This window comes from Streptomyces sp. NPDC047117 (genome assembly GCF_040643545.1).
GTDB lineage: Bacteria > Actinomycetota > Actinomycetes > Streptomycetales > Streptomycetaceae > Streptomyces.
In genome coordinates, this window is record NZ_JBEYUN010000034.1 from 1 (window position 1) to 43307 (window position 43307).

The 43307-nt window shown below is 73.2% G+C and carries 44 protein-coding genes and 1 pseudogene; 31 read left to right on the forward strand and 14 right to left on the reverse strand.

Annotated features, from left to right (window positions below; translation table 11 throughout):
• Positions 1-419 precede the first annotated feature (419 nt).
• The 18 genes from ABZ840_RS36355 to ABZ840_RS36440 all read left to right on the forward strand — a co-directional run bounded on the left by ABZ840_RS36355 (position 420) and on the right by ABZ840_RS36440 (position 17889).
• Complete coding sequence (locus tag ABZ840_RS36355) at positions 420-1019, forward strand: hypothetical protein (protein ID WP_361567912.1); 600 nt, start codon at positions 420-422, stop codon at positions 1017-1019.
• Positions 1016-1885, forward strand: coding sequence for a hypothetical protein (locus tag ABZ840_RS36360; protein ID WP_361567915.1), 870 nt, complete (start codon positions 1016-1018; stop codon positions 1883-1885). Before ABZ840_RS36355 ends, ABZ840_RS36360 begins: the two co-directional genes overlap by 4 nt.
• Before the next feature lie 74 nt (positions 1886-1959).
• Positions 1960-3432: an FAD-dependent monooxygenase gene (locus tag ABZ840_RS36365; protein ID WP_361567918.1), complete on the forward strand. Its 1473-nt coding sequence runs from the start codon at positions 1960-1962 to the stop codon at positions 3430-3432.
• A gap of 59 nt (positions 3433-3491) precedes the next feature.
• The gene (locus ABZ840_RS36370) at positions 3492-3821 is read left to right on the forward strand and encodes a TcmI family type II polyketide cyclase (protein WP_361567920.1); all 330 of its coding nucleotides are present in this window, start codon (positions 3492-3494) and stop codon (positions 3819-3821) included.
• Positions 3818-5089: a beta-ketoacyl-[acyl-carrier-protein] synthase family protein gene (locus ABZ840_RS36375; protein ID WP_361567922.1), complete on the forward strand. Its 1272-nt coding sequence runs from the start codon at positions 3818-3820 to the stop codon at positions 5087-5089. Before ABZ840_RS36370 ends, ABZ840_RS36375 begins: the two co-directional genes overlap by 4 nt.
• Positions 5086-6300, forward strand: a complete 1215-nt coding sequence (locus ABZ840_RS36380; protein WP_361567925.1) for a ketosynthase chain-length factor — start codon at positions 5086-5088, stop codon at positions 6298-6300. Before ABZ840_RS36375 ends, ABZ840_RS36380 begins: the two co-directional genes overlap by 4 nt.
• A gap of 62 nt (positions 6301-6362) precedes the next feature.
• Positions 6363-6626, forward strand: a complete 264-nt coding sequence (locus ABZ840_RS36385) for an acyl carrier protein (RefSeq protein WP_361567928.1) — start codon at positions 6363-6365, stop codon at positions 6624-6626.
• 92 nt (positions 6627-6718) lie between these two features.
• Positions 6719-7504 carry a 3-oxoacyl-ACP reductase FabG gene (fabG, locus tag ABZ840_RS36390; protein WP_361567931.1) on the forward strand — a complete coding sequence of 262 codons (786 nt, stop codon included), beginning with the start codon at positions 6719-6721 and terminating at the stop codon, positions 7502-7504.
• Between the two features lie 31 nt (positions 7505-7535).
• Positions 7536-8471, forward strand: a complete 936-nt coding sequence (locus ABZ840_RS36395; protein ID WP_361567934.1) for an aromatase/cyclase — start codon at positions 7536-7538, stop codon at positions 8469-8471.
• 1 nt (position 8472) lies between these two features.
• A complete protein-coding gene (locus tag ABZ840_RS36400; RefSeq protein WP_361567937.1) occupies positions 8473-10779 on the forward strand; it encodes an SDR family oxidoreductase in 2307 nt (768 codons plus the stop codon).
• Between the two features lie 108 nt (positions 10780-10887).
• Complete coding sequence (locus ABZ840_RS36405) at positions 10888-12357, forward strand: MFS transporter (protein ID WP_361567939.1); 1470 nt, start codon at positions 10888-10890, stop codon at positions 12355-12357.
• Positions 12354-12809, forward strand: a complete 456-nt coding sequence (locus ABZ840_RS36410; RefSeq protein WP_361567941.1) for an acyl carrier protein — start codon at positions 12354-12356, stop codon at positions 12807-12809. Before ABZ840_RS36405 ends, ABZ840_RS36410 begins: the two co-directional genes overlap by 4 nt.
• Positions 12806-13552, forward strand: a complete 747-nt coding sequence (locus tag ABZ840_RS36415) for a 4'-phosphopantetheinyl transferase superfamily protein (protein ID WP_361567944.1) — start codon at positions 12806-12808, stop codon at positions 13550-13552. Before ABZ840_RS36410 ends, ABZ840_RS36415 begins: the two co-directional genes overlap by 4 nt.
• 127 nt (positions 13553-13679) lie before the next feature.
• Entirely contained in the window at positions 13680-15185 is a 1506-nt protein-coding gene (locus tag ABZ840_RS36420) for an acyl-CoA carboxylase subunit beta (RefSeq protein WP_361568024.1), read from the forward strand.
• Positions 15186-15195: 10 nt separating this feature from the next.
• Positions 15196-15402, forward strand: coding sequence for an acyl-CoA carboxylase subunit epsilon (locus ABZ840_RS36425; protein ID WP_361567947.1), 207 nt, complete (start codon positions 15196-15198; stop codon positions 15400-15402).
• 27 nt (positions 15403-15429) lie between these two features.
• Positions 15430-15561, forward strand: coding sequence for a hypothetical protein (locus ABZ840_RS36430; RefSeq protein ID WP_361567949.1), 132 nt, complete (start codon positions 15430-15432; stop codon positions 15559-15561).
• Positions 15562-15688: 127 nt separating this feature from the next.
• Positions 15689-16600 (forward strand): alpha/beta fold hydrolase, encoded by a 912-nt coding sequence (locus tag ABZ840_RS36435; RefSeq protein ID WP_361567951.1) that lies wholly within the window; start codon positions 15689-15691, stop codon positions 16598-16600.
• Positions 16597-17889, forward strand: coding sequence for an MFS transporter (locus tag ABZ840_RS36440; protein WP_361567954.1), 1293 nt, complete (start codon positions 16597-16599; stop codon positions 17887-17889). The genes ABZ840_RS36435 and ABZ840_RS36440 overlap by 4 nt, the downstream gene beginning before the upstream one ends.
• A gap of 169 nt (positions 17890-18058) precedes the next feature.
• Here ABZ840_RS36440 and ABZ840_RS36445 read toward each other — a convergent pair whose 3' ends face one another.
• Together ABZ840_RS36445 and ABZ840_RS36450 are read right to left on the reverse strand one after the other, a co-directional pair.
• The gene (locus tag ABZ840_RS36445) at positions 18059-18847 is read right to left on the reverse strand and encodes a response regulator transcription factor (protein WP_361567956.1); all 789 of its coding nucleotides are present in this window, start codon (positions 18845-18847) and stop codon (positions 18059-18061) included.
• 203 nt (positions 18848-19050) lie between these two features.
• Positions 19051-19719, reverse strand: coding sequence for a TetR/AcrR family transcriptional regulator (locus tag ABZ840_RS36450; RefSeq protein WP_361567958.1), 669 nt, complete (start codon positions 19717-19719; stop codon positions 19051-19053).
• A 175-nt stretch (positions 19720-19894) separates the two neighbouring features.
• Between ABZ840_RS36450 and ABZ840_RS36455 the strand changes: the two genes are divergently transcribed.
• From ABZ840_RS36455 to ABZ840_RS36495, 9 genes are all read left to right on the forward strand, one after another.
• Positions 19895-20221 carry a VOC family protein gene (locus ABZ840_RS36455; protein WP_361567960.1) on the forward strand — a complete coding sequence of 109 codons (327 nt, stop codon included), beginning with the start codon at positions 19895-19897 and terminating at the stop codon, positions 20219-20221.
• A gap of 63 nt (positions 20222-20284) precedes the next feature.
• Positions 20285-20974 (forward strand): hypothetical protein, encoded by a 690-nt coding sequence (locus tag ABZ840_RS36460; RefSeq protein ID WP_361567963.1) that lies wholly within the window; start codon positions 20285-20287, stop codon positions 20972-20974.
• Positions 20971-22206, forward strand: coding sequence for an MFS transporter (locus tag ABZ840_RS36465; protein WP_361567966.1), 1236 nt, complete (start codon positions 20971-20973; stop codon positions 22204-22206). The genes ABZ840_RS36460 and ABZ840_RS36465 overlap by 4 nt, the downstream gene beginning before the upstream one ends.
• A 38-nt stretch (positions 22207-22244) precedes the next feature.
• Positions 22245-22850 (forward strand): DsbA family oxidoreductase, encoded by a 606-nt coding sequence (locus ABZ840_RS36470; RefSeq protein WP_361567968.1) that lies wholly within the window; start codon positions 22245-22247, stop codon positions 22848-22850.
• Positions 22851-23022: 172 nt separating this feature from the next.
• A complete protein-coding gene (locus ABZ840_RS36475) occupies positions 23023-23607 on the forward strand; it encodes an NAD(P)H-dependent oxidoreductase (protein WP_361567971.1) in 585 nt (194 codons plus the stop codon).
• A 98-nt stretch (positions 23608-23705) separates the two neighbouring features.
• Positions 23706-24632 (forward strand): LLM class flavin-dependent oxidoreductase, encoded by a 927-nt coding sequence (locus ABZ840_RS36480; RefSeq protein WP_361567974.1) that lies wholly within the window; start codon positions 23706-23708, stop codon positions 24630-24632.
• A 243-nt stretch (positions 24633-24875) separates the two neighbouring features.
• Positions 24876-25961, forward strand: coding sequence for a 2-oxoglutarate and iron-dependent oxygenase domain-containing protein (locus ABZ840_RS36485; RefSeq protein ID WP_361567977.1), 1086 nt, complete (start codon positions 24876-24878; stop codon positions 25959-25961).
• On the forward strand, positions 25961-27331 hold the full coding sequence (locus ABZ840_RS36490; RefSeq protein ID WP_361567980.1) for a nucleobase:cation symporter-2 family protein: 1371 nt from the start codon (positions 25961-25963) through the stop codon (positions 27329-27331). The genes ABZ840_RS36485 and ABZ840_RS36490 overlap by 1 nt, the downstream gene beginning before the upstream one ends.
• Positions 27332-27431: 100 nt before the next feature.
• On the forward strand, positions 27432-28316 hold the full coding sequence (locus ABZ840_RS36495) for a Bax inhibitor-1/YccA family protein (protein ID WP_361567983.1): 885 nt from the start codon (positions 27432-27434) through the stop codon (positions 28314-28316).
• 128 nt (positions 28317-28444) lie between these two features.
• On the opposite strand, the gene ABZ840_RS36500 is transcribed toward ABZ840_RS36495, so the two are convergent.
• The gene (locus tag ABZ840_RS36500; RefSeq protein WP_030617501.1) at positions 28445-28675 is read right to left on the reverse strand and encodes a DUF4287 domain-containing protein; all 231 of its coding nucleotides are present in this window, start codon (positions 28673-28675) and stop codon (positions 28445-28447) included.
• Between the two features lie 98 nt (positions 28676-28773).
• On the opposite strand from ABZ840_RS36500, the gene ABZ840_RS36505 reads away from it, so the two are divergent.
• Complete coding sequence (locus tag ABZ840_RS36505; RefSeq protein ID WP_361567986.1) at positions 28774-29094, forward strand: hypothetical protein; 321 nt, start codon at positions 28774-28776, stop codon at positions 29092-29094.
• Positions 29095-29167: 73 nt separating this feature from the next.
• Here ABZ840_RS36505 and ABZ840_RS36510 read toward each other — a convergent pair whose 3' ends face one another.
• The 3 genes from ABZ840_RS36510 to ABZ840_RS36520 form a co-directional block, all read right to left on the reverse strand.
• Entirely contained in the window at positions 29168-30058 is an 891-nt protein-coding gene (locus ABZ840_RS36510) for a hypothetical protein (RefSeq protein ID WP_361567989.1), read from the reverse strand.
• Between the two features lie 407 nt (positions 30059-30465).
• Entirely contained in the window at positions 30466-31686 is a 1221-nt protein-coding gene (locus ABZ840_RS36515; protein ID WP_361567992.1) for an acetyl-CoA C-acetyltransferase, read from the reverse strand.
• Between the two features lie 268 nt (positions 31687-31954).
• Positions 31955-32980 (reverse strand): SGNH/GDSL hydrolase family protein, encoded by a 1026-nt coding sequence (locus ABZ840_RS36520; protein ID WP_361567995.1) that lies wholly within the window; start codon positions 32978-32980, stop codon positions 31955-31957.
• A gap of 203 nt (positions 32981-33183) precedes the next feature.
• Here ABZ840_RS36520 and ABZ840_RS36525 point away from each other — a divergent pair, with 203 nt between their 5' ends.
• The gene (locus ABZ840_RS36525; protein WP_361567997.1) at positions 33184-34566 is read left to right on the forward strand and encodes a cystathionine beta-synthase; all 1383 of its coding nucleotides are present in this window, start codon (positions 33184-33186) and stop codon (positions 34564-34566) included.
• Between the two features lie 390 nt (positions 34567-34956).
• Here the strand turns inward: ABZ840_RS36525 and ABZ840_RS36530 are convergent, their stop codons facing one another.
• Together ABZ840_RS36530 and ABZ840_RS36535 are read right to left on the reverse strand one after the other, a co-directional pair.
• Positions 34957-35361, reverse strand: a complete 405-nt coding sequence (locus ABZ840_RS36530) for a hypothetical protein (protein ID WP_361568000.1) — start codon at positions 35359-35361, stop codon at positions 34957-34959.
• Positions 35362-35370: 9 nt separating this feature from the next.
• The gene (locus tag ABZ840_RS36535) at positions 35371-36783 is read right to left on the reverse strand and encodes a cytosine permease (RefSeq protein ID WP_361568003.1); all 1413 of its coding nucleotides are present in this window, start codon (positions 36781-36783) and stop codon (positions 35371-35373) included.
• Between the two features lie 167 nt (positions 36784-36950).
• Here ABZ840_RS36535 and ABZ840_RS36540 point away from each other — a divergent pair, with 167 nt between their 5' ends.
• The gene (locus ABZ840_RS36540) at positions 36951-37823 is read left to right on the forward strand and encodes a MurR/RpiR family transcriptional regulator (protein ID WP_361568005.1); all 873 of its coding nucleotides are present in this window, start codon (positions 36951-36953) and stop codon (positions 37821-37823) included.
• 34 nt (positions 37824-37857) lie between these two features.
• On the opposite strand, the gene ABZ840_RS36545 is transcribed toward ABZ840_RS36540, so the two are convergent.
• The 6 genes from ABZ840_RS36545 to ABZ840_RS36570 all read right to left on the reverse strand — a co-directional run bounded on the left by ABZ840_RS36545 (position 37858) and on the right by ABZ840_RS36570 (position 42934).
• The gene (locus ABZ840_RS36545; RefSeq protein WP_361568008.1) at positions 37858-38232 is read right to left on the reverse strand and encodes a hypothetical protein; all 375 of its coding nucleotides are present in this window, start codon (positions 38230-38232) and stop codon (positions 37858-37860) included.
• 57 nt (positions 38233-38289) lie between these two features.
• On the reverse strand, positions 38290-38682 hold the full coding sequence (locus tag ABZ840_RS36550; RefSeq protein ID WP_361568011.1) for a roadblock/LC7 domain-containing protein: 393 nt from the start codon (positions 38680-38682) through the stop codon (positions 38290-38292).
• 79 nt (positions 38683-38761) lie between these two features.
• Positions 38762-39526 carry a transcriptional regulator gene (locus ABZ840_RS36555; RefSeq protein ID WP_361568014.1) on the reverse strand — a complete coding sequence of 255 codons (765 nt, stop codon included), beginning with the start codon at positions 39524-39526 and terminating at the stop codon, positions 38762-38764.
• Positions 39523-39927, reverse strand: a complete 405-nt coding sequence (locus ABZ840_RS36560; RefSeq protein WP_361568016.1) for a hypothetical protein — start codon at positions 39925-39927, stop codon at positions 39523-39525. The genes ABZ840_RS36555 and ABZ840_RS36560 overlap by 4 nt, the downstream gene beginning before the upstream one ends.
• 218 nt (positions 39928-40145) lie before the next feature.
• A complete protein-coding gene (locus ABZ840_RS36565; RefSeq protein ID WP_361568018.1) occupies positions 40146-41507 on the reverse strand; it encodes an APC family permease in 1362 nt (453 codons plus the stop codon).
• 74 nt (positions 41508-41581) lie between these two features.
• Positions 41582-42934, reverse strand: a complete 1353-nt coding sequence (locus ABZ840_RS36570; protein WP_361568021.1) for a diaminopimelate decarboxylase — start codon at positions 42932-42934, stop codon at positions 41582-41584.
• Positions 42935-43068: 134 nt separating this feature from the next.
• Here ABZ840_RS36570 and ABZ840_RS36575 point away from each other — a divergent pair.
• Positions 43069-43307, forward strand: a pseudogene (locus ABZ840_RS36575) (urocanate hydratase); the annotation flags it as partial.

Here is a 43307-nt window from a genome sequence, read left to right on the forward strand (position 1 = left end):
TCAACGCCCACCGCTCCGGCACCGTCAAGGGCCTGACCGCCGAGGTCGGCGCCTCCCTCACCGCCGGCGCCGTCATCTGCGAAATCAAGGACTGAAAAACCGCACCGGTCCGGCCGCGAAGTTCTGACGCAAGTTGACATTCATCTGACACGGAATGCCTTGAGCGGTGCGGTCCGGGCGGCGAGAATAGAGATATCGGCCGCCAGGGAAAAACCTCCGGCCGGCCGAGAAGAATTAACCCGGCATTTTCCCGGGAAATCCGGAGCGAATTCACGGGGCCGGCCCGGCCGGTCGCCCGGCGCACCGCATCCCGCGCCGTTCCTGGACCACCGCCAGGACGTTCCTGGACCACCGCCAGAAGAGAGGGCAGTAAATTGCTGTGCCATCCGACCCTCCCGGACGTACGCCACGCCGGGGCCGTGGCGGTGTTCGTCAGCCACTGGTACACGCCCGACCGCACCACGGCCCTGAAGGACCTGGACGAGGTCACCGCCCAGTGGGAGACCGCCGAGTGGCCGGACGACATCCTCTCCTTCAGCAGCTACCTCAGCGCCGCCGGCGACACCGTACTGACCTATGCCCAGTGCGCCTCCGTCACCGCCTACCGCCCCTTCACCCGCTCGCTGGCCGGGGCCGCCCGCGCGGAGGCGGTGGAGTACCGGCTCCACCGCAGCTTCGTCCCGGACGGTGCCGCCGCCGAGCCCCCAGGCTGCATGGTCGCCGCGTCCTTCGACACCGACGGCCCGCTGCGCCAGCGCCATGTGATCGAGGAGATCATCGGCACCGTCGGGCGCGAAGGCCCGTACGCGCGGGACGGGTTGCTCGGTACGCACTTCCACACCAGCGTCGACGGCACCCGGGTGCTGAACTACGCGGAGTGGACCTCGGACGAGGCGCACGAGACCTTCCTGCGGGACGCCTGCTCCGGCCGGGCCCGGGCGGCCTACGAGGCCATCCCCGGGGTGCGGCCCATCGGCTACACCCGCTACCACCTCCACCACAGCGCGGTGCGCCCGTGACCACCGACGCCACGCCCGCCAACCGCTGCCAGTTCTACCTCAACTCCCTCCACTCGCTCCTCTACTTCACCCCGGACCTGGACGAGAACCTGGCGGCCCACGGCGTCGACGACCCGATGGCCGGCTACTTCGCCGCCCGGACCGCGGCCCTGGGCCCGGCCGGACCGGGCACCCTCACCGCCGTCACCAACGGCTTCGCCCACCGGCTGATCGCCGGGCACTTCCCGGCCCTCTGGGACCGGGTGCCCCCGGCCACGGTGCTCGCGGAACGCCTGCGCGCCGCCGACACGACCCTGCGCCGCTGCCTGGGCGAGGAGTTCGCCGAGGCGCCCGAGACCGCCGAGGCGGCCGAACTGGCCCTGCGCGCCACCGAAGGGTGCGAACGGGCCGGCCGCCCGCTGTACGCGGCCCACGCCGACCTGCCCGTACCGGACCGGCCGCACCTGGCCCTCTGGCACGCCGCGACGCTGCTGCGGGAGTACCGCGGCGACGGGCACTTCGCCGTACTGAGCCACGCGGGACTGGCCGGCCTGGACGGGCTGGTCTCGCACTCCGCAGGCCCCGGAGGCATGCCCCGCGCCTTCGTGATGGCCAAGCGCGGCTGGACCGACGAGGACTGGACCGCGGCTGAGCAACGGCTGCGCGGCCGCGGCCTCATGGACACGGCCGGGGCGCTGACCGCCCGCGGTCTGGAGCTGCGGGCACAGGTGGAGCGGGACACCGACCGCCTGGACGCCGCTCCCTACGCACACCTGGGCGCCGAAGGCGTCGCCCGGCTCACCACCCTGTGCCGCCGCCTGGTGACCACCGCCGCCGGCACCGGAGTCTTCCCCGCCCCCCTGCTGCCGGTCTTCGCCGACGCGTGACCGCGGCCGCCGCACCACGGCGCGGACCGTCGCGCCCCGACGGGACCACTCGCCCACCCAAGGAGAAAGAGGCAATGGACGCTGCAGTGATAGTTGTGGGGGCCGGCCCGGCCGGCCTCATGCTCGCGGGAGAGCTGCGGCTCGCCGGGGTCGACGTGATCGTCCTGGAGCGCCTGCCCGAGCGGACCGGTGAGTCCCGCGGCCTGGGCTTCACCGCGCGCACCATGGAGATCTTCGACCAGCGCGGGCTGCTGCCCCGCTTCGGCGACATCGAGACCAGCAACGTCGGCCACTTCGGCGGCCTGCCCGTCGACTTCGGCGTGCTGGAGGGCGCGCACCAGGCCGCCAAGACCGTCCCCCAGTCGCAGACCGAAGAGGTGCTGGAGGCCTGGGTCCGCGAGCTGGGCACCGACCTGCGCCGCGGCCACGAACTCGTCTCCTTCACCGACAAGGGCGACGCGGTCGAGGTCACCGTCCGGACGCCCGGCGGGGACACGCAGACGCTGCGCACCGGCTACCTCGTCGGCTGTGACGGCGGGCGCAGCACCGTCCGCAAGGCGGCGGGGTTCGACTTCCCCGGCACCGCGTCGACGCTGGAGATGTTCCTCGCCGACGTCAAGGGCCTGGACCTGGACCCGCGCATGATCGGCGAGACCTTCGAGGGCGGCATGGTCATGGTGGGCCCGCTGCCCGGCGGCATCACCCGCCTGATCCTCTGCGAGCGCGGCACCCCGCCGCAGCGCCGCAGCAGCGCCCCCTCCTTCGAGGAGGTCGTGGCCGGCTGGAAGCGCGTGACCGGCCAGGACATCTCGCACGGCGAGCCGGTCTGGGTCAGCTCCTTCGGGGACGCCACCCGCCAGGTCACCCAGTACCGCCGCGGCCGCGTCGTCCTCGCGGGCGACGCCGCCCACATCCACCTGCCGGCCGGCGGCCAGGGCATGAACACCAGCATCCAGGACGCGGTCAACCTCGGCTGGAAGCTCGCCGCCGTCGCCCAGGGCCGCGCCCCCGAGGCCCTGCTGGACACGTACCACGACGAGCGGCACGCGGTGGGCCGGCGCCTCCTGATGAACACCCGGGCCCAGGGCCTGCTGTTCCTCTCCGGCGCCGAGATCCAGCCGCTGCGCGACGTGCTGAACGAGCTGATCGGCTACGAGGACGTCAGCAAGCACCTCGCCGCGATGGTCAGCGGCCTGGAGATCCGGTACGACGCCGGCGGCGGCACCCACCCGCTGCTCGGCCGCCGCATGCCCGACCTGGAACTGACCCGCGCCGACGGCCGCACCACGACCAGCACCACGCTGCTCCACCCCGGCCGCGGCGTCCTCCTCGACCTGACCGACAACGCCGTCCTGCGGAACCGCGCGGCCGGCTGGGCGGACCGCGTCGACATCGTCACCGCCACCGGACAGCCGGCCCCGGACAGCGCGCTGGCCGGCACCACCGCCGTCCTGGTCCGCCCCGACGGCTACGTCGCCTGGGCCGCCCCCGGCAGCCACCACGACCTGCCCATGTCCCTGGAGCGGTGGTTCGGCCCCGCCCGCTGAAAGACCTCCGCACCGACCGCAGCGCCGGACTCCCACCGGCCGACAAGGAGAACCCACTCATGCACAGCACCCTCATCGTCGCGCGGATGAACCCGCAGTCCGCGGAGGACGTCGCCCGCCTCTTCGGCGAGTTCGACGGCACGGAGATGCCCCACCGCATGGGCACCCGCCGCCGCCAGCTGTTCTCGTACCGGGGCCTCTACTTCCACCTCCAGGACTTCGACGCCGACAACGGCGGCGAGCTCATCGAGGAAGCGAAGACCGACCCCCGCTTCGTGCAGATCAGCGACGACCTCAAGCCCTTCATCGAGGCGTACGACCCGGCCACCTGGCGCTCGCCCGCCGACGCGATGGCGACCCGCTTCTACAACTGGGAGGCGTCCGCGTGAGCGCCCGACGCGTCGCCATCACCGGCATCGGGGTCCTCGCCCCCGGCGGTGTCGGCACCAAGAACTTCTGGAGCCTGCTGAGCGAGGGCCGCACCGCGACCCGCGGCATCACCTTCTTCGACGCCTCCTCCTTCCGCTCCCGGGTGGCGGCGGAGATCGACTTCGACCCCGAGCTGCACGGCCTGTCCCCGCAGGAGATCCGCCGGATGGACCGGGCCGCCCAGTTCGCCGTCGTCGCGGCCCGCGAGGCCGTCGGCGACAGCGGCCTGGAGTTCGCGGACCTCGACCCGTTCCGCACCGGGGTCACCGTCGGCAGCGCCGTCGGCGCCACCATGGGCCTGGACACCGAGTACCGCACCGTCAGCGACGGCGGCCGGCTGGACCTGGTCGACCACACCTACGGCGTGCCGCACCTGTACGACTTCCTCGTACCCAGCTCGTTCGCCGCCGAGGTCGCCTGGGCGACCGGCGCGCAGGGCCCGGCCACCGTCGTCTCCACCGGCTGCACGTCCGGCATCGACTCCGTCGGCCACGCCGTCGAGCTGATCCGCGAGGGCAGCGCCGACGTGATGATCGCGGGCTCCTCCGACGCCCCCATCTCGCCCATCACGATGGCGTGCTTCGACGCGATCAAGGCGACCACGCCCCGCCAGGACAGCCCCGAGACGGCCTCCCGGCCCTTCGACAACACCCGCAACGGCTTCGTGCTGGGCGAGGGTTCGGCCTTCTTCGTCCTGGAGGAGCTGACCGCGGCGCAGGCGCGCGGCGCGCACATCTACGCCGAGATCGCCGGCTACGCCACCCGCTCCAACGCGTACCACATGACCGGCCTGCGCCCGGACGGCGCGGAGATGGCCGAGGCCATCCGCGTCGCCATGGCCGAGGCGCGGCTGAACGCCGAGGACATCGACTACATCAACGCGCACGGCTCCGGCACGAAGCAGAACGACCGCCACGAGACCGCCGCGTTCAAGAAGAGCCTGGGCGACCACGCCTACGCCACGCCGGTCAGCTCCATCAAGTCCATGGTCGGCCACTCGCTCGGGGCCATCGGCTCCATCGAGATCGCCGCAAGCGCGCTGGCCATGGAGCACCACGTCGTGCCGCCCACGGCCAACCTGCACACCCCCGACCCCGAATGCGACCTGGACTACGTCCCGGTCACCGCGCGCGAGCAGCGCACCGACGCCGTGCTGACCGTGGGCAGCGGCTTCGGCGGCTTCCAGTCCGCGATGGTGCTCGCCCGGCCCGAGAGGAGCGAGGCATGACCACCTCCGTGGCAGTGACCGGCCTGGGAGTCGCCTCTCCCAACGGCCTCGGCACCCAGGACTTCTGGGCGGCCACCCGGATCGGCAAGAGCGGCATCGGCCGCGTCACCCGCTTCGACCCGTCGTCCTACCCGGCGACGCTGGCCGGCGAGGTGCCCGGCTTTGACGCCAAGGCGCACCTGCCCAGCCGGCTGATCCCGCAGACCGACCACATGACGCGGCTGGCGCTGGTCGCCGCCGACTGGGCGCTGGCCGACGCCGGCATCGACCCCGGCGCGCAGCCCGCCTTCGACATGGGCGTCATCACCGCCAGCTCCTCCGGTGGCTTCGAGTTCGGCCAGAACGAGCTGCAGAAGCTGTGGAGCCAGGGCAGCCAGTACGTCAGCGCGTACCAGTCCTTCGCCTGGTTCTACGCCGTCAACAGCGGACAGATCTCCATCCGCAACGGCATGAAGGGCCCCAGCGGCGTCCTCGTGAGCGACCAGGCCGGCGGCCTCGACGCGCTGGCCCAGGCCCGGCGGCAGATCCGCAAGGGCACCCCGCTGATCGTCTCGGGCGCCGTCGACGCGTCGATCTGCCCGTGGGGCTGGGCCGCCCAGCTGACCAGCGGCCGCCTGTCCACGAGCGACAACCCCGACCGCGCGTACGTGCCCTTCGACGCGGCGGCGCACGGCCACGTGCCGGGCGAGGGCGGCGCCCTCCTCGTCGTGGAGGACACCGCGGCCGCCCGCGCCCGCGGCGCCCGGATCTACGGCGAACTCGTCGGCTACGCCGCGACGTTCGACCCCAAGCCGGGCACCGGCGGGGAGCCGGGCCTGCGCCGTGCGATCGAGCTGGCCCTGCGCGAGGCGGACTGCCGCCCGCAGGACGTGGACGTCGTCTTCGCCGACGCCGCCGGAACCGTGGAGCTGGACCGGATCGAGGCGGACGCGCTGCGCACCGTCTTCGGCGCCCGGGGCGTCCCGGTGACGGCACCGAAGACCATGACCGGCCGTCTGTACTCCGGCGCGGCGCCGCTGGACGTCGCCGCAGCGCTGCTGGCGATGGACGAGGGGCTCATCCCGCCCACCGTGCACACCGACCCCGACCCGGCCTACGACCTCGACCTGGTCGTCGGCCAGCCGCGCACCGCCGAGGTCCGCACCGCGCTGGTGCTGGCCCGCGGCCACGGCGGCTTCAACTCCGCCGTCGTGCTCCGCGCCGACGGCTGACCACCTGCCGTGTCCCGCAACGGCGCGGGACACACCCGAGCTTCGAACCCGAAGGAACGCACATGTCTGCTGTCTTCACCCTGGACGACCTCAAGCGCATCCTCCTGGAGGGCGCCGGCGCCGACGAGGGCGTCGACCTCAACGGCGACATCCTCGACACCGAGTTCGAGGAGCTGGGCTACGAGTCGCTGGCCCTGCTGGAGACCGGCGGCCGCATCGAGCGCGAGTACGGCATCACGCTGGACGACTCCGCGCTGACCGACGCCACCACCCCGCGCGCGCTCGTCGAGGTGGTCAACGCCCACCTGGCCCTCGCCGCCGCCTGACCCCGTTCCGGGGCGGCCGCCCCCGCCGCGGCCGCCCCGGGCGGTTCCCCTCCCTCCCGGCACCGGCCGGACCCGACCCAAGGAGCCTCTCCATGACCCGCACCTCCGGGCGTCTCGCCCTCATCACCGGTGGCACCAGCGGCATCGGCCTGGCCGCAGCCCGCCTGCTGGGCGAGCAGGGCCACACCGTCTTCCTCGGCGCCCGCAACGCCGAGAACGTGTCCCGCACCGTCAAGCAGCTGCGCGAGGAAGGCATCGAGGCCGACGGCACCGAGCTGGACGTCCGCGACGACGCCAGTGTGCACGCCTTCGTCCAGGCCGCCGTCGACCGGCACGGCAGCGTCGACGTCCTGGTCAACAACGCCGGCCGCAGCGGCGGCGGCGTGACCGCCGACATCGCGACCGAGCTGTGGCACGACGTCATCGACACCAACCTCAACAGCGTCTTCCGGCTGACCCGTGAGGTGCTCACCACGGGCCGGATGCGCCACAAGAGCCGCGGCCGCATCATCAACATCGCCTCCACGGCCGGCAAGCAGGGCGTCGTCCTCGGCGCCCCGTACTCGGCCTCCAAGCACGGCGTCGTCGGCTTCACCAAGGCCCTCGGCAACGAGCTGGCCCCGACCGGCATCACCGTCAACGCCGTCTGCCCCGGCTACGTCGAGACCCCGATGGCCCAGCGGGTCCGCCAGGGCTACGCCGAGGCCTACAACGCCACCGAGGACGCCATCCTCGAGAAGTTCCAGTCGAAGATCCCGCTCGGCCGCTACTCCACCCCGGAGGAGGTCGCGGGCCTGGTCGGGTACCTCGCCTCCGACACCGCCGCCTCCATCACCTCGCAGGCGCTCAACGTCTGCGGCGGCCTCGGCAACTTCTGATCCCCCTTCTCACTTCCCCAAGGAGTTCACCATGACGGTCCGTGAGGTCGAGCACGAGATCACCGTGCAGGCCCCCGCCGCCGAGGTCTACCGCCTGCTCGCCGAGGTGGAGAACTGGCCCCGCATCTTCCCGCCGACCCTCTACGTCGACCACGTCGAGCAGGGCGGCAACGAGGAGCGCATCCGGATCTGGGCCACCGCCAACGGCACGGCCAAGAACTGGACGTCCCGCCGCACCCTCGACCCCGAGGCCCTGCGGATCACCTTCCGCCAGGAGGTCTCCGCGCCGCCGGTCGCCGCCATGGGCGGCGCCTGGATCATCGAGCCGCTGGGCGAGGGCGAGTCCAGGATCCGGCTGCTGCACGACTACCGTGCGATCGACGACGACCCGGCCTCCCTGCAGTGGATCGACGAGGCCGTCGACCGCAACTCGCGGTCCGAGCTCGCCGCGCTCAAGGAGAACGTCGAACTCGCCCACGCCTCGGCCGAGCTGACCTTCTCCTTCGAGGACACGGTCCACATCGCGGGCTCCGCCAAGGACGCCTACGACTTCATCAACGAGGCCCAGCTCTGGGAGGAGCGGCTCCCGCACGTCGCGTCGGTGCGCCTGGAGGAGGACGTCCCCGGGCTGCAGAGCCTGGAGATGGACACCCGCGCCAAGGACGGCTCCACGCACACCACCAAGTCCTACCGGGTCTGCTTCCCGCAGCAGAAGATCGCGTACAAGCAGGTCACGCTCCCGGCGCTGATGACCCTGCACACCGGCCGGTGGACGTTCGAGGAGACCGACGAGGGCGTGGCCGCGACCTCGCAGCACACGGTCGTCCTGAACACCGCCAACATCACCAGGATTCTCGGCGCCGACGCCGGCGTCGCGGAGGCCAGGGAGTACGTGCGCACCGCGCTCAGCACCAACAGCCGGGCCACCCTGGGCCACGCCAAGGACTACGCCGAGGCGCGTCGCTGACATGGCCGCACTGGACACCCAGGTCATCGTCGTCGGCGCGGGACCCGTGGGGCTGATGCTCGCCGGAGAGCTGCGGCTGGGCGGTGCCGAGGTCGTCGTGCTGGAACAGCGCACGGCCCCCACCACCGAGTCGCGGGCCTCCACCCTGCACGCCCGCACCATGGAGATCCTCGACTCCCGCGGCCTGCTGGCGGAGCTGGGCACCCCGCCCCGCGAACCGCGCGGCCACTTCGGCGGCATCCCGCTGGACTTGACGCTCGACAGCAGCCACCCCGGCCAGTGGAAGGTCCCGCAGCACCGCACCGAGGAACTGCTGGGGGAGTGGGTCCGGTCGCTCGGCACCGACGTACGCCGCGGCCACGAGGTGCGCGGTCTGTCGGTCCTCGACGACCGGGTCGAGGTCGAGGCGGTGACCGGGGACGGCCGGACCGTCACCGTCTCGGCGCTGTGCGTCGTCGGCTGCGACGGCGAGAACAGCACCGTGCGCCGCCTGGCCGGCTCCGCGTTCCCCGGCCGGGACGCGGGCCGCGAGCTGCTGCGCGCGGACGTGGCGGGCCTGGACATCCCCGACCGGCGCTTCGAGCGGCTGGAGAAGGGGCTGGCCATCGCCGCCCGGCGGAACGACGGCGTCACCCGCGTCATGGTGCACGAGTTCGGCCGCCCGGCCGCCGAGCGCGCCGGCGACCCGGACTTCGCCGAGGTCGCCACGGTGTGGCGGCGGGTGACGGGCGAGGACATCAGCGGCGGCACCCCGCTCTGGGTCAACGCCTTCGGCGACGCCGACCGGCAGGCCACGGCCTACCGCGACGGGCGCGTCCTGCTGGCCGGCGACGCCGCGCACCAGCAGATGCCCATCGGCGGCCAGGCACTGAACCTGGGTCTCCAGGACGCGGTCAACCTCGGCTGGAAACTGGCCATCCAGGTCCGCAGGCTCGGCAGCGAGGGTCTGCTGGACAGCTATCACGACGAACGGCACGCGGTCGGCGCCCGCGTACGGTCCAACATCCAGGCGCAGGCCAGGCTGCTGCTGGGCGGCCCCGAGGTGGAGGCGCTCCGCTCCGTCGTCGCCGAACTGATCGCCAAGGAGCCGGTACGCGCCCACCTGGCGGGGATGATCTCCGGCCTGGACATCCGGTACGACGTCGGCCCCGGCAGCCACCCGCTGCTGGGCGCCCGGCTCCCGCACACCCCGCTGGTCCGCGCCGACGGCAGCGCCACCACCGCGGCGGCCCTGCTGCGCACCGGCCGCGGCCTGCTGCTGGACCTGTCCGGCGAGGAGGACGCCGAAGCGCCGCTGCGGCGGGCGGCCGCCGGCCGTACCGACCGGGTCACCGCGCTGTCCGCCCGGCTCGCCGGCGGAACGGACGGCCACCCGCTGGCCGGGGCCGGCACCGTCCTGGTCCGGCCCGACGGCCACGTCGCGTGGACCGGGCGGACGGCCGACGGCCTGGACGACGCACTGCACCGCTGGTTCGGCCTGACCCGGCCGGCCGAGGCACCACTGACGAACACGGCCGCGCCGGCGGTCGCACAGGGAGGGAACACCATGGGCAGGCTCAACGGAAAGACGGCACTGGTCACCGGCTCCAGCCGCGGCATGGGGCGGGCCACGGCGCTGCGGCTGGCGCGCGAGGGCGCGCTGGTCGCCGTGCACTACACGAGCAGCGAGGACGCGGCCGCCGACACCGTCGCCGCCATCGAGAAGGAGGGCGGCCGGGCGTTCACGGTCCGCGCCGAGCTGGGCGTGCCCGGCGACGTGCACGAGCTGTTCCTCGGCCTGGAAGCGGGCCTGAAGGAGCGCACCGGCACGACCGACCTGGACATCCTCGTCAACAACGCCGGCGAAATGGGCGGCGTCTCCGTGGACGACACGACGCCCGAGAAGTTCGACCGGCTGGTGGCCGTCAACGCCAAGGCGCCGTTCTTCCTCATCCAGCGTGCGCTGAAGAACATGCCGGACGGCGGCCGGATCATCAACATCTCCTCCGGACTGACCCACTTCGCCAACCCCGAGGAGATCGCCTACGCGATGACCAAGGGCGCGGTCGAGCAGCTCGCGCTGCACTTCGCCAAGCTCCTGGGGCCGCGCAACATCACGGTCAACAGCGTCGCGCCGGGCATCACCCGCAACGGCAACCCGGTGTTCGACATCCCCGAGGCGGTGGAGCAGATGGCACAGCTCTCCGCGTTCAACCGGGTCGGCGAGCCCGAGGACGTCGCCGACGTCGTCACCTTCCTCGCCACCGACGACGCCCGCTGGGTCACCGGCGCCTTCCTCGACGCCAGCGGCGGCACCCTGCTGGGTTGAACCGGCCGGGCCGGCGCGGCCGCACGCGCCGGCAGCGGGGTCCGGACACCCGGACGTCCGGACCCCGCGCCCCCAGGACCAGCCCTCTCTCGCCTCGGGAAGACCACCATGACGCCAACGACTCCTTCCGTGCCCCGCTCCGGGCCGGCCGCCGCCGGTTCCCGGCGGTGGGGCCTGCTGACCGTCCTCGCCGGCAACATGCTCATCGACGCCCTGGAGGTGTCCGTACTGGTCGTGGCGGCGCCCGCCATCGGCGCCGACCTGCACCTGCCGCCCGCCGGAACGCAGTGGACCATGAGCGGCTTCGCCCTCGGCTTCGCCGGTCTGCTGCTGCTCGGGCCGCGGCTGGCCGCCCGCTGGGGCCGGCGGCGCCTGTACCTGGGCGCGCTGGCCGTCTTCGCCGTCGCGTCCCTCGTCGCGGGCGTCGCCACCGACCCGGTACTGCTGGTGGCCACCCGCTTCGTCAAGGGCGGCTGTGCCGCGCTGACGGCACCGATGGGGCTCGCCATCATCATGTCCGTCTTCCCCGCGGGGCCCGTGCGGCGGCGCGCGATCTCCGTCTACACCCTCTTCGGCGCCAGCGGCTTCACCGCGGGCCTGGTGCTCTCCGGCGTGCTGACCGGCTGGGACTGGCGCCTCACGCTGGCCTTCCCCGCCCCGGTGGTGGCCGTGCTGTTCCTGGCCGGGCTGCGGCTCGTCCCCGCGCAGCCGCCCGTGGCACCGGACGAGCGGCAGCCGCTGCCCGTGGGGCGCGTCCTGCTGCTGACCGGCGGTACGGCGGCCCTGGCCGGCGCGGTCGCCTGGGCGCCCGGCGGCGGCTGGACCGGCCCGCGCACGACGGGACTGCTGCTGACGGCCGCGGTGCTGCTGGTCCTGCTGGCGGTGGGCGAACGCCGGTCGGCCGCCCCGCTGCTGCCCCGGTCCGTCCGCGGCGGCACCGCGCTGGGCCGGTCGGCCCTGGGCGCTGCCTGCCTCAACGGGTCCTACCTCGGCATGCTGTTCCTCGCCACGCTCCGGCTCCAGGACGAGCTCGGCTTCGGCCCGCTGGAGGCCGCGCTGGCCTTCCTTCCGGCAAGCGTGCCGCTGGCCCTGACCGCACTGCACTCCGGGGCAATGGTCGAGCGCTTCGGGGCCCGGCCGCTGATCGCCCTCGGCTCGCTGTCCGCGTTCGCCGGACACCTCCTGCTGCTGCGCGAGGACACCTCGTACGTCACCGGGCTGCTGCCCAGCCTGCTGCTGGTGGGCGCCGGCTTCGTACTGGCCTTCACCGCGCTGAACACCCAGGCCGTCTCGGAGGCGGCCGACGCCGACAAGGCGGTCGCGGGAGCGGCGTACCAGACGGCCGTCCAGGCCGGTGCCGTCCTCATGCCCGCGCTGGCCGCCGCCCTGCTGACGACCGGCACGGGGACACCGGACCAGCGGCCCGCGCATCTGCTCGTCGCCGCCGTCGGCCTGCTCGGCGTGGTCACGGCACTGGCGGGCCTCCGCCGCCGTACCGCCGGGCCCGATGCCGCCGCCGCACCCGCGCCCGCCGCTGTTCCCGCCCCTGTCCACGCCGCACAGAAGGAAGTCAGATGACCGTCCAAGACACCCCGGCTGCCTGGGACGTCGGTACGTGGGACAGCGAGACCTGGGACGTCGACGCGTGGGACGTCGACGGCTGGGAGTTCGACGACGAGGCCGACGACGACCTCCTCGGACCGGAGGTCGCGGTGCCCGGCCGGTCCGTGATGGTGACGCTGCCGCTGGCGGAGCGCACCCGGATCATCGACGCCTACGTGCGCCGGGAGCTCGCCCGCGTCCTGGGCGTGGCGCCCCGCGACATCGGCGTGGACGGCCGCACGATGAACAGCCTCGGCGTCGGCTCCGTCGCCGGGCTCCAGCTCCAGAACCGCATCGAACGCGCCCTGGAGGTGGAGGTGAACCTCCAGATGCTGCTCCTGGCCAACAGCGCCCAGGAGCTCATCGACTGCCTCGCCGGACAGCTCGGCCCCGCCGGCCACGGCCACCGCCCCGGGCAGTCCGCATGAACGGTTTCCTCGACGCCTGGCTGCTCCGCCTGCCCCGCCCCGAACAGCTCGGACCGCTGCTCGACGGCTCCGAACTGGACGCGCGCGAGCAGGCCCGCGGCCGCTCCTTCACCCGGCCCCACGACGGGGTGCTGTACGTCTCCGCGCACATCGCCCTGCGCCGGGTCCTCGGCCACTACCTCGGACTCGCCCCGGACCGGGTGCCGTTCGTCCGCGAACCGTGTCCGGGCTGCGGCGGCCCGCACGGGCGGCCCGCCGTCGCCCACCCCGACCCGCCGCTGCACTTCTCGCTCTCGCACAGCAGCGGCATGGTGCTCGTCGCCGTCGCCTCCGAGACCGTCGGCGCCGACGTGGAGCGCCGGCCACGCCCCGGCACGGTCGAGGTGTGCACCCGCTCGCTCCACCCGGCGGAACGCGCCGAGATCGAGGACGTACCACCGCCCGGCCACTGCGCCGCCTTCGGCCGCGTCTGGACGCGCAAGGAGGCGTACCTGAAGGCGCTGGGCACCGGACTCAGCCGGTCGCCGGCCGCCGACTACCTCGGCGCGGACGCCGCCCGGCGGCCGCCGGGCTGGTCCGTCCTGGACCTCGACTGCGGCCCGCACCACGACGGGGCCGTCGCCTACCGGGGCGCGGCCGACGCGCCCCGGGCCGTGCACCGGCTGCCGGCCGCCGTCCTGCTGCCCGGCGGCGCGTCCGTGCCGGCCGGCACCGGCGCCCCGGCCCCGCTGCCCGCCGGCTGACCGGCGCGGCGGCGACCGGACGTACCCCACCGACCCGCAAGAGGAGATCTCCGTGACCGTCACCGATGTCACCCCGACCGTGCTGCCGCCCGAGGCCCACCTGGCGGAGCTGGAAACACTCAAGGAGATGGCCCGCCAGGGACCTGATCCGGCCGCCACCGAGCGCCAGCACGCCCGCGGCAAGCTCACCGCGCACGAACGTATCGAACTGCTCCTGGACGAGGGCTCGTTCACCGAGGTGGAGCCGCTGCGCCGGCACCGGGCGACCGGGTTCGGCCTGGAGGACAAGCGGCCCTACACCGACGGTGTGATCACCGGCTGGGGCACCGTGCACGGCCGTACCGTCTTCGTGTACGCGCACGACTTCCGGATCTTCGGCGGCGCGCTGGGCGAGGCGCATGCGCAGAAGATCCATAAGATCATGGACATGGCCCTGCAGGCGGGCGCCCCGCTGGTGTCGCTGAACGACGGCGCCGGCGCCCGGATCCAGGAGGGCGTCTCCGCGCTCGCCGGCTACGGCGGCATCTTCCAGCGCAACACCAAGGCCTCCGGCGTCATCCCGCAGATCAGCGTGATGCTCGGCCCGTGCGCGGGCGGCGCCGCCTACAGCCCGGCGCTGACCGACTTCGTCTTCATGGTCCGCGACACCTCGCAGATGTTCATCACCGGCCCGGACGTGGTCCGTGCGGTGACCGGCGAGGAGATCACCCAGAACGGGCTGGGCGGCGCCGACGTGCACGCCGAGACCTCCGGCGTGGCCCACTTCGCGTACGACGACGAGCGGACCTGCCTCGAAGAGGTGCGGTATCTGCTCTCGCTGCTGCCGTCCAACAACCGCGAACTGCCGCCCTCCGCACCGGCCACCGACCCCGTCGACCGGTCGTGCGAGGACCTGCTGGACGTGGTGCCGGCCGAGCCGGGCCGGACGTACGACATCCGCCGGGTGATCGAGGAGATCGCCGACGACGGCGAGTTCTTCGAGGTGCAGCCGGGGTGGGCGGGCAACGTGGTGTGCGCCCTGACCCGCTTCGACGGCGAGGTGGCCGGCATCGTCGCCAACCAGCCCGCCCACTTCGCCGGCGTCCTGGACATCGAGGCCAGCGAGAAGGCCGCGCGCTTCGTGCAGTTCTGCGACGCCTTCAACATCCCCCTCGTCACGCTCGTGGACGTCCCCGGCTTCCTGCCCGGCGTCGACCAGGAGCACAACGGCATCATCCGGCGCGGCGCCAAGCTGCTGTACGCCTACTGCAACGCCACCGTCCCGCGGATCTCCCTGGTGCTCCGCAAGGCGTACGGCGGCGCGTACATCGTCATGGACTCCCGCTCCATCGGCACCGACCTCGCGCTGGCCTGGCCGAGCAACGAGATCGCCGTCATGGGCGCGGAGGGCGCGGCCAACGTCATCTTCCGCCGGGAGATCGCCGCCGCCGACGACCCGGACGCCACCCGCGCCCAGAAGATCCGCGAGTACCGCGAGGAGCTGATGCACCCCTACTACGCCGCCGAGCGCGGCCTGGTGGACGACGTCATCGACCCGCGCAGCACGCGGCAGGTCATCGCCCGGTCGCTGGCGATGCTCCGCAGCAAGCACGCCGGCCTGCCCGCCCGCAAGCACGGCAACCCGCCCCAGTGAGGAGAACGCAGTGGACGCAGCACGCGACGTGATCCGCGTGGAGAAGGGCTCGCCCACCCCCGAGGAGCTGGCGGCCGTCACCGCCGTCCTGCTCAGGGTCATGGCCGCCGCCCCCGAAGACCCCGCGCCGGTCCGGCCCGTCACCGCGGGCTGGCGCCGCCTGGAGCGCGTGGAGCGCAGCTCCGGGCCGCGCAGCTGGCAGGAACTGGCCGCCTGACGCCGCGCCGTACGAGGAGGAAACACCGTGACCGTGACACAGGAAGCCCCCGGCCCCGTCGAGGACACCGGTCCGCAACGGACGGGGTGGCAGCTGCCGCCCCTGACGGCCGAGGACGACTTCGACGCCGAACCGCACATCATCCGCGGTACGGACTGACCGGCCGCATCCCGGGCGGGCGCCGTTTTCTCGGCGCCCGCCCGCGCACGTCCGCCTCCGCACCGCCCCGGCCCGCCCTCCGCGTTCCGTGCCACCGCCGGGCACCCACCCGACTTGGAGTCCCGCCATGCCCCAGCTCTCGCCGCCCGCGGCGCCACCCGCCACCCCGCCGGCCGATCCGGTCCGGCCCGTCGAGGTCGAGGCGGGCCCGTTCCGCCTGTCCGGGCTGCTGGCCCTGCCGTCCGGCGGCCCGCCGCGCGCCGTGCTCGTCGCGCTGCACGGCGGCGGCATGCGGGCCGGCTACTTCCACGGCCGGGCCGACCCGGCCACCTCGATGCTCTCCCTCGCCGCCTCCTGCGGCTACGCGGCACTCGCCCTGGACCGGCCCGGCTACGGCGCTTCGGCGGCCGCGCTGCCCGACGGCCTGCCCCTCGCCGAGCAGGCCGGGTACGTCCGGGCGGCGCTGGAGAGCCACGCGCGCGAGCACCCGGTGGGCGCCGGCTTCTTCCTGCTGGGGCACTCGATGGGCGGCAAGCTCGCCCTCATGACCGCGGCCCGGGACGGCGGCGACGGCGGGCCGCCGCTGCTCGGCGTCGACGTGTCCGGCATCAGCGACCGCTGGGCCGTGGGCACCGACCGGCTCGCCGACCCCGTCGGCCGCCGCGGCCACCGGCTGCACTGGGGCCCGCTGGCCCTCTATCCGCCGGGCACGTTCCGGATGGCCGAGCCACTGGTGGGCCCGATACCCCGCAACGAGCTGCGGGACGTGCCCTGCTGGCCGCGTACCTATCCGTCGGTCGCCCGCGATGTCCGGGTGCCGGTGCGCTTCACCTTCGCCGAGCACGAGAAGTGGTGGCGCTCCGACCGGTGGACCGTGGACGCGATGACCGCCCGGCTCGCCTCGCCCCTCGTCCGCGTCGAGCGGCTGGCCGACGCGGGCCACAACATCAGCCTGGGCCGGACGGCGCGCGGCTACCACTTGGGCGTCCTGGCGTTCCTGGAGGAGTGCGTGGCGCGTGCCGGGGCGGGCGCCCGATGACCGGCGGCGGCGTGTTCCGCGGCATGACCGCGTCGCTGCGGGTGCGCAACTTCCGGCTGTTCACGCTGGGGCAGCTGGCCTCGGTGACCGGTACGTGGATGATGTTCACCGCGCAGGACTGGCTCGTGCTGCGGCTCACCGGGGACTCGGCCGCCGCGCTCAGCGCCGTCACCGCCGCCCAGTTCGCCCCCGTCCTGCTGCTGACGCTGCTGGGCGGGCGGCTGGCCGACCGTTACGACAAGCGCCGCCTGCTGCTGGCGGCCAACCTCGCCGCCGCCCTGCTGGCCGGCCTGCTGGCGGCCGTGGCGCTCACCGGCGGCCTGCGGCTGTGGCACATCATCGGCTGTGCGGCGGCCCTGGGCGTGGTCAACGCGGTGGAGATCCCGGCCCGGATGTCCTTCGTCAGCGAGATGGTCGGCGGTGAACTGCTGCCGAACGCCTCGGCGTTGAGCGCCGCGTACTTCAACACCGCGCGGGTGCTGGGGCCGGCCGCGGCCGGCGGGCTCATCAGCGTCTGGGGCTCCCCGGCCGTGCTGGTGCTGAACACGGCCAGCTACCTGGGCACGGTGGCCGCGCTGGCGCTGATGCGCCCGCACGAGCTGCACCGGGGCACCGCGCGCGCGGCCCGCGGCGGTGTCGTGGCGGGGCTGCGGTACGTCGCCGCGCGGCGCGACCTGCTGCTGCCGCTCGCCCTGGTCGCCCTGCTGGCGCTGGCCGGCTTCAACTTCCAGGTCACGCTGCCGCTGCTGGCCAGGACGGTCTTCGACACGGGACCCGGCACCTTCGGACTGCTGACCGCGGCGATGGCGGCCGGCTCCCTGCTCGCCGCGCTGGTCACCACCATGCGGCGCGGCCGGCCGGGCCAGCGGCTCGTGCTGGCCGCGGCCGTGGCCTTCGGCGTCACGGAGATCTGCTCCGGGCTCGCGCCCACGTTCCCCGTCGCACTGCTGTCGCTGGCCCTCACCGGCTTCGCGATGATGGTCTTCTCGCAGGCGGCCAACCACCGCGTACAGCTGGGGACCGAGGCCGCCTACCGCGGGCGCGTCATGGCGCTCTACACCGTCATCTATCAGGGCACCACCCCGATCGGCGCCCTGCTCACGGGCTGGCTGGCCGGTGCCGCCGGCGCCCGCAGCGGCCTGTGGGTGGCGGGCGCGGTCTGCCTGGCCGGGGCGCTGGCCGCCTGCGCCGTCGCGGCCCCGCGCGGCCGACGGTCCAGTACCCGGTCCGTCCCGTCCGGCGCGGCCCGCCCGGCGGAGGACGAGCCGGCGTCCGCTTCGCACGGATAGCCGGCGGCTTCCCGGCCGGGCCCGCCCCGTGGCCGGGAAGCCGTACCGCGTGGCCGCCGCCGTACCGTGACCGCCAGGGGCGTACGCGCCGCGGTCGTGCGCGGTCGGACGACGGCCGTGGCGCGCGGGCGGGGACAGCGGCGCGGGACGAGGCCGGTACCGGTGGGGCTCATGCGGGGGACCTCACTTCGCCGGAGAGGGCGTTCCGGGGCTGGCCGAGCCGGAAGCCGACACCGCGCACGGTGACGATCCAGTCGCCGGAGCCGAGCTTGCGGCGCAGTCCGTTGACGTGGGTGTCCAGCGTCCGGCTGCGCGGGGTGTCGGTGTCCTGCCACACCTGCTGGAGGATCTGCCGCCGGGTGACCACGGCGCCGGGCCGGGAGGCCAGCAGGAGCAGCAGGTCGAACTCCTTGCGGGTGAGCGGGACGGGCCGCCCGTGCAGCTGCACGGTACGGGTGGTCTGCTCGACGACGAGCGGCCCCAGCTGCAGGACCGCGCCGGCGGTGGCCGCGGGGCGGGCCCGGCGCATCACCGCGCCCATACGGGCCAGCAGTTCACGGAACCCGTAGGGCTTGACCAGGTAGTCGTCGGCACCGGCCTGGAGCCCGAGCACCCGGTCGACCTCGCTGTCGCGGGCGGTGACCGCGAGCAGCGGGGTGTCGCACACGGCGGCGATGGACCGGCAGATCTCCAGCCCGTCCACGTCCGGCAGTTCGAGGTCGATCAGGATCACGTCGGCGTGGTGGTGCTCCCGCAGCGCGGCGGCGCCGGTCGCGGCGGTTCTGACCTGGTGGCCGTGGCGCTCCAGGCTCCGGGTGAGGGTCTGGGCGGTGCGGGCGTCGTTCTCGACGACGAGCACCCGCCACGGCCCGGCCGGCTGTGCGGTGAGTGGTGGCGGGCCGGGGCGTACCGGTGACGGCAGCGCCGGGTGGGGGAGTGCTCTGACCGTCTGTGACACGGGCTCCTCCTGAGTTCGCGGGCGGACGCGGGCTGCGAGGAGGGTGCGGACGCGGCCGCGGCGCTGCGGTTCCGCCCGTGCGTACGACGGAGTACGGGCATGATCCCCGTCGATGCGCCCCTCGGGCGCTGCCCAGAGCACAGTGGCACGCCGCCGGCCCCGCGGGACGGTTGATAGCACCTAGGTTGAGCCCGCCCCGCGGTTCAGGAGGCGGGGCCGTGCAGGGCGAGGAAGGCCGCGACGCCGGACTCGACCAGGGCCGTCGTCTCGTCCTCCGCCAGCGGCAGCGCCCCGTGGAAGGAGCGCTCGTACACCTCCGAGGTGACCAGCTGGGTGAACTGGAGGGCCAGCGTCTCCGGGGCGACGCGGTCGCGCAGCACGCCGGCCTTCATCAGCCCGCCGAGCCGCTCGGCCAGCCGGGCGCGCACCCGGCCCGGGCCCGTGCCGCGCCAGCTCTCCAGGACGTGGGGCGGCAGGTACGGCGCCTCCGCGAAGATCACACGGACCAGCGCGAAGTGGCTCTCGAAGTCGGTCTGCGGGACGGCCAGCGCGTGGCCCAGGGCGGTCAGCGCGGCGGCGAGGTCGGTCCCCGGGTCGCCCAGGTGGCGGTCGATCAGCTCTTCCTGGTGCTCGGCGACGGCCTGCGAGCTCTGCTGCACGACGGCGCGGAAGAGGTGCTCCTTGTCCTGGTGGTGGTTGTAGATCGTGCGCTTGGAGACGCCCGCCTCGGCGGCGATGGCGTCGACGCTGGCCCGGCTGTAGCCCTCCCTCCCGAAGACGGTGCGGGCCGCGCAGTCGATGGCGGCGCGCTTTCCGGGGCGGCCGGTGGGGGCGTTTTCGGGGGTCGTACGGGGGGCGGCGGCAGGCGTCATGGCAGGCCGGACTCCTCAAATTGCACTGGGCGGTTTACAAGGTGAACTGCACGGTGTAGTTTACTTCGTGTCGGAGCCGCCGGGAAACCCCGCGGAACCCCGCTTCCCGTCCCACCTCCTCTCTTTCCGCCGGCACTCCCCGGCCGGCCCAGGACCTTTCCGAAAGGACACCACAATGTTCGGCAAGCTCACGGTCACCAAGCTCTTCTGCGACGACCTGGACGCCATGGTCGCCTTCTACCGCGACCGGCTGGGCCTGAAGGTCCTGCAGGAGTACCCGGGCACCACCGTCGTCTTCGACACCGGCCACGGCGGCGAGCTGATCGTCACCAACACCAAGGGCGACCAGCCGATCAGCATCGCGTTCACCGAGGTCGACATCCCGGCCGCCCACGAGGCCCTGTCCGACCTGGGCGTCACCGCCATCGCCCCGCACAAGACCGGTCAGCGCTTCGAGATCACCGACCCGCAGGGCAACAACCTCATCTTCGTCAACGCCTGAGCGCCCGCCGCCCGTTGCCGCGGGCGGCAGCCGGATCCCCACACCTCGCCCCGGGAGACCGTCGTGTCCAGCACTTCCGCCCCCTCTCGCCCCGAAGCCCCCGCCACCCTCCACAACCGGCTCCCGCGCCTCGCGCTCTACCTCGTCGGCTGTGTCGTCTTCGCCGCCGGAGCCACGCTCTTCATCCACGCCGGGATGGGGGTGGACCCGCTCGACGTCCTCTCCCTCGGGCTGCTGGAGCACCTGCCGGGCACGATCGGGCTGGCGCAGGCCGCCATCGCCGCCGTCTGCATCCTGGTGTGGTCCGTGTGGAACCGCCGCCGTCCGGTCGTGATGCCCTTCGTGACCTTCCTGCTCTGCGGCTCGCTGATCGACCTGATGCGCCTGGCCGACCTGGGCTGGCTCGCCCCGGTGCCCGCGCTCGTCGCCGCGGTCCTGCTGTGCGCCTACGGCTCCGCGCTGATCATCATGAGCGGTACCGGCATCCGCGCCATGGACCTGCTCGTCATCAGCTTCAACCAGCGCCTGAACGTGCCGTTCTGGCTCGCCAAGGTCGGCATCGAGGGCGTCCTGCTCACCCTCGGCTGGCTGCTCGGCGGCCCGGTCGGCATCGGCACCCTCGCCTTCCTCGTCTGCGTCGACGGCCTCATCCAGCCCCTCATGGCCTTCAACGGGCGCGTCCTGCGCCTGACCAACCACGGCCTGCCCACCCGCGCCACCGTGCGCCCCCTCGCGATCGGAGTGGCCCGATGACCGCCGCCACCAGCTCGCCCCGCACGGGCGTGTTCCCCCTCCTGCTCTTCGCCTCCACCCTGACCGTCATGGCCGGCTCGGTACTCTCCCCGGTCATCGAGATCCTCCGCGGCGACCTGGGCGTGAGCGGCACCGCCGCCGGGCTCGTCGTCACCGTCCACAGCCTCGGGATAGCCCTGGTCAGCCCGTTCGCCGGGCGCCTGCTGGACCGCTTCGGCACCCGCGTGCCGCTCGCGGCCGGCCTGCTGATCTACGGCGTGGCCGGCGGTGCCGGAGCGCTCCTCGACAGCTACCCGGCGCTGATCGTCACCCGCCTGATCTTCGGCGCCGGCGCCTCCTTCGTCTTCGCCGGCACCACCGTCGCCCTGCTCTCGCTCTACCAGGGCCGCGCCAAGGACCGCGCCATGGGCTGGCGGTCCACCGCCACCAGCCTCGGCGGAGTCGTGTGGCCGCTGGCCGCCGGCGCCGTGGGCGGCGTCTCCTGGCACCTGCCCTTCGCGATCTACCTCATCGCCGTCCCGCTCGGCCTCGCCACCGTCGCGATCCTCCCCAAGCACACCGCGCCCGCCGGCGGTCAGGCCGGCCGGCCCATGGGCGCCCTGGCCCTGCTGCGCCGCCACCGCATCCTCCTCGCCTGGTACGGCCTGCAGTTCCTCTCCTCCCTGCTGCTGTACGCGCTGATGGTCTTCCTGCCCCAGCAGCTGGCCGAGGCGGGCGTCAAGAGCCCGATGCTGGTCTCCCTCTACACCGTGGCCATGTCCGCCGTGATGAGCCTGATCGGCCTGGGCTACGCCCCGCTGCGCGAACGGTTCGGCGAGCGCACCCTGCTGCACACCGCCGTCGCCCTGTGGGTCGTGACCTTCCTTCTCCTGGCCATGACGAGCCAGCCGGTGCTGCTCTTCCTCGTTCCGGTCCTCTTCGGCCTGGGACAGGGCGTGTTCTTCCCGGTGGTGACCGTGCTGATCGGCGAGGGCGTCCCCGAGGCCGTCCGCGGCCAGGCCACCTCGCTGTCGGGAACCGCCACCTTCGCCGGGCAGTTCGTCTCGCCGCTGCTGGTCGGCCCGCTGCTGGCCGCCATCGGTTTCGAAGCCGGCTTCATCCTGGTCGCCGGGGTGCCGGCGCTCGCCCTGGCCGCCCTCCTGCTCGCCCGCACCGCCCGCCGCGGTGCCCCCACCGACCCGTCCGACACCGCCGAAACCCAGTCCGCGCCGCAGACCGCCGGCGTGCGCTGACCCGCGGCCCGCTCCCGAACCACGCCCCGGAGGCACCGATGAAGATCACCCTGGTCCTGGACGTCATCTGCGCCCACTCCTACCTCGCCTACCACCACCTGCAGCAGGCGCTGCGGAGCCACCGCGCGGCCGGCGGCAGCGCCGAGGTGACCTTCCTCCCCTTCCAGCTCGACCCCGCGGCGCCGCACACGCCGGAGCCGCTCAAGACCGTCCTGCAGCGCAAGTTCGGCCCCGCGGCGCTGGATTCCGCGGCCGCCATGGCGAAGAAGGCGGCGGGCGAGGGGCTCGTACTGGACTACGACCGCGCGGTGAACGCCAACACCCGCCCCGCGCACCTCCTCCTCACGCACGCCGAGCGCCACGGCCGCGGCGAGGAGGTGGCCGAGCGCCTCTTCCGCGCCCACTTCACCGACGGCCTGAACATCGCCGACACCGCGACGCTCGGGCGGCTGGCCGCCGAGGCGGGCCTGCACAGCGCCCCCGACGCCGACGACGAGGCCGAGCTGACGCGCCGCCTGGAGCGGACCCGCGCCCTTGCCGTACGCGCCGTACCGGTCTTCCTCGCCGACGGGACCACCCCCCTCGTGGGCGACCAGAGCCCGGCGGCCTTCGAGCGGCTGCTGGCCGGCGCGCGCACCGCGTAACCGGCGTGAACGTCAAGTGACTTGCCAAAGCCGCTGATGGTGAGGGCGCGAGCCGCCCGCGCGTGACGTCCCGCCAGTAGCGTGGCCGGAAGACAGCGGCAGCACCGGGCCCCGCCCTGTGCGCACCGGCCCCGCCCCCGCATTCCGCACCCACTCTGAACATGGAGAACCCATGAGTACTGCACCCCTGAAGCTCGCCGTCGTGATCGGGAGCGTGCGCGAGAACCGCCTGGGCGCCAAGGTCGGCGACTGGTTCGTCTCGCAGGCCGCCCAGCACCCCGACGTCGAGGTCGACGTCATCGACGTGATCGAGCACCCGCTGCCGCTGGCCATCCCCGGCTTCGGCCAGGAACTGGACTCCGCCACGCAGGAGATCAAGGACGGCATCACCCCGCGCATCGCGGCGGCCGACGCCTTCGTCGTGATCACCCCGGAGTACAACCACTCCTTCCCGGCCTCGCTGAAGAACGTCATCGACTGGCACCTGAGCGAGTGGGCCGCCAAGCCCGTCGGGCTCGTCTCGTACGGCGGCATGGGCGGCGGCCTGCGCGCGGCCGAGCACCTGCGCCAGGTGTTCGCCGAGGTCCACGCCACGACCATCCGCGAGATGATCAGCTTCCACAACCCCTGGGGCGCCTTCGAGGACGGTGCCGCGCCCGAGGGCGCCGATGGGGCCGCCAAGAAGCTGCTGGACCAGCTGACCTGGTGGGGCCGCGCGCTGCGCACCGCCCGCGCCGAGTCCCCTTACCAGGCCTGACGCCTGACCACCCGCCCGTACCGAACCCCGCAGCCCGGTCCCTGCCCCGCTGTGCCGACCGCGCAGCGGGGCACGGCGGGCCGCCGCTTGGAGGCCCCGTGAACATCCCCCGGATCGGCATCACCCTCCCCTCGATCGGCGCGCCCGGCGATGTCCTGCCCGACGTCGCGCAGGCCGCCCGGCAGGCCGAGGAGGCCGGGCTGGACGGCCTCTGGGCGGGCGACCACCTCACGCTCGGCGAGGCGCCCGCGCTGGACTCCGGCCTCGTCCTGGCCGCCGCTGCCGCCGCCACCCGGACCATCGGCATCGGCTGGTCCGTCTACCTCCCCTCGCTGCGCACCGTCTCCTGGGCGGCCCGCCAGGTCGGCACCCTCCAGTACCTGGCCGGCGACCGCCGCCTCGACCTGGGCATCGGCGTGGGCGGCGGCGGAACGGAATGGCACGCGGCCGGCACCACCGACGCCGACCGCGGCCGCCGCACGGACGCCTTCCTGCGCCTCCTCCCGCGGCTCCTGGCCGGCCGCCCGACACCGCTCCCCGACGTGCCCGGCACCCCGGAGTGCACCCTCGCCCCCGCCGTCCCCGTCCCGCCGGTGTGGATCGGCGGCTTCGCCGACTCCGCGCTGCGCCGCACGGCGCGGTACGGCACCGGCTGGCTCGGCGCCCTGCGGACCCCGGACGCGTTCCGCGCCACGGGGGACCGGCTCCGGGAACTGGCCGCCGAGGAGAAGCGCCCCGCGCCCCGGCTGGCCACCATGATCCACGGCGCGCTCGCCCCGCGCGGCGCCACCGACGGCCTGCGCGACCGCTACGCCGCCTCGCTCGTCGCGTCCTACGGACTGGACCACGAGACCGCCCGCGGCCTGGCCGTCACCGGCGACCCCGAGCAGGTCGCCGAGCAGCTCACCGAGTTCGTCCGGGCCGGCGCCGAGCAGCTGGTCTTCACCACCCCCGTGCCGGACTGGCACCGCTGCGCCGACCTGCTCGCCGAGGCGCGGCAGCTCGTGCTGCGCGAACTCTCCTGACCACTCTCCCGCAGGCGTCCCCCGGCGCCTGCCGTGTCCCGCCGCCGGCGCTCCGGCGCCCGGCGGGACACGCCCGGAAGGCAGGCCGGTGCCCCCGTCCGGCCTGCCTTCCGCCGCTTCCGCCCCCTGCCGCGCCCCCCGCGCGCCCCGCCTTTTCCCGTCATACGGACGGCAATTGACGAAGCGTCAGTACGGGTGCACCATGCCGCAACAAACTGTTGAAGCTGCGGAAGGACGCACGCGATGGGCGAGGCACAGGGCACCGGCGGCGCACTCGACGTCCCCGTCATCGACCTGTCCGGCTGGCGGTACGGGACGGCCGAGGACCGGGCGGCGGTCGCGACCGCCGTGGACGAGGCCGCGCGCACCGTCGGATTCATGCAGATCACCGGGCACGGCATCCCCGAGAGCACGGCGGCCGGGCTGGCGGCGGCGATGGACGCCTTCTTCGGGCTCCCGCCGGATGAGAAGCGGGCGCTGTGCGCGCCGCCCGAGATCAACCGCGGGTACACCCCGCCGAAGGCGGAGAAGCTCAGCCTGAGCCTCGGGGTGGCCTCGCCGGAGGACCTGTTCGAGGCGTTCAACGTGGGCGTCGACGCCGGGGCGCCGCACGGCCCGTACGCCGGTGCCGTGCTGCCCGCCGAGCACTTCCCGGCGAACCTGTGGCCCGATCCGGCGGCGGTGCCCGGATTCCGGGCGGCGGTCGAGGAGTGGTTCACGCGGGCGGGGGCGCTCGCGCGCCGGCTCACCGAGGTGTTCGCGGTGGCACTCGGCCTGGAGGAGGGCTACTTCGCGCCGTACACCCACCGCTCGGTCGACGTGCTGCGGATGAACAACTACGCGCTGCCGCCCGGCGAGACCGTGGTCGACAAGCGCCAGATGGGCATGGGCGCGCACACCGACTACGGCATCGTCACCGTCCTGTGGGCGGACCGCGTGCCCGGCCTGCAGATCCTGGCCGCCGACGGCACCTGGCACGACGTCGTACCGGCCGAGGGCGCCGTCCTGGTCAACCTCGGCGACGCGCTGGCCCGCTGGACCGACGACCGGTGGCGCTCCACCCTGCACCGGGTGCTGCCGCCCACCGACGCCGACGGACGCCTCGTACGGCGGCGGTCGGCCGCGTACTTCCACGACGGCAACCACGACGCCGTCATCAGCGCGCTGCCCGGCTGCGTCGAGCCGGGCGCCCGTCCGCTGTACGAGCCGGTCACCATCGGCGAGCACATCGCGGCCAAGCTCGCCGGGTCCCGGGCGCTGCGGCCCAACGAGGACGCCGCGCGGGAGGCCGCTCGGCTGCGGTCGGCGTCGGAGAGTGCGGGCGCCTGATGGCGGCCGCGCGCACCGCCGAGGCGGAGCGCCCGCGCCACCCCGTGGACGAGGTGCCGCCGCTCGGCCGGACGCTCGTCCTGGCCCTCCAGCACGTCCTGGTCATGTACACGGGCTCGCTCGCCGTACCGCTGCTCTTCGGGGCGGCGGCGCATCTGCCGCAGGACACGATCGCCCTGCTCATCACGGCCGACCTGCTGATCGCCGGGGTGATCACGGTGGTGCAGAGCGTCGGCGCGGGGCGCCTCCTGGGCGTGCGGCTGCCCGTCGTCGCCGGGGCCGGCTTCGCCGCGATCGCTCCGATGATCCTGATCTCGCAGCAGTACGGCATGCCCGCCGTCTACGGCTCGATGCTGGCGGGCGGGGTCTTCGGCCTGCTCGTGGCGGTGCCGTTCGCGCGGCTGGTGCGCTTCTTCCCGCCGCTGGTCGGCGGCTGTGTGATCACCGTGATCGGGCTGTCCCTGATGGGCGTGGGGACGCAGCTGGTGGCGGGCGAGGACCCCGCGGCGCCCGGGTACGCCGCGCCCGAGCGGCTGCTGCTCGCCGCCGGGGTCGTCGCCGTGATCATCGCCCTGACCCGGCTCTCCCGGGGGTTCCTCGGGCAGATCGCGGTGCTGCTCGGGCTGGCGGCCGGCACCGCCGCCGCGGTGCCGCTGGGGCTCACCGACTTCTCGCGGGCCGGGGCGACGGCCTGGGCCGGGGTGCCCGAGCCGTTCCACTTCGGGCCGCCGGAGTTCCCGGTGGCCGGGGTGGCGGCCATGTGCGTCGTGATGCTGGTGATCTTCACGGAGTCCACCGCGAGCATGCTGGCGGTGGCCGAGATGACGGACCGGCCGCTGACCCCCGGGGACCTCGCCCGGGGGCTGGCCGCCGACGGCCTCTCCGGGGTGCTGGCCGGCGGCATGAACTCCTTCCCCGACACGCTCTTCGCCGAGAACCTCGGCCTGGTGGAGATGAGCCGGGTCCGCAGCCGGTGGATCACGGCCGCCGCCGGGGCGATCCTGATCGTGCTCGGCTGCCTGCCCCGGCTCGGCGCGGTCGTGGCCGCGCTGCCGGACCCGGTGGTGGGCGCGGCGGCCCTGGTGATGTTCGCCATGGTCGCGGCCGTGGGGCTGCGCATACTCCAGCGGGTGGACTTCCGGGACGGCCCCGACCTGCTGATCGTCGCCGTCTCGCTGGCCGCCGGGATGGTCCCGGTCACCGCGCCGCACATCTACGACGGGCTGCCCGCCGGGGTCCGCATCGTCTTCGGCTCCGCGATCACCTGCACGGCCCTCACCGCGTTCGTCCTCAATCTGCTCTTCCACCATGTGTCGCCCACGGCCCGCCGGGCACACGCACCCGAGCCCGGTTCTGCACCACAGCGATGAGGGATTTCCGTGAAGATCCTGCTTGAGGAGTAGGGACGTGGCTTTGCCAAGCCATTACCCTTGAGGCCAAGGCCGCGCAGGGCGGCCATGGAGGAGTGAGATGAGGAGCAGCAACCCGGTCTTCTCGCGACGGGGGTTCAGCCGAAACGGCTACGCCGGCTTCAATGCGCCGCCGCAGGCCGGGGGCGCCGCCAACCCTTACGCGGGGAACAACCCCTACGCCGGACAGGCCCCCTACGCGGACGCGAACCCGTACGCGGGCGGTAACCCCTACGCCCAGGGTCAGCAGGACACGACCCAGGCCCCGCCGTACGTCCCGCAGACCCGCCCGATGACGATGGACGACGTCGTCGTCCGTACGGGCCTCACGCTCGGCACCGTCGTCGCCGGCGCCGCCGTGGCATGGATCATGGACCTCTCCATGGGCCTGGCCATCGGCGCCGCGCTGATCGCGATGGTGCTCGGCCTGGTCCAGTCGTTCAAGCGCAAGGCATCCCCGCCCCTGATCCTGGCGTACGCCGCCTTCGAGGGCCTCTTCCTCGGCGCGATCAGCAACGCGATCAACCAGTGGGTGGCGCCCGGCGCGCCCATGCAGGCGGTGCTCGGCACCATGGCGGTCTTCACCGTGATGCTGATCGCCTACAAGACCCGCATCGTGCGGGTCAACGCGCGGTTCACCCGCTTCGTGATCATCGCCGCCATGGGCTTCCTGCTGCTGCAGGTCGTCAACCTGCTCTTCATGGCGTTCGGCGGCGGTGACGGCCTCGGCTTCCGCAGCGGTGGCCTGGGCATCGTCTTCGGCATCGCCGGCGTGCTGCTCGGCGCGCTCTTCCTCGCCCTGGACTTCAAGCAGGTCGAGGACGGCATCGCCTACGGCGCGCCGCGTGAGGAGTCCTGGCTCGCGGCCTTCGGCCTCACCATGACCCTGGTGTGGATCTACCTGGAGATGCTGCGCCTGGTCGCCATCCTCAACGGCGACGACTAGCGCCTGCCGGTCCGGGGCCGCGCGGTCCCGGACACGGCAAAGGGCCCGTGGGAGGTACGCCTCCCGCGGGCCCTTCGGGTTTCCGGCGCGGCCCGGTCACGGGACCGGACCATGCACGGGAACGTCCGCTAGAACAACTTCCGGGCCGCGCGCCGCAGGTCGTACTCATGCACGATCGCCTTGGCGTGTCCGTAGGCGAGGTTGTGCGCGCCCCGGAGCCAGCTGACCTTCTCCTCGAAGCGGAAGAGAGCGGGGCCTTCCTCGACCGTGCGAAGCCACTCGGAGACTTCGCGGCCGGTGCAGTGGGGGATACGGGAGAGCAGGTTCCGGTGGGTCTCTTCGGAGAAGACTTGGGACATCGGCGCCTCCGGACGCGTTCGATGCTGGTCCTTCAGCACACCGTGCCTGAGCGTTCCGGCGTTGGCAACCACCCGGGAGTGGCGCATAGGCTCACGCCGTGCTTGACGTGATGCCTTTGCTGTCCGCCGTGGACGCCCTCGCCGACCGGCTCAGGGCCCTCCCGCAGAGCGCCCTGACGCGGGGCGCCGCCGCCGAAGGACTGGCTCTCGCCAGGGAGTTCGTGCTGCGCGCGCAGCGCCTGGAGGAACCGGGCGCCGAGCCGCGCGAGCTGCCGGACGCCGGGCCGTTCGCGGTCGGCGACCAAGTGGCGGTTTCCGGCCATGACTTGGCGTATGCGTTGCGGGACACGGAAACGGCCCGTGCCGAGGACGTGGCACAGGCCGTGGAAGAGGTACGGCGGACCGCGGCGCGCTGCTGAGCGGTCCCGGACCGGGCGGGTACTGGGCCCGGTCCGCGGGGGGGGCGCCGCCGGGGGCGGCGGGCGGGACGCCTCAGAGGGAGGCGATGACCCGGTCGGCGAGGACGTAGACGCTGTCGTCGCGGCCCTCGCCCCAGGCGAAGGTCAGCGCGTACGCGCCGGAGACACCCGAGCCGCCGAGCAGCACGGTGGTGTGGCCCTCGCGGAGCGCCTCGGCGACCCGCTCGGCCGTCTCGCGGTGGCCGGGCGTCATGCAGACGGTCGTGCCGTCGGCGAAGACGTAGACGTCCAGCGTGCCCAGCGGGCCCGGGCGCACGTCGGCGAGCGGCGTACGGTCCTCGGCCAGCTCCTCCAGGCGCGCCACGGTGCGCTCGTGGTCACCGATGGCGGGGGAGGGCGAGAAGTCCGGGTGCGAGGGGTGGCGCCGGCGCGCGGCGGCCAGCTCGGCGGACTCCGTCTCCTCGACGGCCCCGTCGGTCGGCGCGTCCACCGGCTCCAGGTCGATCTCGTCCATGCCGAACAGCGGCTCGGAGCCCAGCACGTCCGGGTCCAGGCCCGCGAAGTCGGCCTGCCGCGGCAGGTAGAAGCGGTCGAAGCCGTCGCCGGGTGCGGTCTCCTCGCCCGGTGCGGCGGGGCCGGTCATGAGCGAGGGCGAGTCGGCGGCGTCGCGGGCCTCCTGGGCGGCCCAGAAGGCGCGGGCCTCGGCGAGCTCGCGCTCCCGCTCCTCGGCCAGCGCGTCGGCCACCGCGGCACGTATGTCCTCCAGCGGCGTCTCGGCGGCGGGTGCCGGGCGGGCGGCGGGAATGGCGGCGAGGGCGGCTGCGCCGTCCTCGCGGGCGGTACGGAGTTCGGCCCGCAGCCCGGCGACCTCGCGGCGCAGGGTGCGAGCGGTGTGCAGGGAGGCCGCTCCCAGTGCCACGGCGATGGCCGCGGCCGGCAGCAGGAGGATGGTGATGGCGGTCACTGGCGTACTCCCGGTAGCAGAATGTCCCCCCGACTTCCTACCTCAGCCTGCCGTGGGTCGGCGACCGTTTGCAGTGCGCTATGTCCCCAAATGCTGGTGGCCTTGGGCCTCGTACGTTCGGGTGACCCCCGCTCGACCTGGGAAAACGCGATTCCCCCAGGGCATTCATCACAATCCTGGGGGAGTTAGCGCAACGATCTTGTCACCGGGTGACGGGAGTCACCAAGCGTCGCGGAGGGTGCCCGAGTTGACACGTACGGTCCGCAAACGCACGGCCGGGGCGATAGTGACGGCCGGCTCGCGGCTCAGCTCAGCCGCGCGTGCTTGTGGTCGCGCTGAGCTTCGCCTCCGCTGCGGGCAGGTGCCGCTCCTCGTTCCTCGGAGCGACCCCTACCCTCCGCTGCGGCTCAGCTCAGCCGCTCGATGACCATTGCCATGCCCTGGCCGCCGCCGACGCACATGGTCTCCAGGCCGAACTGCTTGTCGTGCCACTGGAGGGAGTTGATCAGCGTGCCGGTGATCCGGGCGCCGGTCATGCCGAAGGGGTGGCCGACCGCGATGGCGCCGCCGTTGACGTTCACCTTGTCCAGGTCGAGGCCCAGCTCCCGGTAGGAGGGGATGACCTGCGCGGCGAACGCCTCGTTGATCTCGGCCAGGTCGATGTCGCCGACGGACAGGCCCGCCCGGCGCAGCGCCTGCTTGGACGCCTCGACCGGGCCCAGGCCCATGATCTCGGGGGAGAGGCCGGAGACGCCGGTGGAGACGATGCGGGCCAGCGGGGTCAGGCCCAGCTCGCGCGCCTTGGTGTCGGACATGATCACCAGGGCGGCCGCACCGTCGTTGAGCGGGCAGCAGTTGCCGGCGGTGACCAGGCCGTCGGGGCGGAAGACCGGCTTGAGGCCCTGCACGCCCTCCAGCGTCACGCCCGCGCGCGGGCCGTCGTCCTTGCTGACGACCGTGCCGTCCGGGGTGGTGACCGGGGTGATCTCCCGCTCCCAGAAGCCGTTCTTGATGGCCTGCTCGGCGAGGTTCTGCGACCGTACGCCGAACTCGTCCATGTCCTGACGGGTGATGCCCTTGAGCCGGGCGAGGTTCTCCGCGGTCTGGCCCATCGCGATGTACGGGTCGGGGACCAGGCCGTCCTCGCGCGGGTCGTGCCAGGTCGAGCCCTCGCTCTGCGCGACCGCCTCGGTACGGGCCTCGGCCTCGGCGAACAGCGGGTTGTGGGTGTCGGGCAGGCTGTCGGAGTTGCCCTTGGCGAAGCGGGAGACGGTCTCCACGCCGGCCGAGATGAAGACGTCACCCTCGCCCGCCTTGATGGCGTGCAGCGCCATCCGGGAGGTCTGCAGGGACGAGGAGCAGTACCGGGTGATCGTGCAGCCGGGCAGGTGGTCCATGCCCATCTGCACGGCCACGATGCGGCCCAGGTTGTTGCCCTGCTCGCCGCCGGGCAGGCCGCAGCCGAGCATCAGGTCGTCGATGTCCTTCGGGTCCAGCTCGGGGACCTTGGCCAGCGCGGCCTTGATGATCTCGGCGGTCAGGTCGTCCGGGCGCAGATCCTTCAGCGAGCCCTTGAAGGCGCGGCCGATCGGGGAGCGGGCGGCAGAGACGATCACGGCTTCGGGCATCACGCGGCTCCAGACGGGAGAAGTCGATTCAAAGCGGCGGCGCGGAGCGCCTCGTTGAGGGGTGGTGGTCGGGCGACGGGTGGGCTGTGAGGGAAGCTACCTGCACGTACAGCGAAGGTCACGATTCCTGCGCTGTGATGCGGGCCTCTTTTCTAAGCGACTGCTTACCTCCGTACTGAGCGGATGCTTACCCATCCGGCGGGCCGCGCGCAAGGGTGCGGCGCCGCCCGTCCGGCCCGGCGCCGCGTCCCTGCTGCCGCGACGACCGCTACGACGTCGCCTCCTCCTCGGCCTCCGACGCCGGGCCCTCCGCGTCGTGCACCGCGATCCGGTGCCGCCTGCGGTGCTTGAGCAGGGCCCACGGCGCCCGGCTGCCGGTGACCTCCGTACCGCCCTCGGACGCCGCCTGTGCCGCCGCCTCGGCGACCGGCAGGAAGCTCTCGCGCCGCTCCGGCTCCGGGCTCTCCTCCTCCGGCCACAGGCCGAGCGCCGCGCACAGCGTGGGCAGCACGGCCATCGCGGCGGTGGCGTAACCCTCGGCCGAGGGGTGGTAGTTGTCCGAGCTGAACAGCTCGCGCGGATTGGCCTCGAACTCGGGTCCGAGCAGGTCACCCAGTGACACCGTCCGCCCGCCGTTCTCCACCACCCCGATCGTCTGCGCCGCGGCCAGTTGCCGGCTCAGCCGCCGGGCCACCCAGCGCAGCGGCTGGTACACCGGCTCGACCGAGCCGAGATCGGGGCAGGTGCCCACCACCACCTCGCTGCCCGCCGTGCGCAGCCGGGCCACCGCCTCCGAGAGCATGCGGACGGAGCGGGCGGGCGGCATGCGGTGCGTGACGTCGTTCGCGCCGATCATGATTACGCAGACGTCCGGCGCCGGACCGTCCGCCAGCAGCAGCGTCACCTGCCGCTCCAGGTCGTCGGACTGCGCGCCGGGCAGCGCGACGTTGCGCAGGTCGACCGGGCGCTCGGCGACCGCGGCCAGCCCGGAGGCCAGCAGCGCCCCGGGCGTCTGGCGGGGCCGGGTGACGCCCTGCCCGGCCGCCGTGGAGTCGCCGAGGAAGCCGAGCCGCAGCGCCGGCCGGTCGGTGCGGTACCAGAGGGCGGCGCCGTAGCGGCCGTCGGCGGGCGGTGGCAGCTCGCTGGAGCCGCCGACCGTCCGCCGGGCGAGCCGCACCTCGGTCAGCAGGAGGCCGACCGCGGCGACGCCGAGCAGCCCGATGCCTCCGCTGCCGACCGCGGCGGCCGTAGCGATCCGGCGTGCCACTCTCGCCCTGGACATCGTCATCGGCATCGGCCGGGCACCTCCCCGCAGTGCGTGCACGGGGGCGCGTCGGGAGTGAATGTCCGGCGCGCGCCCCGCGGACTCGCGAAACTCGTGTCAAGAACGTCTTGCCCCGCGGGGCGCTCGTCGCAACGCACCTGCCCTTCAGGGGTGAGCGCAATAGGCTGGCCGGACGGGCGCAGGACAGCGCGCCCCTTACCGCGGAGACCACCGTGCAGGTTTATGAATCGATGATTGACCTCGTGGGCAACACCCCGCTTGTGAGGCTCAAGAACGTCACCGACGGCGTACGGGCAACCGTCCTGGCCAAGGTCGAGTACTTCAATCCGGGCGGATCCGTGAAGGACCGGATCGCGGTGCGGATGATCGAGGCCGCCGAGCGTTCGGGTGCCTTGAAACCGGGCGGCACCATCGTGGAGCCGACCTCGGGGAACACCGGCGTCGGCCTGGCGATCGTGGCCCAGCAGAAGGGCTACAAGTGCATCTTCGTCTGCCCCGACAAGGTGTCGACGGACAAGATCAATGTGCTGCGGGCCTACGGCGCCGAGGTCGTGGTCTGCCCCACGGCCGTCGACCCCGAGCACCCCGATTCGTACTACAACGTCTCCGACAGGCTGGTACGCGAGACACCGGGTGCCTGGAAGCCGGACCAGTACAGCAATCCGGACAACCCGCGCTCGCACTACGAGTCCACGGGGCCCGAACTGTGGGAGCAGACCGACGGCCGAATCACGCATTTCGTGGCGGGCGTGGGCACCGGCGGCACCATCAGCGGGACCGGGCGGTACTTGAAGGACGTCAGTGACGGCAAGGTCAAGGTCATCGGGGCCGACCCGGAGGGCTCGGTCTACAGCGGCGGCTCCGGCCGCCCGTACCTGATCGAGGGCGTCGGCGAGGACTTCTGGCCCTCCGCCTACGACCGCACCGTCGCCGACGAGATCGTCGCGGTGTCCGACAAGGACGCCTTCCAGATGACCCGGCGCCTCGCCAAGGAGGAAGGCCTGCTGGTCGGCGGTTCCTGCGGGATGGCCGTGGTGGGCGCGCTGAAGGTCGCCGAGGGGCTCGGCCCGGACGACGTGGTGGTGGTCCTGCTGCCCGACAGCGGCCGCGGCTACCTCTCGAAGATCTTCAACGACGACTGGATGAACGACTACGGCTTCCTGGAGACCGGGGACACCGAGCGGGTCGCCGACGTCATGCACAACAAGCACGGCGGCATCCCCGAACTGGTGCACATGCACCCCGAGGAGACCGTCGGCCAGGCCATCGAGGTGCTGCGCGAGTACGGCGTCTCGCAGATGCCGATCGTGAAGCCGGGCGCCGGACACCCGGACGTGATGGCCGCCGAGGTCATCGGCTCGGTGGTGGAGCGCGAGCTGCTGGACGCGCTGTTCGCGCAGCGGGCCTCGCTCGCCGACCCGCTGGAGAAGCACATGTCCGCGCCGCTGCCGCAGGTCGGCGCGGGCGAGCCGGTCGCCGACCTGATGGCCGTGCTCGAACGCGCGGACGCCGCGATCGTGCTCGTGGAGGGCAAGCCGACCGGGGTCGTCAGCCGGCAGGACCTGCTGGCCTTCCTGGCTCACGGGGCACGCTGACAGCCTCGCGGGTACGGGAGGGGAGCCGCAGGTCAGCGGGGCGCGAGAGCCGACGCGGCATCAAGTGACCGTAAGGAAAAGCCCGGTCGACGCAAGGTGTACGTATGTGTCACGCGGACGCAGCACGGACTTAACACGGGTCGGGCAGATTGGTCAGTGCGGCGAACAGGACGACCGGAGCGGCTCCCGGACTCCCGATCGCCCGGACGCGTCCGACCGGCTCGCCCGGTCCGCGTCCCCCGCGGGGACCGCCGTCGTCCCGCCCCCGGCGCGAGCCGGGGTGCGGCGGTCCCCGCAAGAACGTTCCTCCGCGGGCTCGCTCCCCCGGAGCGGTCCGGACCCCCGGCCCACGCGGCCGGGGGCCGGAACCCCGTCCCGCCGCCCGCTCGGCTACACGTCGTCGTGGTCCGCCCACGTCCGGCGGAGGCGTCCGGCGGCGTGGCCCGCCTGGACGGCGTTCACGCCGAGGATGCCGGCCCAGGTCACCAGCAGGCCGACCAGCCCGGCGTGGGTCGCGCCGATCGCGGAGAGCGGCACGGCCAGCACCAGCGAGAGCGCCGCGAAGCCGAAGCGCTCGCCGAATCCGCCCGGCAGGCCCTCCTGCCGGGGGTGCGACCCCCTGGCCACCTGCATCTGCCGCTCCGCCAGGCGGCGCCGGACCCGCTGGTCCACCGTCCGGTCGAGCTTCTCCACGAAGGAGTCCAGCAGCTCGGTCTCGTAGTCCGGACCGAGCTCCCTGCGCGCGTGCAGCGTCGCGTGGAGTTCTTTCCTCAGCTCCGGGTCACCAGTCGCCATGCCCGAAGGCTACGGACGGGGAGCCGCCTCGGCAGTAGGGACAGCCCCCGTATCCGCGGCCGGGATCCGGTCGGTGTCCCGGCGCGCGGCGAGCCAGTACAGCGCGGCCGGCACCACGAGGCCGACCATCCAGGAGACGTCCGCGCCGCCGAGCGGGGCGACCAGCGGCCCGGTGTAGAAGTGCGTGGCCAGGAAGGGCAGCTGAGCGATCAGGCCGACCCCGTAGACCAGCAGCGCCTTGCCGTTCCAGGCGCCGTACCGGCCCGCCGGGTCGCTCAGCGCCGGGATGTCGTACCGCTCCTTGGAGATCAGGTAGTAGTCGACCAGGTTGATCGCCGACCAGGGCGTGAAGAACGTCAGCAGGAAGAGCAGGAAGTCCTTGAAGGAGGTCAGGAAGGAGGTCTTGCCGAGCAGGGCCACCGCGGTACCGACGACCATGATCCCGGCGAAGTACAGGCTGCGGCCGCGCGGCGAGAGCGTGCGCTGCCCGCGGAAGCCGCTGATGCTGGTCACCATCGACATGAAGCTGCCGTAGGTGTTCAGGACGTTGATCGTCAGCTTGCCGAGGGCGATGACGAAGTAGAGCACCGAGGCCATCAGGCCCACGCCGCCGAGCCCGACGATGTAGGACACCTCGTGGCCGACGAAGGCCGCCGGGGCCGCGGCCGCCGCCAGCGCGCCGAACGTCATCGACCACTGCGAGCCGAGCACCGAGCCGGAGAGCGTCCACCAGAAGGTCGCGCGGGCCGAGGTGTGGCGCGGGAGGTAGCGCGAGTAGTCCGCGACGTACGGGCCGAAGGCCAGCTGCCAGGACGCGGAGAGCGAGACGGCCAGCAGGAAGACCGGGAAGTCGAAGGCGCGGTCGTGCAGCAGCGCCGCCAGGTCGGCCCGCTCCAGCAGGCGTACGCCGAGATAGACGAAGGCCACCGCGCAGACCAGCCCGGCGATCCGGCCGAGGGCGTGGATGAGGCGGTAGCCGACGGCGGCAGCGAAGGCGGTGATCGCGCCGAAGGTGATGATGCCGGTGGTGTCGCCGAGGTGGGTCAGGTGGCCGACCGCCTGACCGGCGAGCACGGTCCCGCTGGCGAAGAAGCCGATGTACATGACGATGACCAGGGCCAGCGGGACGACGGCGCCGCGCACGCCGAACTGGGCCCGCGAGGAGATCATCTGCGGCAGGCCTAGCCGCGGCCCCTGCGCCGAGTGCAGGGCCATCACCGCGCCGCCCAGCAGGTTGCCGAGCAGCAGGCCGAGCACCGACCAGAAGGCGTTCGCGCCGAACACGACCGCGAGCGCGCCGGTGACCACCGCGGTGATCTGCAGGTTGGCGCCCAGCCAGAGGGTGAACTGACTGAACGCGGTGCCGTGCCGTTCGGCATCCGGTACGACATCGATCGAGCGTTGTTCCACCACTCCGGCCATGGCCCGTCCCTCTCTCGCTGCATGAATTCATTCAGCATCAAGCGCAGATGAATGAAAATGCAATAGTCTGGAGCGAAGATGCTGGTGACGGCTTTGACCCGGCGGGCCGGGCCCGGGATTACGTAGAGTCGGGCAGCACACGCCGGGGAGCGGACCGAGAGGACACGATGAGCGCGGACAACGGGGGCGAGGGCGCCACCGAGGCGGCCGCCGGGGCGGCGGCGCGGCTGCAGAAGCTCTTCGAGGGGCACCGGCTCACGCCGACCCAGCGCAGGATCGCGCACTGCATGGTGCGCCGGGCCGCGGACGCGCCCTTCCTCTCCAGCGTGGAGCTGGCCGAGCTGGCCGGCGTCAGCCAGCCCTCGGTGACCCGCTTCGCGGTCGCCCTCGGCTTCGACGGCTACCCGGCGCTCCGCCGCCACCTGCGGGACGTCACCCCCGACCGCGGCACGGCCGCCGCCGACTCCCTCAACGAGTACCAGCAGGCCGTACAGGAAGAGATCGGCAACCTCCAGGAGCTGGCGGCCGCGCTCGCCGACCCCGCACCGGTCGAGGAGGCCGGCCGGCTGTTCGCCGCGTCCCCCGTACTGCCGGTGCTCGGCCTGCGCGCCGCGGTCGCCCAGGCAGCGGGCTTCGCCTACTTCGCGCGCAAGGTCCACCCCGACGTGCGGCTGCTGGACGAGGGCGGCTCGATGCTCGCCGACCGGATCGACGGGGCGGTGCGCGCGGGCGCCACCGTCCTGCTCTGCTTCGCGCTGCCCCGCCATCCCCGCGAGGTGCTCGACGCGCTGGAGTACGCGCGTACCGCGGGTCTGACCGTGGTCACCGTCGCGGACAGCGCCTTCGCGCCGGTCGCCCGCCACACCGACCTCATGCTGCCCGCGGCGGTCGGCACCGGGCTGGCCTTCGACACGGTCTGCGCCCCCATGCTCCTCGGCCGGGTCCTGCTGGAGGCCATGTGCGACGCGCTTCCGCACGCCCAGGCCAGCCTGGAGGCGTTCGACGCGAAGGCGGTGGCCCGGGGGCTGTTCGTGGAGTGACCGGCGGGGCCCGGCGTGCGGCCGGGCCCCGGAATCACACGTCCAGCTGCCCCTCGATCCGCTTCAGCTGGTGCCGGGCCATCGCCAGGTTCGAGCGGTCCTTGTCCAGCGCGAGGTAGAGGAAGAGGCCGTTGTTGCCCCGGCCCTTGAGCAGCCGGATGAGGTGGTACTGCGTGCCCAGCGTGATGAGGATGTCCTCGATCTCGTCCTTCAGGCCGAGCTGTTCCATCGTGCGTACCTTGGCGCGGACCACATCGGTGTTGCCCGCCGAGGCGACCGACAGGTCGAGGTCCTTGCTGCCGCCGATGGTGCCCAGGGCCATGCCGCTGGAGTAGTCGACGAGGGCGACGCCGAGCACGCCCTCGATGGAGGTCATCGCTTCCTTCAGTACGGCTTCGGTGTTGGCCATGAGAGGCGCACTTCCTTTCCGTCGGGTGGGTTTCCGTGCAGGGGTGTCGGTCATGGGTCAGGTGTTCTCCAGACGTTCCAGAGCGCTGTCGACCACTTCGCCGATGCGCGCGCCGGACCGGCGGGCCTCCAGATGGAGCCGGCCCACGTTGACGCGGGGCTCGGCGATCAGGGTGAGGACCGCTGACGAGCCCGCCGCGTACAGCGCGACGTAGCCGTCCTCGCCGCGCATCAGCAGCTCGCGGAATTCGCCCTGGTGGGTCGCCTCGGCCAGCCGCAGGGCGACGCCGAGCGCTGCGGCGGTGAGCGCGGCGACGCTCTCCGCTTCGGTGCCGGCGGTGTCGTGGGCCAGTACGAGGCCGTCGGTGCTGGCCGCGAGGGCACCGGTCAACTGCGGCACGCGGGCGCGCAGTCCGATCAGTTCACCGAGCGCGTCGGCTTCCGTCGTCATCAGCTGTCTCCTCTCGGCGCGCTGCCTCAGAGCGCGCCTCATGACGGCGAACGGACGGCCCAAGGGTTCGTGTCGTGCGTCACAGGCTTTCCTCCAGAGCGTCGCGGAGCCGGCGTAGCAGGGTGATGTCCGGGGCGGCGTACTGCATGGCGACCCCTTCGAGAGCCGGGGACGCCGGGACCGGCGCGGGCGCGGCGGGTGTCTCCACCAGCCCGCCCGCGGCCAGCCGGCGCACCTCCAGCAGGGTGTGGAAGGCCGGGCGGCCCAGCGCCCGGGCGATGGCTTCGGGGGTGCGGACCCCGTCGGCGAGGCTCAGGACGACGCGCTGCCGGCGGGGGATCCACCGGTCGGCGGTCGGGGCGCGGGGCACCACGGGGGCGCTGTCGACGTCCGGATACGGCCAGACGGCGGCCAGCAGGGCCCGGCGGCGCGAGGATTCGTGCGCCACGACCGCCGCGGGCACCGGCCGGACCGGGCCGATCCAGTGCGAGACGCCGTAACGGAAGCGGGACGGGCCGCTGCTCGGCGCGAGGGCGAAGAAGGCGGCGTCGAACAGCGCGCCCAAGTGGCAGAGTTCCAGCTCGCCGCCGGCCAGCCGGCCGCTGTCGACCAGGAAGCGCCCCACCTCCTGGCGGGCTCCGGCCCGGGCGACGGCCTCTTCCCAGCCCGCCCGGGGCAGCCGCCCGGTGGCGGACAGCAGGACGTCGAGGCCCGGGGCCGCCGGGCTCTCGGCGTGCACGACCTGCCCCTCGGCGAGGTAGAGCGTGCCGCGCTCGCGGATCAGCACACCGGTGGCCCGCTCGTCGGCCAGCCGTACGAGCATCGGGGAGACGGCCGTCCTCATCCGAGCACCAGCCGTTCGGCGATGCTCTGGAGCCGGATGCGGGCGAGCGCCAGGTTGCCCGTGTCGCGGTCCAGCCACAGGTGGAGGAAGACGCTGCTGTCGAAGGTGGTCGCGACGAACCGCATGACGTGGAAGCCCGTGCGGGTGGTGACGATCAGGTCCTCCACGGGCGGTTCCTTGCCCGGGGGGTCCGCGGGGTCCGCGGGGTCCGGGGCGAAGACCGAGTGCTCGGCGGCCATGCGGGCCAGTTCGGCCGTCTCGGTCGCGGTGGTCTCGAAGTCGCTCCCGGACGGCTCCCCGACCGTGCCGAGCGCGAGCCCGCTGGTCCAGTCCACGATGGCGGCCCCGCGGGCGCCCGGCAGCTCCATGGCATGGAGCAGGCACTTGTCGATCCCGGGCACGCCGACTCCTCTCCCCGCGACGGTGTGCGGCGCCCAAATGTGCGGCTGAGGCGGCGAGATTACGTACCGGGCCGGACGAAGCGGGGAGTATGGGCAAACTCTGTCGAAACGTGGTGCAAGTCGACGCTATGGGTAACGGTGCGACCGGAGCATGTCATCGCATGATCGGATCGAATGACCGAAATGATGGTCGAGGGCTCCGGCCGCACCTTCGAGGGTCAGTCCTCGCCACGTGCCTTCAGAACGAGCTTGTTCACCGCCCACAGGGCCACGCCGATCAGCAGCAGCACCCCCGCCCGGACGTACACGTCGAGCGGCCGGTCGGCCAGCGGACTCGCGAGGACCAGCGCCGTGAGCGCGCCCAGCACGGGCAGCGCCGTCGGGGTACGGAAGTGGGCGTGCGCCACCCGGTCCTTCCGCAGCACCAGCACCGCGATGTTGACCACCGCGAAGACGCACAGCAGCAGGAACGCCGTGGTGTCGCCCAGCCCCTCGATCTCGCCGGTGGCGACCATGCCGACGGCCAGCAGCGAGACGAAGACGATGCCCGCGACGGGGGTGCGGCGCCGGGCCAGGACCCGGCCCATCGCTTTGGGGAGGATGCGCTCGTTGGCCATGCCGTAGCAGAGCCGCGAGGCCATCATGATGTTGATCAGCGCCGAGTTGGTGACGGCGAAGAGGGCGATCAGCGCGAAGAGCTTCGGCGGGAAGTCCAGCCCGCCGGCCTTGACCACCTCCAGCAGCGGCCCGCTGGACTTCTCCAGCGTGCGGTGGTCCACCAGTAGCGACGAGGCGAGCGCGACCAGGACGTAGATCGTGCCCGTCACGGCCACGCCGATGAAGATCGCGCGCGGGAAGGTGCGGACCGGGTCCCGGGTCTCCTCGGCCATGTTCACCGAGTCCTCGAAGCCGACGAACGCGAAGAAGCCGAGCGCGGTGGCGCCCAGCACGCCGGTCACCAGCGCGTACCCGCCGCTCCCGGACGCCTCGAAGTCGGTCAGCCGGGCCGGCTCGCCGTCACCGGTGAGGACCGCGTACGCGCCGATCGCCAGGATCACCAGCAGGCCGGTCACCTCGACCAGCGTCAGGACGACGTTGGCCTTCACCGACTCCGAGACGCCCCGCAGGTTGAGCGCCGCGAGCGCGAGGACGAAGAGGATCGCGACCACCGTGGGCGGTACCGCGTCGGTGAACTCCGCGAGGTAGTCGCCGCCGAACGCGCGGGCCGCCGCGCTCGCCGAGGACAGCCCCGAGCACATCACCATGAAGGCCACGATGAAGGTCAGGAAGGGGACCTTGAACGCCTTCTGGGTGTAGAGCGCGGCACCGGCCGCCTTCGGGTACTTGCCGACCAGCTCGGCGTACGAGGCCGCCGTCAGGAGCGCCACGACGAAGCCGATCACGAACGGGAGCCACACCGCGCCGCCGACCTTGCCCGCGACCTTGCCGGTGGTGGCGTAGATCCCGGTACCGAGGATGTCGCCGATCACGAAGAGGATCAGCAGTTTGGGGCCGATGGCGCGCTTGAGGCCGGTCTCTTCGGGTGGTGCGGTGGAGCCCGGATTGGTGGTGTCCGTCATCAGGACCTCCCCCGAGTCGATGTGCGGGGGCTACTGCCCGGCGCCGGCCGCCCGGAAGCGCCGGTTGAGGAAGTTCAGAGCTGCGACAGCGCGTCGCGCTCCGGGCCGCCGGCCTCCCGCACGATCTCCTCCGACGTCTGTGCCTTCCGTACCGTGGCGAAGACGGGCGTGCCGTCCGCACCTTCGGCGAAGCCGTACACGGCGGGCCTGGCCAGGCTGTTGTAGCCGTAGTGGTGCGCGAAGCAGTACGCGCCGGTGTCCAGCACCGCCACGTGGTCGCCCTGCGCCAGCGGCGGCAGCGCGCGGTTCTCGGCCAGCAGGTCGCCCGCGAAACAGGCCGGGCCCGCCACGTCCTGCGCGAGCGGCGCGCCGCCCTTCGGCAGTCCCGCGCCGTCGAACGCGGCGATCCGCAGCGGCCAGGCCTCGGGCGCGTAGACGGTACGCGTGGCGACCTGTACGCCCGCATGGGTGACGGCGATGGGCCGGCCGCCGGAGGTCTTGGCGTACTCCACCCGGGCCAGCACCGTGCCGTGCTTGGCCAGCAGCGACCGGCCGAACTCGGTGACCAGGCCGTACCGGCCGTCCAGCAGCCCCGGCACCTGCTCCTTCAGGACCCGCGCGTACTCCTCGTACGTGGGCTCGTCCGTCTCGGAGGCGAAGTTCACCGGCAGTCCGCCGCCGATGTCCAGGGTGTCGATCTGCGGCCGGCCCACCGCGGCGTTGATCTCCTCGGCCAGCTCGTACACCGCCCGCACGCCCCGCGCCATCAGCTCCAGCGGCACGCCCTGGGAGCCGGAGTGGGTGTGCAGCCGGGTCAGCCAGGGGCGTGCGCGGCAGGCGTCGATCACCCACTGCCGGGCGCCCTCGTCCCGCAGCGCGACGCCGAACTTCGAGGTCTCGGTCGCCGTGGACAGCGCCTCGATGCTGCCCGCGCCGACCTGCGCGTTCACCCGCAGCCCGAGCGGCGACCGGGTGGCGGCCGAGGAGATCAGCGTGTCGATGCGGGCCAGCTCCTGCGGGTTGTCGGCGTTGACCGCGATGCCCAGCGCGAGCGCCTCGCGCAGCTCGGCCGGGGTCTTGGCGGGGGAGTCCAGCACGGTGTGCGTGGGGCGCATCCCGGCGGCCCTGGCCAGCGCCAGTTCGCCGGGGCTCGCGACCTCGGCGCCGATGCCCGCCTCGTGCAGCAGCCGCAGGACGGGGACCAGCGGGGTCGCCTTGACGGCGAAGGCGTGCAGTACCGGCGCGTCGGTGACGGCGGCGAACGCGGCCCGCAGCGCGGCGGCGCCCGACCGGATGCCCGTCACGTCCAGCAGCCCGATGATCGGCGCGTCGGGCCCTACCAGGCCGCGTGCCACCGCCGCCGCGACCGCCCGGTCCCGTCGCGCGGCCCGTTCCGTCCCGCCTCCGGTACAGCCCGTGAAGGTCATGGCGCCACTCCATCACCTGCCGGACGGGTCCGCCATGGCGCCATTGACTAGCTATATTCATCCAAGCCAATATGTGAATACATTGATCCAGTGCCGGCTCGGTGCTGGGCACCGCCGAGAGCAGGAGGCAGGGCATGTCAGGACCGCGACCCGTGCGAGCATCGCGTGGTACGGAACTGAGCGCCCGGGGGTGGCAGCAGGAGGCCGCCCTGCGGATGCTGCAGAACAACCTGGATCCGGAGGTGGCCGAGCATCCGGACAAGCTCGTCGTCTACGGGGGGACGGGCAAGGCGGCCCGGGACTGGCGTTCCTTCGATGCGATGCAGCGCACGCTGCGGACGCTGAAGCAGGACGAGACGATGCTGGTGCAGTC

Excerpts from the sequence above, each read along its gene's own strand:
- ABZ840_RS36365 (WP_361567918.1), top strand. The coding sequence starts at position 1,960 with ATGGACGCTGCAGTGATAGTTGTGGGGGCCGGCCCGGCCGGCCTCATG.
- ABZ840_RS36370 (WP_361567920.1), top strand. The coding sequence starts at position 3,492 with ATGCACAGCACCCTCATCGTCGCGCGGATGAACCCGCAGTCCGCGGAG.
- ABZ840_RS36380 (WP_361567925.1), top strand. The coding sequence starts at position 5,086 with ATGACCACCTCCGTGGCAGTGACCGGCCTGGGAGTCGCCTCTCCCAAC.
- ABZ840_RS36385 (WP_361567928.1), top strand. The coding sequence starts at position 6,363 with ATGTCTGCTGTCTTCACCCTGGACGACCTCAAGCGCATCCTCCTGGAG.
- fabG (WP_361567931.1), top strand. The coding sequence starts at position 6,719 with ATGACCCGCACCTCCGGGCGTCTCGCCCTCATCACCGGTGGCACCAGC.
- ABZ840_RS36395 (WP_361567934.1), top strand. The coding sequence starts at position 7,536 with ATGACGGTCCGTGAGGTCGAGCACGAGATCACCGTGCAGGCCCCCGCC.
- ABZ840_RS36400 (WP_361567937.1), top strand. The coding sequence starts at position 8,473 with ATGGCCGCACTGGACACCCAGGTCATCGTCGTCGGCGCGGGACCCGTG.
- ABZ840_RS36405 (WP_361567939.1), top strand. The coding sequence starts at position 10,888 with ATGACGCCAACGACTCCTTCCGTGCCCCGCTCCGGGCCGGCCGCCGCC.
- ABZ840_RS36410 (WP_361567941.1), top strand. The coding sequence starts at position 12,354 with ATGACCGTCCAAGACACCCCGGCTGCCTGGGACGTCGGTACGTGGGAC.
- ABZ840_RS36415 (WP_361567944.1), top strand. The coding sequence starts at position 12,806 with ATGAACGGTTTCCTCGACGCCTGGCTGCTCCGCCTGCCCCGCCCCGAA.
- ABZ840_RS36420 (WP_361568024.1), top strand. The coding sequence starts at position 13,680 with ATGGCCCGCCAGGGACCTGATCCGGCCGCCACCGAGCGCCAGCACGCC.
- ABZ840_RS36435 (WP_361567951.1), top strand. The coding sequence starts at position 15,689 with ATGCCCCAGCTCTCGCCGCCCGCGGCGCCACCCGCCACCCCGCCGGCC.
- ABZ840_RS36440 (WP_361567954.1), top strand. The coding sequence starts at position 16,597 with ATGACCGGCGGCGGCGTGTTCCGCGGCATGACCGCGTCGCTGCGGGTG.
- ABZ840_RS36450 (WP_361567958.1), bottom strand. The coding sequence starts at position 19,719 with ATGACGCCTGCCGCCGCCCCCCGTACGACCCCCGAAAACGCCCCCACC.
- ABZ840_RS36455 (WP_361567960.1), top strand. The coding sequence starts at position 19,895 with ATGTTCGGCAAGCTCACGGTCACCAAGCTCTTCTGCGACGACCTGGAC.
- ABZ840_RS36465 (WP_361567966.1), top strand. The coding sequence starts at position 20,971 with ATGACCGCCGCCACCAGCTCGCCCCGCACGGGCGTGTTCCCCCTCCTG.
- ABZ840_RS36470 (WP_361567968.1), top strand. The coding sequence starts at position 22,245 with ATGAAGATCACCCTGGTCCTGGACGTCATCTGCGCCCACTCCTACCTC.
- ABZ840_RS36475 (WP_361567971.1), top strand. The coding sequence starts at position 23,023 with ATGAGTACTGCACCCCTGAAGCTCGCCGTCGTGATCGGGAGCGTGCGC.
- ABZ840_RS36485 (WP_361567977.1), top strand. The coding sequence starts at position 24,876 with ATGGGCGAGGCACAGGGCACCGGCGGCGCACTCGACGTCCCCGTCATC.
- ABZ840_RS36490 (WP_361567980.1), top strand. The coding sequence starts at position 25,961 with ATGGCGGCCGCGCGCACCGCCGAGGCGGAGCGCCCGCGCCACCCCGTG.
- ABZ840_RS36495 (WP_361567983.1), top strand. The coding sequence starts at position 27,432 with ATGAGGAGCAGCAACCCGGTCTTCTCGCGACGGGGGTTCAGCCGAAAC.
- ABZ840_RS36500 (WP_030617501.1), bottom strand. The coding sequence starts at position 28,675 with ATGTCCCAAGTCTTCTCCGAAGAGACCCACCGGAACCTGCTCTCCCGT.
- ABZ840_RS36515 (WP_361567992.1), bottom strand. The coding sequence starts at position 31,686 with ATGCCCGAAGCCGTGATCGTCTCTGCCGCCCGCTCCCCGATCGGCCGC.
- ABZ840_RS36520 (WP_361567995.1), bottom strand. The coding sequence starts at position 32,980 with ATGCCGATGACGATGTCCAGGGCGAGAGTGGCACGCCGGATCGCTACG.
- ABZ840_RS36530 (WP_361568000.1), bottom strand. The coding sequence starts at position 35,361 with ATGGCGACTGGTGACCCGGAGCTGAGGAAAGAACTCCACGCGACGCTG.
- ABZ840_RS36535 (WP_361568003.1), bottom strand. The coding sequence starts at position 36,783 with ATGGCCGGAGTGGTGGAACAACGCTCGATCGATGTCGTACCGGATGCC.
- ABZ840_RS36540 (WP_361568005.1), top strand. The coding sequence starts at position 36,951 with ATGAGCGCGGACAACGGGGGCGAGGGCGCCACCGAGGCGGCCGCCGGG.
- ABZ840_RS36545 (WP_361568008.1), bottom strand. The coding sequence starts at position 38,232 with ATGGCCAACACCGAAGCCGTACTGAAGGAAGCGATGACCTCCATCGAG.
- ABZ840_RS36550 (WP_361568011.1), bottom strand. The coding sequence starts at position 38,682 with ATGACGACGGAAGCCGACGCGCTCGGTGAACTGATCGGACTGCGCGCC.
- ABZ840_RS36555 (WP_361568014.1), bottom strand. The coding sequence starts at position 39,526 with ATGAGGACGGCCGTCTCCCCGATGCTCGTACGGCTGGCCGACGAGCGG.
- ABZ840_RS36565 (WP_361568018.1), bottom strand. The coding sequence starts at position 41,507 with ATGACGGACACCACCAATCCGGGCTCCACCGCACCACCCGAAGAGACC.
- ABZ840_RS36570 (WP_361568021.1), bottom strand. The coding sequence starts at position 42,934 with ATGACCTTCACGGGCTGTACCGGAGGCGGGACGGAACGGGCCGCGCGA.